The organism is Aeromonas sp. QDB23, assembly GCF_027707745.1.
Classification (GTDB): Bacteria; Pseudomonadota; Gammaproteobacteria; order Enterobacterales; family Aeromonadaceae; genus Aeromonas; species Aeromonas allosaccharophila.
In genome coordinates this window covers 1-57,671 of the sequence record NZ_JAPCJA010000004.1, presented here as the reverse complement: position 1 = coordinate 57,671, position 57,671 = coordinate 1, and the positions used below count along the sequence as shown (strand labels likewise).

The following is a 57,671-nucleotide window of genomic DNA, read 5'->3' as shown; positions in this document are numbered from 1 at the left end:
TCTGGAGAAGATGTCCAACGAGCACGCCAGCGACATGGCGCTCAAGGATCTGGAAGCCTTCTACACCCAGGCCAAGCGTTGCTACGACGAAGACGAAGCCTTCGCCGAGCGTGCCCGTAACTACGTGGTCAAGCTGCAGGGCGGCGACGAGTACTGCCGTACCATGTGGAAGAAGCTGGTCGACATGACCATGGAACAGAACCAGATCAACTACGACCGCCTGAATGTCTCCCTGACCAACAAGGACATCATGGGCGAGTCCATGTACAACGACATGCTGCCGGAGATCGTGGCCGACCTGAAAGCCAAGGGGCTGGCGGTCGAGAGCGAAGGCGCCACCGTTGTCTTCCTGGACGAGTTCAAGAATAAGGATGGCGAGGCCATGGGCGTCATCATCCAGAAGAGCGATGGCGGTTTCCTCTACACCACCACCGACATCGCCTGTGCCAAATACCGTTATGAAACTCTGGGCGCCGACCGTGTCATGTACTTCATCGACTCCCGTCAGCACCAGCACCTGATGCAGGCCTGGACCATCACCCGCAAGGCGGGCTATGTGCCGGAATCCGTACCGCTCGAGCACCACGCCTTCGGCATGATGCTGGGCAAGGATGGTCGTCCCTACAAGACCCGCTCCGGTGGCACCGTCAAGCTGGTTGATCTGCTGAACGAGGCCGAAGAGCGCGCCGCCGCTCTGCTGGAGAGCCGCAACAGCGACCTTTCTGCCGAAGAGAAGGCCAACGTGGTCAACGCCATCGCCATGGGTGCGGTCAAGTATGCGGATCTTTCCAAGAACCGTACCACCGACTACATCTTCGACTGGGACATGATGCTCTCCTTTGAAGGCAACACTGCCCCTTACCTGCAGTATGCCTACACCCGTATCCAGTCCATCTTCCGCAAGGCCAACATCGATGCCGAGACGCTGACCGGCAACGTGACCCTGAACGAAGAGGCCGAAGAGGTGCTGGCCCAGAAGCTGATCCAGTTCTCCGACGCGGTCAACGGCGTGGCAGACAAAGGCATGCCGCACCTGCTCTGTACCTACCTGTACGAGTTGTCCGGCAACTTCATGACCTTCTATGAAGCCTGCCCGATCAACAAGGATGGCGTGGACGAGGCAACCCGTCAGAGCCGTCTGCTGCTGTGCGCCGCCACCGCCAAGGTGCTGAAACTGGGCCTCGGCGTACTGGGCATCCATACCCTGGAGCGCATGTAATAGATGGCAACCCGGGATTATGTCGGCAGCCGCCCGCGACGTCGGGCGGGTGGCCGCAATACCAAGAAAGCGGCTCCTCGCCGCTTTCCTGTTATTCCAGTGCTGCTGGTCGTGGCACTGCTGGCAGGCTTTGGTGGCTTCCTTTACATGATCAATGGCAAGGGCAACGATGCCCCCACCATTGAGGAACAGGTAAAGGCCAACAAGCCAAAAGCGCAGAATAACGGGCTGCCTCAGGAGAAGTGGAGCTACATCGAACGGCTTGAGAACAAGCAGGTCGATGTTATCGAGCCACCGCCCCAGCCGGGTGTGCTGCCGCCACCACCGGCAGATACCATGACCCTGCAACCGGAGAAATTGCCGCAACCGGTGCCGACCGACATTCCCCAGCCGGGAACACCGATCGGCCAGCCCAAGCCCTATCAGCCCAATCCGGCAACCACTCCCTCCACCTCCGGTGCGCCGGTTGCCAGCGCGCAAGAGCAGGTGATCGACCGCAAGGCCGAACGGGAGCGGATGGAGCGGGAGATCCGTGCCGAGCTGGAGCGGGAGCGGGCCGAAGCGGCCAAGGCCAAAGCGACCACCCCGCCAGCCCAGACCGCAGCCGCCGACAGTGGTCGCTATATGATGCAATGCGCCGCGCTGCGCTCGCAGGATTCCGCAGAGTCGCTCAAGGCACGTATCGCCTTCACCGCCGGCCTCTCTTCCAGCCTGCAGGTGATCAATGGCGCCAACGGTACCGTCTACAAGGTGATGGTCGGCCCCTTCAACGGCAAGGCGGCCGCCGACGCGGCCAACAGCAAGCTGCAGAGCTCCGGCATCAGCGGCTGCATTCCCAAGAAAGGGTAATCCGCTTACCGATGACGCAGGGCCGGGTGGCAACCCCCGGCCCTGTTCTTTTGGTGCCACTCGCCCCCCCCTGATTGCTACCCCGTTTATCCCGACCAAAGGTAGGGTTGAAAAGCCCGTTTGCCATCCCCATCTTTCTTGCCATGCACAGTCAGGCCGTCATTCGGCTCAAGCGAGGTAAGTAAAGTGACTACCATAGTTTCAGTTCGCCGCAACGGTCAGGTCGTCATCGGTGGCGATGGCCAGGTCTCTCTTGGCAACACCGTCATGAAGGGCAACGCCCGCAAGGTTCATCGTCTCTATAACGGCAAGGTGCTGGCCGGTTTCGCTGGCGGTACCGCCGACGCCTTCACCCTGCTCGAGCGTTTCGAAGCAAAACTGCAGGCCCATCAGGGTAATCTGGAGCGCGCCGCCGTGGCGCTGGCCAAAGATTGGCGCACCGATCGCGCCCTGCGCCGCCTCGAAGCGCTGCTGGCCGTGGCCGACGAACACAAATCCTTCATCATCACCGGCAACGGTGACGTGGTGCAGCCGGAGCACGATCTCATCGCCATCGGCAGCGGCGGCAACTTCGCCCAGTCCGCCGCCATCGCGCTGCTGGAAAACACCGAGCTGGATGCCAGGACCATTGTCGAGAAGTCCCTCAAGATTGCGGGCGACATCTGCGTCTTCACCAACGGCAACCACACCATCGAAGTGCTGGACTACGCAGCCAAATAAGGCCATCAGCCAAACCCCATTCTCCAAGGGGTGGGCACTGCCCGCCCCGGATACAGGAACACCATCATGTCCGAGATGACCCCGAGAGAAATCGTCCACGAGCTGGATCGTCACATCATTGGTCAGGCCGATGCCAAGCGCGCCGTTGCCGTTGCCCTGCGCAACCGCTGGCGCCGGATGCAACTCGACGAAGAGATGCGCCATGAAGTAACCCCGAAAAACATCCTGATGATCGGCCCGACCGGTGTCGGCAAGACCGAGATCGCCCGTCGTCTGGCCAAGCTGGCCAACGCCCCCTTCATCAAGGTGGAAGCGACCAAGTTCACCGAAGTGGGCTATGTCGGCAAGGAAGTGGACAGCATCATCCGCGATCTGACCGATGCCGCCATCAAGCTGGTGCGCGAAACCGAGATGGAGAAGATGAAATACCGCGCCGAGGAAGCCGCCGAAGAGCGCATCCTCGATGCCCTGCTGCCCAACCCGCGCAACACCTGGGGTGAGGAAGAGAAAGCCGACAACTCCAACACCCGCCAGATCTTCCGCAAGAAACTGCGGGAAAGTCAGCTGGATGACAAGGAGATCGAGCTGGAGCTCTCCGCCTCTCCGATGGGCGTCGAAATCATGACCCCGCCGGGCATGGAAGAGATGGCCAACCAGCTGCAGGGGCTGTTCCAGAACCTGGGCCAGAACCAGAAGAAGAAGCGCAAGATCAAGGTCAAAGAGGCCATGAAGGCGCTGATCGAAGAGGAAGCGGCCCGTCTGGTCAATCCGGAAGAGCTGAAGCAGAAAGCGATCGCCGCGGTCGAGAACAACGGCATCGTCTTCCTCGACGAGATCGACAAGATCTGCAAGCGTGGCGAGAGCTCGGGCCCCGATGTCTCCCGTGAAGGGGTACAGCGCGACCTGCTGCCGCTGGTCGAGGGTTGCACCGTCAATACCAAGCACGGCATGGTCAAGACCGACCATATCCTGTTTGTCGCCTCCGGCGCCTTCCAGATCGCCAAGCCGTCAGATCTGATCCCCGAGCTGCAGGGTCGTCTGCCGATCCGCGTCGAGCTGACCGCGCTGACCACCGATGACTTCGAGCGCATCCTGACCGAGCCGAACGCCTCGCTGACCGATCAGTACAAGGCGCTGATGGCCACCGAAGGGGTCAACATCGAGTTCACCAAGGATGGCATCCGCCGTCTGGCCGAAGCGGCCTGGCAGGTCAACGAGCGTACCGAGAACATCGGTGCCCGTCGTCTGCACACCGTGATGGAGCGCCTGATGGAAGATATCTCCTACGATGCCTCCGAGAAGTCCGGCGAGACCTTTGTCATCGACACCGACTACGTCAACGCCCACCTCGGCAAGCTGATTGAAGACGAGGATCTGAGCCGCTTTATTCTGTAAGCGCGCACCTCCCGATAAAACGCCTCCCTTCGCGGAGGCGTTTTTATTTCTCCACCGCCTCCGTCATCTGCCCGAATTCTGGCCCTTATCTGCGGCAACCCGTTCAATCCCAGCGCATTTCCAAACCTCCCCTTGCCAACACCCGTCGTTTTTCATCCCTGCTGAAATCTGCTCAAAAAAAGATCTGTCTACTTCTGCGCAATTGATTTATACATACGTATAAATCAGATCGAAATCTGCGCAACAGGAACCAGAAAGATGAATCCGACCCGGCAAAAACTGCTCGATACCGGCCTCGCCATCGCCACCGAGAAGGGGCTGCGCGGCCTGACGGTGCGCGAGCTGGCGGCGGCGGCCGAGGTGAACCTCGGCTCCTTTGTCTACCACTTCGGCAACCGCGACGCCTTTATCGACGAGCTGGTGGAGCTCTGGTACGCCCCCCTCTATGACGAGCTCAAGGCGGTAGCGGCCAAAGGCTCCTACCCCTCTGCCATCGCCACCTTCGAAGCGACCATGGAGGCGCTGATCGGGCTGGTGGCGCGCCAGCGCGGCTTTATCAACCACCTGTTTGGCGATGCGCTGGCGGGCGAAGGGGCGGCCCAGCGCTTTCTGCTCAGCCTGCCGCGCCGCCACCCCCTGCTGCTGCTCGAACAGGTGCGCAAGGCACAGGCAGAAGGGTCGCTGATCGCCGGGCACCCGCTCCAGCTGATGATCTTCATCATGGGCTCGGTCGGCCTGCTGCTGGTGATCGCCGGTAGCGGTCGCCAGCTCGGCTGGCTGCCCGAACAGGCGGCCCCCTTTCTCAGCCAGATAGACAACCCCGAGGCCGCCAGACAGCGGCTGGTATGGGCCCTGCGCGGCCTGCGCCGCACCGACATCAAGGAAGGAGAAGCGGCATGAAACAACGCATCGCGATGGTAGCTCTGCTGCTGGCCGCTCTCAGTGGTGACCTCTGGTTGCAGAGCAATCTTCAAGGAGAAGCGGTATGAAGCAACGCATTGCCATCGTGGCCCTGTTGCTGACCGTGCTCAGTGGTTACCTCTGGTTGCAGAGCCATCCTCAAGGAGAAGCGGCATGAAACAACGCATTGCAATCGTGGCCCTGCTGCTGACCGTTATCGGTGGCTACCTCTGGTGGCAGGGGCGCCCGGCCGACGGCTCCATCCTCTACGGCAACGTCGATATTCGCGACGTCAATCTGGCCTTTCGGGTCGGCGGCCGCGTCGATCAGGTGCTGGTCGATGAGGGGGATAGCGTAAAAGCCGGTCAACTGCTGGCCCGCCTCGATCCGGTTCCCCTCACCCACAGCCGCGACAGCGCCCGCGCCAATCTGGCTGCGCTCACCGCCGCCAACGCCTTGATCCACAAAGGCTATCGCAGCGAAGAGACGGACCGGGCCCGGGCCGCACTGGCCGCCGCCGAAGCCGCTGCGCTGGAGGCCGACCAGCAGTGGCGCCGTCAGAGCGCACTGGCAGCCACCGGCGCCATCTCCCGCGGTCAGCTCGATAGCGCCCGCTCCCAGCGGGATCAGACCCGGGCGCAGGTACGCTCCGCCCGCGAGCAGCTCGCCCAGCTCGAAACCGGCTACCGCCCGGAAGAGATAGCCCAGTCCGATGCCCAACTGGAAGGGGCCAAGGCGGCGCTCGCCAGTGCCGAACTGGCGCTGGCAGACGCCAGCCTGACCGCCCCCAGCGACGGCATCATCATCAGTCGTGCCGTCGAGAACGGCAGCATGGTGCAGAGCGGTGCGACCGCCTTCAACCTCTCCCTGACCGCGCCAGTCTGGGTGCGTGCCTATGTGGAGGAGCCCTGGCTCGGCCACTTCCCGAGCGGCGCCAAGGTGACCCTCACCACCGACTCGCGGCCGGATCAGCCCTATCACGGGGTGGTGGGCTTTGTCTCGCCGACCGCCGAGTTCACCCCGAAATCGGTGGAGACGCCAGACCTGCGCACTCACCTCGTCTACCGGCTGCGCATCGTGGTGCAGGATCCCGACCAAGCCCTGCGGCAGGGAATGCCGGTCACCGTCAGGCTGGCGCCATGAGCAGCGCCATCTCCCTTGAGGGGCTCACCAAACGCTTTGGCGAGCGGGTCGCCCTCAACGCCATCTCGGCCACCATTCCGACTGGCGGCATCACCGGACTGGTCGGCCCCGACGGCGCGGGCAAGAGCACTTTGCTGCGCCTGCTGGCCGGTCTGCTGATCCCCGAAGCGGGCACCATCCGGGTGCTGGGGCTGGATCCGGTGAGCGAGGGGGATCTGCTGCGCCAGCGCCTTGGCTACATGCCCCAGCAGTTCGGCCTCTACGAGGATCTCAGCGTGCTGGAGAACCTCACCCTCTACGCTGACTTGCGCGGCGTACTGGAGCCCGAACGCACACCCACCTTTGCGCGGCTGCTCGCCTTCACCGATCTCGCCCGCTTCACCGCACGACCGGCGGGCAAGCTCTCTGGCGGGATGAAACAGAAGCTCGGGCTGGCCTGCGCCCTGCTCGGCACCCCGGATGTGCTGCTGCTCGACGAGCCGGGGGTCGGGGTCGATCCCATCTCCCGCCGCGCCCTCTGGCAGATGGTGCGCGAGCTGGCCAAGGGTGGTATGACGGTGCTCTGGAGTACCGCCTATCTCGATGAGGCGGAGCTGTGCGACCACGTGCTGCTGATGGCGGATGGCGAGGTGCGCACCAGCGGCACCCCGGCCGACCTGATGGGGGCCATGGCCAGCCGCTGCTGGCTGCTGGAGGCGGGACAACTGGATGGCCGCGAGCGGCGCGCCCTGCTGCGCCGGGCACTGGCTCACCCGACGGTGATGGATGGCGCGGTGGCGGGGGAGCGGGTTCGCCTGCTGCTGCACCCGGGCATGGCGCCCCCACCGCTGGCGGAGCTGCATCTCGCCAACGGCGTCTTTCAACCGGCCCAGCCCCGGCTGGAGGATGCCTTTATCGACCTGCTCGGCGGCGGCCCCGGCGGGGAGTCGAGTCTGGCGGCGGGGATGCGGGAAGCCGAACTGCCGCAAGGGGTCTCCCCCGAGGCGGTGATCGAGGCGCGCCACCTCACCAAACGCTTCGGTGATTTTGCCGCCACCGATGATGTCAGCTTTGCGGTGCGCCGCGGCGAGATCTTCGGTCTGCTCGGCCCCAACGGGGCGGGCAAGTCCACCACCTTCAAGATGGAGTGCGGCCTGTTGCGCCCGAGCGAGGGGCAGGCTCTGGTGACCGGCATCGATCTGGCCCACAGCCCCTCGGCGGCGCGCCAGCGCCTCGGCTACATGGCGCAGAAGTTCTCCCTCTACAAGCAGCTCACCGTGGCGCAGAACCTCTCCTTCTTCGCCGGTATCTACGGTCTGTTTGGCCGCCACCAGCAGATGCGGATCGACGCCATGGTGGCTGCCTTTGCCCTCGCCCCCTGGCTCGATCAGAAGGCAGAATCCCTGCCGCTCGGCCTGCGCCAGCGCTTATCGCTGGCCTGCGCCCTGCTGCACGAGCCGCCGCTGCTGTTCCTCGACGAGCCCACCTCCGGGGTCGATCCGGTGACTAGGCGCGAGTTCTGGTCGCATATCAACGCGCTGGCCGACCACGGCGTCACCGTGCTGGTCACCACCCACTTTATGGATGAGGCGGAGTATTGCGACCGCATTGCCCTCATCTATCGCGGCAAGCTGCTGGCGCTCGGCACCCCGGACGATCTCAAGGGGCTGGCCGCCAAAGAGGCGGCGACCTCTTTGCCAACCGGCTCCTTGCCGACCTGTTCTTTGCCAACAATGGAAGAGGCTTTTATCACGCTAGTCGAGCGGGCCAGCGAGGAGGACGCATGAGTATCAACCGTCGGCGACTGCTGGCCCTCTGTCGCAAGGAGACGCTGCAAATCGTCCGTGACCCGAGCAGCATCCTCATCGCCTTCATCATGCCGGTGGTGCTGCTGGTGGTGATGGGTTACGCCATCAATCTGGATGTGGACCATCTGCGCCTCGGCATCTGGCGCACCGACAGCGGCGCCCCGGCGGTGCGGCTGGAGCAAGCCCTGCGCGGCTCTACCGCATTGGAGATCCACAGCGGGCCGAGCAAGGAGTCCCTGCTCGCCAGTCTGGCCCGTGGCGAGATCCGCGGCCTGCTGGTGATCGACGACGGCTTCTCCCGCGAGCTGGCCGGTCAGGGCAATGGCACGCCACAGGCGCTGCTGCTCACCGACGGCTCCGAGCCCAACACCGCCAACTTCGTCACCAACTATGTGCAGGGGATCTGGCAGGGGTGGCTCGCTGGCGAAGGGGTTGCCATGCCGGTGTCGATAGAGAGCCGCGCCTGGTTCAACCCGGCGCTGGTGAGCCGCAACTTTCTGGTGCCGGGCTCCATTGCGGTGGTAATGACCATCATAGGGGCCCTGCTCACCTCGCTGGTGGTGGCGCGGGAGTGGGAGCGCGGCACAATGGAGGCGCTGCTCGCCACTCCGGTTACCAAGGGGGAGCTGCTGCTCTCCAAGCTGCTGCCCTACTATGGCCTTGGCATCATTGCCATGCTGCTCTGCCTGCTCTTCTCGGTGGCGGTGATGGCGGTGCCGTGGCGCGGCTCCCTGCTGCTGCTCTTTCTGGTCACCAGCGTCTTTCTCGGCAGCGCCCTCGGTCTCGGGCTGTTTCTCTCCACCGTGATGCGCAGCCAGTTCAACGCCGCCCAAGCGGCCCTGATCGCCGCGTTTCTGCCTGCGGTGATGCTGTCGGGATTTGTATTCGAGATCGCCAGCATGCCGCCGCTGCTGCGGGCCATCACCCACCTCATTCCGGCCCGCTACTTCGCCAGCTCATTGCAGACCCTCTATCAGGCGGGCAGCGTCTTCTCGATCCTGCTGGTCAACGGTTTCTGTCTGCTGCTGCTGGCGGGTTTCTGGCTGGCCCTGACCGCCCGCAAGACGCGGCGCACTCTGGAGTAACCCATGCTGATCCGACTCTGGTGGCTGATCCGAAAAGAGCTGCAGGCCCTGATGGGCAATACTCAGGGGCGCTTTCTGCTCATCATGCCGGTGCTGCTGCAAACCGCCCTCTTCCCGTTCGCCGCCACCCTGGAGGTAACCGGCAACACGTTGGCCATCTACAACCAGGATGGCGGCGCCCAGAGCCGCGAGCTACTGGAACGCCTCACCCATATGCCCGCCTTCACCACCATCATCCCGGTGCAGGGCGAGGCGGGCATGACCGAAGCCATCACCGGGCAGCAGGCGCTGCTCGGGCTGATTATTCCGGGCGATTTCTCGCGCCGACTGGCGCGCGGCGAACCGGCCAAGGTGCAGCTGATTATCGACGGGCGCCGCTCCAACGGCGGTCAGGTGGCGGCGGGCTACATCAGTCAGGTGATCGCCCGCTGGCAGAATGAAGAAAGGAGCGAAGGCAAGGCGCAGCCCGAGCTGGCGGTGCGCAACCTCTACAACCCCAACGTCGAGTTCCGCTGGCATATCCTGCCGGCGCTGGTGGCCATCATCACCACCACCGGCTGCCTGATTGTCACCGCCCTCTCGGTCGCGCGGGAGCGGGAAGAGGGCACCTTCGATCAGCTGCTGGTCTCCCCCCTCACCGCAGGCTGGATCATGGCGGGCAAGGCGGTGCCCGGCATCATGGTGGCAGTGGGGCAAGGGTGCATAGTCGCGCTGGCTGCCCGTTTTGTCTTTCACCTCCCCTTTGCGGGCAGCCTCAGTTTGCTGATGGCGGGCATGGTCTGCTACGGGCTGGCGCTGGCCGGGATCGGGCTCTTCATCTCGTCGTTCTGCTCGACCCAGCAGCAGGCGTTTCTCGGAGTCTTCTCCTTCACCGTACCGGCTGTGATCCTCTCGGGCTACATCTCGCCGGTGGAGAATATGCCGCAGGTGTTCCAGTGGCTGGCGGCCATTGACCCCCTCACCCACTTCATCGTGCTGCTCAAGGGGGTCTTCCTCAAGGGGTTCGACTGGTCGGCCGCCTGGCCCCTGCTCTGGCCGCTGCTCGCCATCGCCGGCGTCACCCTGTCGCTGGCGCTCGCCATGTTCCGCCGCCATATCGCCTGACGTACCGCTTTGCTCAGCTGATGCCCATTGATGCCGGTCTCGCCCAGTGCGAGGCCGCTCTTTTTCCGACAGAAGTCTTCACTCCCCGGCTGTGGGTAAGCACAGCTTTCTCTCCACTATCCCTCACCCCGAGCCAGCCCATAAATCATCAACTGGTATACCTATTTTTGTATATCTTTGAATTTTATCGAATTACCCCTGACGAGATATATAAATAGACACTTGATTTGCATCAATTGCCCGCCCCTGTCGACTGGGTAGCCTAGCCCCAGAATGATGTTTTATTACTCCAAACTAGAGGCAATCATGAGCAAAGTCAGACTGGTCGTTGTGGGCAACGGCATGGTGGGGCACCGCTTCATCGAAGAGCTGATCGAGCGGGCCGACCCGGGCCGCTACGAGATCACCGTCTTCGGTGCAGAACCCCGTCCCGCCTACGATCGCGTCCATCTCTCCTCCTACTTCTCCCATCACACCAGCGAAGATCTCTCCCTCGTCAAACCCGGTTTCTACGACAAGCACGGCATCCGCCTGCTGCTCGGCGAAGCGGTGAAAACAATCGACAGGGCCAACCGCGAAGTGCACTCCAACAAGGGTACTGTGGTCGGCTACGACAAGCTGGTGCTGGCCACCGGCTCCTACCCCTGGGTGCCCTCCATTGCAGGCAGTCAGCACCACGAGTGCTTCGTCTATCGCACCATCGAGGATCTGAAAGCCATCCGCAGCGCCGCCAAGAGTGGCAAGAGCGGGGTGGTGATCGGGGGCGGACTGCTTGGCCTGGAAGCGGCCGGTGCCCTCAAGGCGCTGGGGCTCGAAACCCATGTGGTGGAGTTTGCCCCGGTGCTGATGGCCGAGCAGCTCGATGGTCAGGGTGGCCAGCTGCTGCGCCGCAAGATTGAATCCATGGGCGTGCAGGTACACACCAGCAAGAGCACCAGCGAGATCCTGATGCATGGCGGCGAGCAGGCGAAGCACCGCCTCGCCTTTGCCGATGGCAGCATGCTTGAAGTAGACGTGGTGGTCTTCTCCACCGGTATCCGTCCGCAAGATACCCTGGGCCGCTACGGTGATCTGGCCATCGCCGAGCGCGGTGGCATCGTCATCGACGATCACTGCCTCACCTCCGACTCCGACATCTATGCCATCGGCGAGTGCGCCGCCTGGCAGGGCCGCTTCTTCGGCCTGGTGGCGCCGGGCTACAAGATGGCCCAGATCACCGTCGACCATCTGCTCGGTGGCGACAGCCGTTTCGAGGGGGCAGACATGAGCGCCAAGCTGAAACTGCTCGGCGTCTCCGTCGGCTCCATCGGCGATGCCCACGGCCGCACCACGGGCAGCCACAGCTATGTCTTTCAGGACGATCAGGCTGGCGTCTACAAGAAGATCGTGGTGAGCGAAGACAACAGCAGCCTGCTCGGCGCCGTGCTGGTGGGTGACGTGGAAGATTACGGCAACCTGTTGCAGATGATGCTCAACGCCCTGCCACTGCCGAGCCACCCGGACACCCTGATCCTGCCCGCCTACGCCGGTGCCAAGCCGACACTGGGGGTGGATGCCCTGCCTTCGACCGCCCAGATCTGCTCCTGCTTCGACGTCTCCAAGGGCGACATCGCCCAGGCGGTGGCCGAGGGTCACACCACGCTGGCCGCCATCAAGCAGCACACCAAGGCCGGTACCGGCTGCGGCGGCTGCGTGCCACTCATCAGTCAGGTGCTCAACGCCGAGCTGGTGAAGCAGGGCATCGAGGTCAACAACCACCTCTGCGCCCACTTCCCCCACTCCCGTCAGGAGCTGTTCCATCTGGTCAAGGTGGAGGGGATCAAGAGCTTCGACGAGCTGCTGGCCAAACACGGTCAGGGCTATGGCTGCGAGGTGTGCAAACCGACCGTCGGCTCCATCCTCGCCTCCTGCTGGAACGAGCATGTGCTGAGCCCGCGCAACACCCCGCTGCAGGACACCAACGACATCTTCCTCGGCAACATGCAGAAGGACGGCAGCTACTCCGTCATCCCGCGCATGGCCGGTGGTGAAGTGACCCCGGAGGGGCTGCTGGCGGTGGCCGAATTGGCCCGCGACTACAAGCTCTACACCAAGATCACCGGCGCCCAGCGTATCGGTCTGTTCGGGGCCCAGAAGGATGACCTGCCCGCCATCTGGCGCAAACTGCTGGCGGCCGGTTTCGAGACCGGTCAGGCCTACGCCAAGGCGCTGCGCATGGCCAAGACCTGCGTCGGCAGCACCTGGTGCCGCTTCGGCGTGCAGGACAGCGTTGGCCTCGGGGTCTTCCTCGAGAACCGCTACAAGGGCATTCGCACCCCCCACAAGATGAAGTTCGGCGTCTCCGGCTGTACCCGCGAGTGTGCGGAAGCGCAGGGCAAGGACGTCGGCATCATCGCCACCGACGCGGGCTGGAACCTCTATGTGGGCGGCAACGGCGGCATGAAGCCGCGCCACGCCGACCTGCTGGCCTCTGACCTCGACCGCGAAACGTTAGTCCGGTTGATCGACCGCTTTATGATGCTCTACGTCACCAGCGCCGACAAACTGCAGCGCACCTCGGTCTGGCTCGGCAATCTGGAAGGGGGCGTCGACTACCTGCGCGAGGTGATCGTCGACGACAAGCTGGGGCTGGCCGAGACGCTGGAGCGCGATATCCAGACCCTCATCGACAGCTACGAGTGCGAATGGTCGCGCACCCTCAACGAAGAGGAGGCGCTCAAGCGCTTCAGCCACTTCATCAACAGCGACAAGCGCGACCCGGACGTTCAGTTCGTCGCCGAGCGCGATCAGCACCGACCGGCGACCCCGGCCGAGCGCATCCCTGTCTACCAGATCGAGGTGGAAACCAAATGATGAAATTAGCCTGCCAACTCAACGACATCCTGCCGGGCACCGGCGTCTGCGCACTCATTGAAGGTCGCCAGATCGCCCTGTTTCGCCCGAGCGCGGCCGCCGAGGTGTTCGCCATCGACAACCGGGATCCCTTCTTCGCCGCCAACGTGCTGTCGCGGGGCCTGATCTGCGAACACGACGGCGAGCTCTGGGTGGCCAGCCCGCTCAAGAAGCAGCGCTTTCGTCTGAGCGACGGCCACTGCTTCGACAACCCGGCGATGTCGGTGCAGAGCTATCCCGTTGAAGTGCACGACCAGCAGGTCTGGGTCGCGGTCTGATGTCGACAACCCCCGGATCTATGCCGGTACAGGGCTACCCCGTTGAAGTGCGCGACCAGCAGGTCTGGGTCACCGTCTAACTCCGATTTCACTCTCTTTCGGGCTGCCTGCAGGCAGCCCTTTCAAGGACTCACAAGATGTACACGGAAACCATCAACATGTGCGCCGCCAACGCGGCCCGCATCAACCGCTTCGAGCGCAGCGACAAGCTCGGCTTCTGGCTCAGCTCCACCATGGCGGGGGCCTATGTGGGCCTCGGCATCATCCTCATCTTCACCCTCGGCAATCTGGTGGATCCCGCCATCCGGCCGCTGGTGATGGGGGCCACCTTCGGCATCGCCCTGACGCTCGTCATCATCGCCGGCTCCGAGCTGTTCACCGGCCACACCATGTTCCTCACCTTCGGGGTGAAGACGGGCAAGATCACCATGGCCGACCTGCTGCGCATCCTGCCGCAGACCTGGGCCGGCAACCTGATTGGTTCCATCGTGGTGGCGCTGATCTACTCCTACGGCGGCAGCCTGCTGCCGGACGCAGGCAGTCTGGCCCACAAGGTAGCGCTGGCCAAGACCCAGGCACCGGCCCTGACCCTGTTTATGAAGGGGATCCTCTGCAACTGGCTGGTCTGCCTCGCCATCTGGATGGCGCTGCGCACCGAAGGGGCCGCCCGCTTCATCGCCATCTGGTGGTGCCTGCTGGCCTTTATCGCCTCCGGCTACGAGCACTCCATCGCCAACATGACCCTGTTCGCCCTCTCCTGGTTTGGTGCCCACTCGGATGCCTACACCCTGAGCGGCATCGGCCACAACCTGCTGTGGGTGACCCTGGGTAACACCGTCTCCGGCGCCCTCTTTATGGGCCTCGGCTACTGGTATGCCACCCCCAAGGCTGAGCGCCCGGTCGCGGTGAGCGAAACCACCAGCACCGCCAACCAGACCCGAACCGCCTGATCCGGAGGCCCCATGGACTACTTGCCCATCTTTTGCCGACTCGACAACAAACCCGTGCTGCTGGTCGGCGGCGGCGAGGTCGCGGAGCGCAAGGCGCGCCTGCTGCTGGATGCCGGTGCCCACCTCACAGTCGTAGCGCCCGAGCTCGACCCCAAGCTGGCTGAACTGGCTGCCAACGGCAGCATCGAGTGGCTGGCCGGTGAATTTGCATCGGAACAACTGGCGGGCAAGTGGCTGGTGGTGGCCGCTACCGATCGGCGCGAGGTGAATGCGCTGGTTTACCAGAGCGCCAATCAGGCGCGGATCTTTGCCAACGTAGTGGATGACCCGAAACGCTCCAGCTTCATCATGCCGTCGATCATCGATCGCTCGCCGCTGATGGTGGCCATCTCCTCCGGCGGCAAGGCGCCGGTGCTGGCCCGGCTGCTGCGGGAAAAACTGGAAGCCCTGCTGCCGCAACATCTGGGCGCCATGGCGACCTTCGCTGGCAGCCTGCGGGATCGGGTCAAGGCGCGCTTCGCCACCATGGGAGAGCGGCGCCGCTTCTGGGAGCGGCTGCTCGGGGCAGACCGACTCGGGCAGGCGTTGGCCCGCGGGGATAGCGCCTCTGCCCACCAGCTGGCCGACAGCCTGTTTGCCGATGAAAGCCAGACCGGAGGCGAAGTGGTGCTGGTGGGTGCCGGCCCCGGCGATCCGGGTCTGCTCACCCTGCACGCTCTGCGCCAGATGCAGCAGGCGGACGTGGTGGTCTATGACCGGCTGGTCTCCGACGAGGTGATGGCGCTGGTACGCCGCGACGCCAAGCGCATCTTCGTCGGCAAGCAGGCGGGCAACCACTGCGTGCCCCAGGAGGGGATCAACCAGCTGTTGCTGGAGGAGGCGAAGAAGGGTCAGCGGGTGGTGCGGCTGAAGGGGGGCGACCCATTCATCTTCGGCCGTGGCGGCGAGGAGCTGGAGACGCTCGTTGGTACTGGCATTGGCTTTCAGGTGGTGCCGGGGATCACGGCGGCCAGCGGCTGCGCCGCCTACGCCGGTATTCCGCTGACCCATCGCGACCACGCCCAGAGCGTGCGCTTCGTCACCGCCCACGGCAAAGGTGGCGCCCGGGATCTCGACTGGCCACTGCTGGCCAAAGATCGGCAGACGCTGGTCTTCTACATGGGGCTCTCATCCTGCGCCACCATCCGCGAGCAACTGCTGGCCCACGGCAAGCAGGGCAACACGCCGGTGGCGCTGATCGAGCGCGGCACCCAGCCCTGCCAGCGGGTCATTCGCGGCACTCTCGAAGAGTTGCCCGCGCTGGCGGTGGGGGTCGAGAGTCCGGCGCTGATCATGGTGGGCTCGGTGGTGACGCTGGCCGACCAGCTCGCCTGGTTTGGCGCGGCACCACAGGCTCAGCGAGCCCTCGCCTGAGGGATTATCGGCAACTAACCATGAGGCCACCAGCAGGTGGCCTCACTTTTACCTCCCTCTTCTCCCATCACGGTCATAACCTGCTGTTTTAAGTCTGGTATCCTATGGGCATTGAGCCCTTGGCTACCCTCTCAGGAATTCATCCCATGTCTCTTCCCATCAAGAACAGCGCCAGGCAGCGCGCGGATGACAGATCTCGCATTCTCACCCTGCTGCTGCGCGATGATGCCCTCACCGACAGCCTGCTCGACCCGCAGGTGGTGCAGGATGCCGAGCAGCGCGATCAGACCAGCGAACTCACCGCGCTGGTCAACGGGCTGCCCGCTGCCGACGTCGCCGATGCACTGGAGTCGCTGCCGCCCGATGAGCGTCATGCCTTGTGGGCACTGGTGGAGGAGGAGAAGCGCGGCCAGATTCTGGTCGAAGCGTCGGAGACGGTGTGGGACAGCCTGATCAGCGGGATGAGCGACAAGGAGCTGCTGCACGCCCTGCGCACCCTGGATATCGACGACCAGATCTATCTGGGCCAGTACCTGCCGCGCAACCTGATGGGGCGGCTGCTCACCTACATGGCCCCCGAGGAACGGGATCGGGTACGGGAGGTGATCCGCTACGGCAAGCACACCGTCGGCGCCATGATGGACTTCGAGATCATCACCATCCGCCCCGAGGTGAGTCTGGCAACGGTGCAGCGCTATCTGCGCCTACGCGGCAAGATCCCCGCCAACACCGACAAGCTGTTCGTCATCGACAGGCGCAACCACCTGCTGGGGGAGCTGGCCCTCACCACAGTGCTGCTGCACAAGCCCACCACCTTGGTGAGCGATGTGATGGAGCGGGATCCGGTCACCTTCGATCCGGAGGATAACGACGAAGCTGCGGCCCGTACTTTCGAGCGGGATGACCTGCTCTCCGCCGCCGTGGTGGATGGCAAGGGCAAGCTGATGGGCCGCCTCACCGTCGAAGAGGTGGTGGATCTGGTCTATGAGGAGAGTGATACCGACCTGCGCCGGATGGGGGGTATCAGCGAGGATGAAGACGTGTTCGCCCCAGTCAGCAAGGCGGTCAAGACTCGCTGGGCCTGGCTGGCGCTGAACCTCTGCACCGCCTTTGTCGCCTCGCGGGTGATCGGCATGTTCGAGCACACCATCTCCCAGCTGGTGGCGCTGGCGGCGCTGATGCCCATCGTCGCAGGGATCGGCGGCAACACCGGCAACCAGACCATCACCATGATAGTGCGGGCGCTGGCGCTGCAGCACATTCAGGCGGGCAACCTCTCCTTCCTGCTGCTGCGGGAACTCGGCGTCGCCTTTATCAACGGGCTGGTGTGGGGTGGCACCATGGGGCTTGCCACCTATCTGCTCTATCAGGATGCGGCGCTCGGCGCGGTGATGACCCTGGCCATGATGCTCAACCTGCTGGTGGCCGCCCTGATGGGGGTTATCATCCCCATGACCATGACCCGCCTCGGCCGCGACCCGGCGGTGGGGGCCAGCGTGATGATCACCGCCATCACCGACACCGGCGGCTTCTTTATCTTCCTCGGGCTGGCGACCATTTTCCTGCTGTAACCAGCCACTCAATCCATAAAAAACAGGCCCACCGAAGTGGGCCTGCTGTTATCTGTGTGATCGGGAATATCGCAATAAAAGACGCTACTCCCGCTCCTTCACATAGGGGGTGCCGAGCGCCTTCGGTGCTACCGCTCGGCCGATAAAGCCGGCCAGCAGGAACACGGTCAGGATGTAGGGCAATGCCTCGATGGCCTGAACCGGAATGGCGAAGCCACCGATGCTGACCCCTTGCAGGCGGATGGCGACCGCATCGAGGAAGCCGAACAGCAGACAGGCTGCCATGGCATTCCAGGGGCGCCACTTGCCGAACACCAGCGCCGCCAGCGCCATAAAGCCCTTGCCCGCACTCATGTTGGGGATGAACTGGGCCGTCTGGGCCACCGCCAGATAGGTGCCACCGATACCGGCCAGCAGGCCGCCGATGATGAGCGCGGTGTAGCGCATCCGCACCACCGAGATACCGGCAGTATCGACCGCAGCCGGAGCCTCGCCCACCGCCCGCAGACGCAGACCGAAGCGGGTACGGAACATCACCCACCAGGCCAGCGGTACGCAGGCAAACGCCACATACTCCAGCAGGGAGTGGCCGCTCAGCAGCTCGCTGTAGAGCTGGCCGATCACCGGCACATCCCACAGCTCCTTGGCATAGGGCAGATCGATGGGGGCGAAACGGGCATCACCGGAGAGCGCCGGGGTCTGGCCACCCTGATCGAACCAGTAACGGCCCAGGGTCACGGTCAGACCGGCCGCCAGAATGTTGATGGCCATGCCGCTCACCACCTGATCACCGCGGTGGGTGATGGTGGCAAAGCCGTGCATCAGGGCAAACAGGATGGAGACCCCCACCCCGGCACCCAGACCTACCCAGGCAGAACCGGAGACCGCCGCCGCCGCGCCACTGGCGAACGCTGCCGCCAGCAGTTTGCCTTCCAGCGCGATGTTGACCACCCCGGAGCGCTCGCAGAACATGCCCGCCATGGCGGCCAGAATGAGGGGCGGCGCGGTACGGATGGTCGCATCCAGCATCAGGATCAGAATTTCAAACATGATCAGACTCCTTTAGCTTGCGCGGCTGAGCGGTTGGCAAACGCCAGATAGAGCTGCTCGATGCGCGGACGCATCATGTGCTCAAGGGCGCCACAGAACAGGATCACCAGACCCTGCAACACCACGACGATGTTGCGGTCAACACCGAACTCGAAGCTGAGCTCGGCGCCCCCCTGATAGAGGAAACCGAACAGCAGGCTGGCGATGATGACGCCGACCGGATGGTTGCGCCCCATCAGCGCCACCGCGATACCGGTGAAGCCGAACCCTTCCACGAAGTTGAGCTTGATCTGGTGCAGTTCACCCTGCAGCACGTTGAGGGCGAAGAAGCCCGACAGCATGCCGGAGATCACCATCGCTAGGATCACCACCTTGGGATAGGAGATACCGGCGTAGGCGGAGGCGCTCTGGCTGGCGCCGACCGAGCGGATCTCGTAACCCCAGCGGGTGTGCCAGATAAAGACCCACACCAGCGCCGCACAGATCAGCGCCCAGAAGAAGCTGATGTTGAGCGGGCTGTTGGGGATATCCATCCCGAACAGGCTCGCCATCCCGCTCATCTTGGGCAGCCAGCTTGCTTCGGCAAACACCTTGCTCTCGGTCGCCATCGAACCGGGCGGCTTGAACACCTCCACCAGCAGGTAGGCCATCAGCGAGGCGGCGATGAAGTTGAACATGATGGTGGTGATCACGATATGGCTGCCACGCTTGGCTTGCAGCCAGGCCGGAATAAAGGCCCAGGCCGCACCGAACAGACCACCGGCAATGATGGAGAGCGGCAACAGCAGGGCAAACGGCAGCACATCGCCGAGCGTCAGACAGACCAGACCCACACCGAGGCCGCCGATATAGGCCTGACCTTCACCACCGATATTGAACAGACCGGCGTGGAAGGCGACCGCCACCGACAGACCGGTAAAGATAAAGCCGGTTGCGTAGTAGAGGGTGAAACCGACCCCTTCACCGGTGCCGAACGCGCCATACCACATGATCTTGGCGGCATCGACCGGGTTGATGTCGAGGTAGTAGAACAGAATGGCCGACACCAGGAAGGCCAGCAGGATGTTGACCGCAGACAAGACGCCCACGGAGACCCAGGCAGGAATACGTACTTGGCTCATCAGTGGGCCTCCTTGGCTACTTCATCGGGAACGATATTCGCCATCATCAGACCAATGGTGCGCTCATCCGCCTTGGCACCATCCAGCTCACCGACGATGCGACCATCGGCAATGACCAGAATCCGGTCAGCGAGGCTCATGATCTCGTCCAGCTCCACCGAGACCAGCAAGACAGCCTTGCCCTTGTCGCGCATGGCGATGATCTGCTGGTGGATATACTCGATGGCGCCGATATCGACCCCGCGGGTCGGTTGGCCGATCAACAGCACATCCGGGTCCTGCTCCACTTCACGGGCGATCACCAGCTTCTGCTGGTTGCCACCGGAGAAGTTGGCGGTCTTGTGATCGGGATGGGGCGGGCGCACGTCCCACTTCTCCATCTTGGCCTGACAATCCTGCTGGATCGCCTCCTTGTTCTGCAGCCACCCCTTGTTGTATTGCGGGCGGCGGTGATAACCGAGAATGAAGGCCTCTTTCGCCTCGAAGCGGTTGATCAGCCCCATCTTGTGGCGATCTTCCGGCACATGACCGAGGCCATAGTTGCGCACCAGCTCGGGATCGGCCGGTTGCTCCGCACTCACCTTGTGTACGCCGCTGCGGCTGCTGATGGTGAAGCCACCCTTGCTCGGTTTGAGAATGCCGCCAAGCAGGCTGAGCAGTTCGGACTGACCGTTGCCGGATACCCCGGCGATGCCAACCACTTCACCGGCCCGCACCTCGAAGCTGACCGATTTGACCCGCTCCACCTTGCTGGCGTCGAAGTAGCTGAGCCCTTCGATCTTCAGCTTGGCTTCACCGGGCTGGGTTGGCCCCTTGTCGACCTTGAGGCGCACCTTGCGGCCCACCATCAGTTCGGCCAGCTGCTCCTTGTCGGTATCCTTGGTGGCGACGTGTGCCACCATCTCGCCACGGCGCATGATGGAGACCTGATCGGTAATGGCCAGGATCTCCCGCAGCTTGTGGGTGATGAGGATGATGGTTGCCCCTTGATCCCGCAGCTTTTTCAGCACCTCGAACAGGTGATCCGCCTCTTGCGGGGTCAGTACCCCGGTCGGCTCGTCGAGGATCAGGATGCGGGCGCCGCGATAGAGCGCCTTGAGAATTTCGACCCGCTGTTGCAAGCCAACCGGCAGATCTTCGACCTTCTCGTGCAACGGCACGTCGAGGCCATAGTCCCGCGCCAGTTCGCCCAGCAGCTTTTCGGCTGACGCCACGCTCTGCTGAAGGTGCCAGCCGTTCTCAGCGCCGAGGATGACGTTTTCCAATACGGTAAAGTTATTGACCAGCATGAAGTGCTGGTGAACCATGCCCACGCCTGCGGCAATCGCATCTTGTGAGCCATGGGGATTGAACGGTTTCCCGTCGATCAGCATCTCGCCTTTGTCGGCATGGTAGAAACCATAAATGATGCTCATCAGGGTGGACTTACCGGCGCCATTTTCGCCGACAATGCCGTGGATACTGCCTTTGCGAACCTTAAGGTCGATCAGCTTGTTGGCGTACACTTCGCCGAACCGCTTATCGATACCTCTTAATTCGATGGCATAGCGATCTGTCTGGTCCATGATGCAGCCCTGCGTTTCATGAAATAAGACTAAAAACCGGCCCGTGCGGGCCGGTGGTGCGTTGAGAGTCGTAGCAACTATCTAATTAGTATTTGCAGGTGTTGTCGCTCATGTAGTCATGAACTTTGACCTTGCCAGAGATGATTTCGGCCTTGATGGCATCCACCTTGGCTTTCATTTCCGGGGTGATCAGCTTCTCGTTGTCCTTGTCGAGTGCCCAATCCACACCGCCTTCGGCCAGACCCAGGTTCTTGATACCCGGCTTCCACTCGCCTTTGGCAGCGTCATCCCAGGTCTGGTAAGCGGCCAGACCCACAGACTTGACCATGGAGGTCAGCATGGTGCCCGGTTGCAGGTGGTTCTGGTTGGAGTCCACACCGATGGCGAACTTGCCGCTGTCCTTGGCTGCCTGATAGACACCGATACCGGTGCCACCTGCGGCGGCATAAACCACGTCAGCGCCCTTGGCGAACTGGGACTTGGCCAGCTCGGCACCTTTGGCCGGGTCAGCAAACGCGGCCGGGGTAGAGCCCGCCATGTTCTGGTACACCTCGATCTTCGGATTGACGTACTTGGCACCCTGCTCGTAACCGCACTGGAATTTGCGGATCAGCGGGATATCCATGCCGCCCACGAAGCCGACCTTGCCGCTCTTGGAAGCAATGGCAGCCAGCGCGCCCACCAGGAAGGAACCTTCATGCTCCTTGAAGATGACGGACTGGACGTTCGGCTTGTCGACCACCATGTCGATGATGGTGAACTGGGTTTTCGGGAACTCGGTCGCCACTTTCTCGACGGCAGAACCCATGTTGAAACCGACCGCGACGATCGGGCCGTTGCCACGGCTGGCCAGACGACGCAGACCCTGCTCGCGCTGGGCTTCGTTCTGGGGTTCAAACTCTTTGACCTTGACCCCTTTGTCCTTGTTGTAGAGCTCGACGCCGTTACGGAACACGGCTTCGTTGAATGATTTGTCATATTTGCCCGCGGTGTCATAAATGACGGCCGGCTCGGAAGCAGCCTGAGCGGAGAGGGCAGCGAGAGTGAGGGAGGCCACGGTGGCCAGCTTGAGCACTTTAGTCACGATCGTATCCTTGATTGTTATTAAGTGAGGGAACTTGCTTGCCTGTCAGAACAGGCTATCTAGCACGCAGGCTTACTCTAAGTCAGCCCCGATGCGGGTCAAGCAAATGATAAGGGAAAAACGTTTGCGTTAACGGTTTGAATTATAAGCAAATAACCTTATAAGCAGTTGTTTTTTAGCTGCTTTTCAGTTTTTTATGCTACCAACAAAAAGACCCAAACGACATTTCACTTATTGTTCAGCAACTTACTGTAAACCGTTTTCCCCTTTTATTCATCCGCCCCCCCTGCCAGCCCGTGATCCGGCTCGCAAAACTACGCTTACCTATTTTTCGGTTAAAGGGATCGCCCCCTCCCCTCCTCCCTCTGCTCGTCATAGCAAAACGTCATACATCCGAAACTTCGGCTATCTCACAATTCATCAATAGGCGGGGTCCAGATCAATATGAAAACCATATGAGCCTCTGTATGATGTCTACCAAGCGGGCTCAAACGCAACTAACAATAATGTCAATTGAGTACTGTGTATTAATCCATGCCACCCCCTCCTGCATGACTTCCTCAGCCAGGTACAGGTGACACATACATCGTTGTTTCAGGAAAATAAAAATGAAAAAAAATGTTCTGGCTTTATCGGTTGTAACGGCGTTATCCAGCCTGGCGCTGGCAGGTTGTGGCGGTGGTGGTGACGGGGCCAGCACTGACAGTGGCAATAATGGTGGCAATGTCACAAAACCGGCCTTGACCGCCACCTTTATTGATAGTGCGGTAGCCGGTTTGAACTACACCTGCGGCAATTACTCAGATGTCACTAACACGCAAGGCCAGTTCCTTTTTAATGATGGCGACACCTGTGCCTTCAAACTGGGCTCAATCCCGCTTGGCGCAACTCAGGTTAAAAAGGGTCAAACTATGGTGACCCCATACACCATAGCCGAGAAGGGTGACAAAGATCGCGCCATTCGTATCGCCGCCCTGCTGCAAACAATGGATGCAGACAACACTCCCGATAATGGGATTACTCTGAACAAAGACGATGTTATCAAGTTGGGCAACTCCCTGCGTTTTGAAAGCGATGACGCTTTTGATACCAGCCTGAATGAAGCCCTGAAACAAGCGCAAATCAACAAAAAAGTGGTTGATACAAAAGCTGCCGAAGCACATATGAATGCCTCGCTGGCAGTGATTAATGGCCAATCTGTTGCTGTAGATAAAGTCCTGCGAAGCCTGCTCGAAGAAAACCAAGATTGGCAAAAAACCAACTTTGAAAACAAACTGCGCGAATACAAGGATATCTTGAACGCAGAAACAGGCGATCAGGGTAAAGCCGACCGCGAGGTGGTCAAATCTGTCATTACCTTGATGGAGATCACCAATGACCCCATCGTCAGCAACCGCTTTGATATTCAGCCAACTTCCGCTCTTGGCCAAGGATACCAGACATCACTGGCCAAAGTTTTAGACATTATTGTCAACCCAAGCAAGATGATCTTTTTCAATATCAAAGAGCAACCAGCACAAACAGAAGATATTTCTCGCCTGATGGGTAAATATGCGCTGGAGTTGGAAAACATCAGCAATACATTGGCAAACATTGTCAAGCCTGATTATCTCGCAAAATATGGTGATAATGATAAGCTGACCCTGACTTTTGCTCAGGTTCAGGAACTCCGCGCAACTGCTCTGGCCATGTCATCGGCAATGAATGTAATCTCTGCCTATCAATATGGTTCCGCCAGCCAATTCAAAGTTGCCCAAGAAAATGTCACCTTTGATAAGTTCAGTGTTAAATACAACTGGGTGTCAGGTAACCCTGGATATACTGAACATAAAATTACTTTTGGCACTGAAACCGTTGATGCAGAATATCTGAACATCAATATTCGCCCTGCCGAATTGCTAAAAGATAATAATTTCTTCAAGTTCAATCAGAACTATAGCGTACTACTGGCAAAAGCCAAACAGCAACTGCAGCAAGCCATCAAGCTTACACTGGCCACATCACTGCCCGAGTCAAAAACTGATTTGAACCGGGAAATGCTTAATGACTTGCAAAAACACCTCGCAGGAGAAAAGGCCACTGTTGAGCTCAGCGACTATGTGCTGATCGATGATGAAGGCGAGTGGCTGGGCAAGCAGGTCGAAGCGAAGTACACCGTCAACCTGAACAGCTACTTCTCCTCTGGTATCGACCGCGATGCCGTAACCATTGGCGTAACTGAATATTGTAAATATAGAGGGCAAACTATTGGTGAGTATGATATCAACCTCTCCAAAGCCCTTGACACAGCTATGTGCCGTGTGGATGAAAGTAGTGTTCGAGATATTTATAAGCAGATGAGCACAAATTACTCTTACAACCCATTCTATTTTATTAGTGTAAGCAAGGGCGTTAACCCTGACACGGGTTATCCTGACTATACACCTAATTATGCTCAAGGTATCCCAATGCGCTGGTTTGCTGATATCAGGGCAAAACAAGGCGGGAATTTCGGCAAGGTATTCGTGTCTTGTAAAGCTCGTCTGCCGTCCGCAGACTTGGGATGGCAAGAAAAATCGTGTGATTGGCTGCTTTCCAACAGCCTTTCTGAATAAATGATTAAAGGCATTGTTTTTATATGCCTGCTCACCCCGATGGCTCACGCCATCGGGGTTATTTCTCAATATTCAGATTTGCAGCAGTCTTATTATGATTCTGAAGGAAAATTCAAATACCGTATTGCTGTCGACAAATACCAAGAAGACTTTTCTACGATAAAATCCGCAAATTGGTTAAGTCTGATGTCGATTAGCCGTTTGCAGAGCCAGAGCGTCTCTCTTGGCCAAGGAACATTTGAAACCTTATCAACCAATATTAGATTCACACATGGCACCTACAGTCGCGGTGACCTTGTGTTATTCAATGCCTATGGTTGTAACCCGTCGAACTGTTTCTCCAGCCATGAAGTCCGCATTCGACCAAGCGATCTTCAATTACAGGCCGGACGAACCATGTTGTTTGATACCAATGGCAACGCATTTGCACACAAACGCAGCTATCAACTCTCTCTCCGCTAACGCAACAGGTTAGCCATTCCATTCACATGGCCGTATAATCCCCGCCTGTATAAATAAACAGGAGTGGTGATGGACGTTTCAACCCTGCTCGACGGGCTCAACGACAAGCAAAGAGATGCCGTTGCGGCGCCCCGTAGCAATCTGCTGGTGCTGGCCGGTGCCGGTTCGGGCAAGACCCGGGTGCTGGTGCACCGTATCGCCTGGCTGATGCAGGTGGAACGCTGTTCACCCTTCTCCATCATCGCGGTCACCTTTACCAACAAGGCGGCGGCCGAGATGCGCGGCCGGGTCGAGAAAGTGATTGGCGACGGCGTGCGCGGCATGTGGATCGGCACCTTCCACGGTATCGCCCACCGATTGCTGCGGGCCCACCATCTGGATGCTGGGCTGCCGCAGGATTTCCAGATCCTCGACTCCGACGACCAGTACCGCCTCATTCGCCGCGTCATCAAGGCGCTCAACCTCGACGAGAAGCACTGGGCCCCGCGCGCCGTGATGAGCTACATCAACGGCAAGAAGGACGAGGGCTTGCGCCCCGGCGACATCGATCTTTACGGCGACCCCGTCACCCGCACCTATCAGCAGATCTACAAGACCTATCAGGAGACCTGCGATCGCTCCGGTCTGGTAGATTTCGCCGAGCTGCTGCTGCGCGCCCACGAGCTGTGGCTCAACAAACCGCACATCCTCGAGCACTACCGCGACCGCTTCCAGAACATCCTGGTGGACGAATTTCAGGATACCAACGGCATCCAGTACGCCTGGCTGCGCATGCTGGCGGGCAACAGCGGCAAGGTGATGATCGTCGGCGACGATGACCAGTCCATCTACGGCTGGCGCGGCGCCAAGATCGAGAACATCCAGCGATTCCTGACCGACTATCAGGGCGCCGAGACCATCCGCCTCGAGCAGAACTACCGCTCCACCGCCAATATCCTCAAGGCCGCCAACAGCGTGATCGCCAACAACGCCGAACGCCTTGGCAAAGAGCTGTGGACCGAAGGGGCCGAGGGCGACCCGATTTCGCTCTACGCCGCCTTCAACGAGGTGGACGAAGCGCGCTTCGTGGTCGGCCGTCTCAAGGACTGGAAGGAAAAGGGCGGCCTCCTGGCCGACTGCGCCATCCTCTATCGCTCCAACGCCCAGTCGCGGGTGCTGGAAGAGGCGCTGATGCAGGACGCCATGCCCTATCGCATCTACGGTGGCCTGCGCTTCTTCGAGCGGCAAGAGATTAAAGACGCCATGGCCTACCTGCGTCTTATCAACAACCGTGGCGACGACGCCAGCTTCGAGCGGGTGGTCAACACCCCGACCCGTGGCATCGGCGATCGCACCCTCGAGATCCTGCGTGGCAACGCCCGCGATCAGGGGCTCAACCTGTGGCAATCGGCCAAGGCGCTGCTCAACGACAAGGTGCTGACCGGTCGCGCCGGCAACGCGGTGCGCGGCTTTGTCGATCTCATCGACGCACTGGAAGAGCAGGTCGGCATGCTGCCGCTGCACCAGCAGGCCGATATCGCCATCCAGAACTCCGGCCTCAAAGCCATGTATCTGGCGGAAAAAGGCGAGAAATCCCAGGCGCGGGTAGAGAACCTGGACGAACTGGTCACCGCCTGCCGCCAGTACCAGCGCCCGGACGAGCTGGAAGACATGAGCGATCTCTCCGCCTTCCTCGCCCACGCGGCGCTGGAGTCCGGCGAGAATCAGGCGGACGAATATGCCGATGCGGTGCAGCTGATGACCTTGCACAGTGCCAAGGGGCTGGAGTTCCCGCTGGTGCTGCTGGTCGGTGTCGAAGAGGGGATGTTCCCCAGCCAGCAATCCACCGAGGAGTCGGGCCGCCTCGAAGAAGAGCGCCGCCTCTGTTACGTCGGTATGACCCGCGCCATGGAGAAGCTCTACATCTGTTATGCCGAGAGCCGCCGCATCTACGGCCGCGAGATGTTCCACAAGCCGAGCCGCTTTATCCGCGAGATGCCCGCCGAGTGTCTGGAGGAGATCCGGCTGCGCACTCAGGTCAGCCGCCCCACCCAGTACGGCCGCTTTAGCCAGAACGAGGTGCAGCAGAGCTTCGACGCCAGCGGCATCAAGCTCGGCCAGCGGGTGCTCCATCCGAAATTCGGCGAAGGGGTGGTACTCAACTTCGAAGGGGTCGGCCAGCAGAGCCGGGTACAGATCCAGTTCGACGACGTCGGCGCCAAGTGGCTGGTGACGGCGTATGCCAGATTGGAAGCGCTGTGATTTTTCCCGCCTTTTGAAAAAACCAACCCGGCTTAGGCCGGGTTGTTTTTATCTATTGTTCATAGCGACAGTTTTAATGACGCGATCGTCCGAATACGCCTCGCTATTCGGACCTATGAGCTGAACACATATCAATTATGTGACTTAGTTCAGATACTTTTCTTCCAAAGAAGCTCTCAGCTCACGTAAACTGTTGATGTTAGTTCATTTTTAATCTTATATAGAGATCCCTGTATGATAAAGTGTTTTCTATCTCATAGCTCCAAAGACAAAGAATATGTCCGAGAAGTCGCATCTGGACTCCGTAGAGAAACAAGAATATTTGATGAGCAAACTTTTGAAAAAGGGATGTCTCCGGCTGAGGAGATAATTAATGGTTTGGATGATACATCATTATTTGTTTTGTTTTTATCTGATGCAGCCCTTGAGTCAGAATGGGTTAAACATGAAATTCAACTAGCAAAGACCAAAGTAGATACTGGTCATATTCAACGTATTTACCCTATAATAATTGACAATAAAATTGATTATACTGATGCTCGAATTCCATTATGGATGAAGAATGGCTTCAATATTCAACCAATAAAAAAGACCAAAGTGGCGATCAGAAAAATAAATGCAAGATTGAGAGAGATTGCCTTTAAAACACACCCAACATTAAAAGAACGCCAACAAATTTATGTCGGAAGAAATGATAAAACAACCAATGTGGAACAACGCTTTGATGATTTTGACAAACCCACACCAATAGTGTTTGTTGCATCAGGGTTAAACTCTATTGGGCGAAAATCGTTCATTAAAAATGCGCTCACTAAATCCACCATAGTAAGAGAGTCATACGAGTTCCCCATAATTCAAATGGAGCAAACAGACAGCATTGAGGATTTCATATTAAAAATTGATGACCTTGGTCTTTCTGATATAGGTGAAATCCGAGATTTAATGACCACCCCCATTGATGATAAGATAAATATTGCTGTACAACTCGTCGAAGGAATAATCGACGAAAAAGAGCGTATTCTCATTGAAGACAAAGGCGCTATAATTCAGCCAGATAGTAGCATTATAAGTTGGTTCATAAATATAATTGATCGCATTAAGTCACATGGACATTTAACATTTTGCATAGCCTCAATGTTTCGTGGCAATAAATCTTTCACCAATAGGAATCCAGAATATTATTTCGAAGAAATTCCTGAGTTAAATGTTAATGAGCGAAGGGGGTTACTAAAGCGTTATGCTCAATTCAGAGGTTTAGAACTAGAACGGGATGACCTGAAATTTTTCTCAGACTTGTTATCAGGATATCCAGAGCAAGTGCTTTTTGCTGTTGACACCATATGCGATAGTAGCCTTTATGCGGCTAAGAAAGATGCACATGCGATAAGAGAATATGCCAATGATAAAGCAAAAGTAATAATAGAAAGCTTCCATGATGATGAGGAAAAACTAAGCTTCCTATACTTTCTTTCAAAATTCGAGTTTATAAGCTATGAGTTTTTATTTTCATTGGTTGATGAAAATGCATTTTACCCCCTAACTCAAATCTTTATTAATCTGTCGATTTGCGAGCATCTTGGAGTTAATAACGATTACATCAGAGTGAATCAGGTCATACAGGACTATATATCTAGAAGTAAGTTTGGGACATCTTTGGAGTATGATAAAGTTCTCAAAGAGCATATTAAGGAATTCATTGCAGAATATACAGATGATAATAGAGATTTGTCAGAGTACATTTTTTCAATACAAGAAGCGATCAAATCAGGACAAGAAATAGATAACCGAATTCTAGTGCCTTCGTACTTTGTGAAAACAATAAAAGCATTGTATGAGAAAGGCGGTTCAGCGAATTATAAAGAGGCCATAAGATTAGCAAACAGAGTACTCGATAACTCTCAGTATATGCATGAGGGTATTATTTACCATATCATGTTCATGAAGTGTCAGTCATTAGCTAGGCTACATGACAAAGAGTTTTTTAATGTGGTAAGGCATATTAAAGAGCCAGATAGTTCATTTCTTCATGGCTTCTATTTCAGAATCACGCGTCAAAGAACTCGGGCTATTGAATCCTACAAGCGAGTGTTAGCAAAGCGCCCCAACGATAACAAAGCGAAAAGTGAGCTAGTACTGCTTTATTTACAAAATGAAGAATATAATCTTGCGCTCGGGCTTGCAAAAGATGTTTATGAAAAACAAAAAAACAATCCTATCCATGCAAACAACTATTTCAATTGCCTAATCTATAAGGATATAGCAAATATAGATGTAAGTGTTGTTGAGGAAATCCTAGAAAAACTAAAATCAAATCCGGCCCAACGTTCACAGGAAATATACTGTTCGGCTAAAGCTAAGGCTCTTGCAAAGATAGATAGTAAAATTGACGAAGCCTTTTCTGTTATAGAACAAGGAATTTTGGACTTCCCAGACATTAAGTATCCTGTTTTGACTTTATGTGACTTGTCAATTCAATATAAAAATCTTGAAAAGTTAAAATATGCCATCGAAAGGTTGGAGCAAACTGATTCCCCTAAATCGCAAACTTACGGGAGCTTTATTCGTTACAAAGCTATTTACCTAACATTAATAAATCAAGATCAAGAAGCCATAGATCTTTGCAGGAAGGAATTGAGTGAGTTAACCAGCGATGAGTTAAGTCAGTTCTACGAAAAGTTGAAGCAATATCAACATCAACGTTAGAGCAGAAGATATCCTAGGTCATCCACCTTCCTGAGCAGGGCGTAGCTGGTAACGCTACACCCTGTTTGTTTGGCGAAGGTATCTGATCACTTGACCAACTTGCTCTCCATCACCCCTTGCTTGCCCTCCTCCTCACTGACCTGACTCAGCTTGGAGCGGGCCATCAGCAGGCCCATCTTGACCTCCTGCCAGACGTAGTAGTTTTTACCCGCCTCGGTGCTGAGGGTCAGGGTGGCATCGTTCTCCGACTTGGAGGTGATGGTGTGGCTGCCCGGCGTCACCTGCTTGAGGATATAGGTGTGGGCCACGGTATCGCCGACCGCCATACCATCCACCAGCAGCTGCATTTTAACGGCCGCCCCGAAGGTCTCGTTGCGATAGATATAGAGGTTGGCCGCATCCTTGGGCGCCACAAACTGCTTGGCCTGCGCTGGCTGACAATCGCTCAAATCGAGCGGGATGTGACCCGGTTCAATTTTTCAGCATTTGGTGGGATGAAGGTGGGAGAACTCAGAAACCCGGCCGCCAGATGGGGCGCGGTGGCCGGGTGAATTGTAAAGAGTAGGGTGACAGGGAAAGGGATCAGCCTAGTCTAATCAACTCGATGGGCGCGTAACGCTCTTGAGTGTTTGCCAGCAGCACGCACTTCTCATGCTCCGCCTGATAGGGGGTCATGTGGTCGGTGTGGGCCTCTTTCAGAAAGTCGACTGCGCCAGTGGCGGCAATCATCACGCGCTGACCCAGGTTCAGCACATTGCGGTTACGGTCATAGATCTTCATTTCATTCTCCTTTTCTTGTGTCCTGGCGGATGCGCAAGCGCGTGTCCAGGACAACGGCATTCAGCCTACGCCCCCGAAAAAAAGTGATTTATGTCACAGATCAAAAAAGGGGCGATAAGGGACTCGCAGGTTCAAAAAGCGAGCATGGCCGCTTGGCCAGCGGTTGTCGCGCGCAGTCGCCTCCCCTGCCCTTTTCGTCGTGGCGGGCTCGAACCCGGCAGCGGTTGGGGTATATTGGTGGCCGATTAGCCAGTCTCATTCACTGTGGCCGCGCCAGCGGGCCACTGTTTCAACAAGATGGAGAGTGCTCATGAATCGCGACATTACCGCCCAGTTTATCAAGATGCTGACCAACCTCGACCACTGTCTGGCCAAGGCCGAGGCCCATGCCGCGGCGAAGCAGTTCAACGTGGAGAACTTCTTCGGCGAGCGGCTGATCGTCGATATGTTGCCGCTGTCCAAGCAGGTGTTGATCTGCTGCGATTCGGCCCGCGCCGTGGTGGCCACCGCCAGCCACAGCGAGCTGCCGGTGCTGGGGGATGACCCTAAAACGATCGCGGATCTGCGCGCCCATATCGGCAAGACCATCAGCTATCTGCAGGGCAAGCTGGAGGCGGACTACAGCCAGTACGCCAGCGGTCGTTACGTGCCCCACTGGGCGGGCGGCAAGGGGATGGATGGCCATACCTGCGTCCATGAGTACGGCATTCCCAACTTCTACTTCCACCTCACCATGGCCTACGCCCTGCTGCGCCAAGCCGGGGTCGATCTCGGCAAGCGCGACTATCTGGGCGGGCTCAACCTGCAATAAGCGCCGCTCGCCACAGGCGGCAAACAGATAGCAAAAGCCTGCCACGCGGCAGGCTTTTTTATATCGGGTGGCGCTGGGCTGGTCTGCAGAAGAGCTGCGCCCTAGAAGGGGCCGTTGCTCTCGCGCAGCTTGTCGGGCAGGCCGTCATGATCCCCCAGCTCGCGCTCGGGCACGTCATCCCAGTGCAGCTTGCCGAGGGTGATGTTGCGCTCGGGGTGAACGGCGTAGTGGATGCGGTTGTCCTCCCGGTCCGTGTCGCCGATGCAGAGCAGCCGCACCGGCTCCTCGGTGTTGTTGATAAAGGCGTGGGCCAGCCCGTCACCGGCCTTGAAGCCGACCGAGTCGCCCGGTTGCAACCTATAGAGCACCCCATCGAGCCAGACATCCGGCGTCCCTTCCAGCACGTGAACGAACTCGTCTTCGGTCTCTTCGGCATGGGGCCAGCTGGTACGGTGGCCGGGCGCCACCAGCTCGTGGTGAATGCCGATTCGGCTAAAGCCAAAGTGCCTGCCCAGCGCGCTGCCGAGGGACATCCGCTCCTCGCTGCCGGGGTATGATCCCGGCTCCGCGTCTTGCAGCTCGCGCCAATGTTTGATGTTGGGGTGACGGGTCATAGTGGTTCCTTATGCTATGAGGATGCGGTCACGGAAGGGTCATCCTAACTGCCAAAATGCGGGGGAGAAAAGCAGAAATCGGCGGGCGGTTTCGCTGCGGATAGCGAAACGGCTGACTCGGCTGCGGGGCAATTCCCATCCTGCAAGGGCTGGCCGGTCATGCCAGCGCAGCGGTGCGGACAAAAATGCAGACAACAAAGAGGGAGCCGCTGGCTCCCTCTCTCGATCTGGTCGGCACCTGTTTTCGGATACCTATTTTCCACTCTTATTTACCAATATTGTCCGCCAGCTGTTTGGCACGATTGGCCGCCCACTGGTCGATCATCTTCTCCATCTCCCCAGCGGTGATAGGCGAATCCTTGTGGGTGGTGTCCGGACTCTCGCGGGCATCCATCACCCGCACCAGCAGCTTGCCGCTCTGGGAGTCGAGCAGTTGCGCCATGCTGCCCACCTTGAGCAGGTAGGGCTCCTTGCCGATCACTTCACGAGTGACGTTGATGGCGATCTTGGCGGGCAGCAAGTCACGCAGTTTGGGGTCGGGGCGGGTCAGGTCGAAGTTGGTGACGGCAGCCTGGACCCGCATGACCTTCGGGCCGGGGGCGGTGGCAATCTTGACACCGTGTTTGATCAGCTCGCGCTGGAAGGTGTCGTGGTAGTAGCGACCAATCTGGTTCTGGTCGTTGGCGGTCAGCAGATACCACTGGCCATTCTCCTGACGGATAAACTGCAGCGGATCGAGCAGCACCTCGTTATATTGGCGCAGGTCAACACCGGGCTCCTTGTAGACGCGCTGGTTGGGGTTGCTCTCGCTCGGCTGGAAGGCGCTGAAGGGAACAGTTTGCAGTGACTGCAAGCTGTAGGAGACCTGATTTTTGACGGCGCAGCCACCCAGAAGAACCGCAGCCACGGCAACCATCACGACCTTTTTCATATTTGCTCCTGCATTTTACTGTTTGTTTTTGCTGTGGATTTCGCACCACATGGCTGGAGATCCCGTGCTGGAAGCCGCCAATGTCACAGAGAAATAACCTATTCGCCACCTTCTCACAAGCGACAGATCAAGATTGTTCAGCTCACATCCAAGTTGTCACAATTGCGGCGCGTTTGTACAGGGTCGGCCAAGGTATGAGCGGCGATCCGGCGAGAGTTCGGTTGTTTAATCCTGCTAAATGAAGCTGTGGCAGGCGTTCTGTTTTGTCAAACGATGCAGGTCAGCAAGCGGCGGCGTTGAACGAGAAATGCCTCGGAACGTGCGATGACCGATCACCCGCCATCCTGCGCAACGGGTCTGCCGCCGGACAAGCGGCAGACCCACTCATCAGTTCTCGAGATCCCAGGGGCACTGCTTGACCAGCCCCTCTTTGCCGCTGGCGACGATCGCCTGCTGCACCATCCGTTTGTAGCGATTCTTGATATGGGCAGGCAGCGCGGGCACCAGCAGCCGCTCATCAAACTCCGGCAGCGGGCGATCCGGCAACACCGCCTGCTCCTGCGGGCTGAGGGGCGGACGGGAGCCGACATTGCTGGCCGAGATGGTGGGCGTGCCCACCAGCATCTGGCGTTGCAACGGGGCGCTCAGCAGAAAATCCACCAGCAGGTATGCGGCCTTGAGCCGTGCGGGATCATCGCCAACATGGCGGGCGATGGAGAGCGCATCGAGGGCATAGATGGCCCCCTCCTGCACCATGGCGATCCGCCACTGCTGGTCGTTCTGCTTGTTGCACTCCACCAGCTCCAACCCCCAGGTGGTGGCAAAGGTCTGCTGGCGCAGATCCTCACAGCGGTTGGCCTGATTGAACCAGAAGCCACGGCTGGCTTGCAGCCGCTGCGAGAGCTGCTGTTCCACCTCTTGCTGCAAGGTCTTGTCGGCCAGCATCTCGCCGCTGGCAAACAGGGCGGGCGACTTGCCAAGGGAGAGCAGCACCGAAAACAGCAGCGGTTCGAACTGGTCGCAGAACTCGGCAAACTGGCCCGACGGCGGGCTGCTGGCGAGCACCTGCCAACTGGTGGGCGCTTGCGGCACCTGTTTGCTGTCGTAGGCGAGGCTGAACATGGCGTAGGAGAAGGGCACCGAGTAGTTGCGCTCCCCCTGCTTGTCATACTCGGTGTTCTTGAGGGCGGGCTTCACCTCGGCGTAGTGCTGCAGGCGACTGAAATCGATGGGGAGCAGCAACTTGAACAGCGGCTGGTGATGGGCCTTGTAGAAGTAGCTGGTCGGCAGCACCACATCGGCGCTGCGGGTGCGCAGGGCGCGGTAGACGCTGTCGAAATCGGTCAGCAGCGGCTCGATCCGGCTGACCGTCGCCTCCACCCCATGGGCTTTGGCGTAGTCGGCAAACTGTTGTTCATAACCCGCTGGCAGATAGCCCCACTCCAGCAATTTGAGCTGAACCGGGGCCGCCAGCGCCGGGGCCATCCCCAACAACCAGCAAAGAGGCAGTAGACGCATGGCCGGACACTCCTGACAGGTAAACCTTGATGGAGTATAGGCCCCTGCGCCGACTCGTCAGGCCACCAGCTCGGCGCCCATGCTCGCCAGAATGGAGAGGCTGACCACCGCAAACAACACACCGGTCACCAGATTGAGCGGCCGCTGCACCCGCAGCAGCAGGCGCTGGGCACGATCGGTGGAGAGGCTCCACGCCAGCAGCCCGAACCAGCAGAGGGAGATGATAAAGAGCTCGCCCACCAGCAGGCCGCGGGTCACCCCATCCACCTGTGGCGTCACCATGGCGGCCAGCAGACCGATAAAGAACACCAGCGCCTTGGGGTTGAGCAGATTAGTGGCGATACCGGCACGCACGCCCCTGCCCCAGCCGCGCAGCTCGTTGGCGGCATTGGCCATCACGGTGCTGCTCTGCTGGCGAGCTGCCATCAAGGCACCCCACCCCAACCAGCCCAGATAGAGAGCGCCGCAGCACTTGATCACCATAAACAGCAGCGGGTGACTGGCGATCAGCATGCTGATCCCGGTCAGGCTGAAGGTGGCGTGCACCATGATCGCCAGCGAGATGCCCAGCGCCGCGCCAAGGGCGGTTGGCCGGTGCAGGCTGGTGCGCAGGATCAGGGCGAAATCGGGGCCGGGGCTGGCCAGTGCAATCAGGTGCATCAGGCCGAGGGTAACGAACAGACTGGTCAGCATAACAACTCTCGCTTTAACGACGGAGAGTCAGCATGGCGGATCAGCGGGGGGCGCGGCTTGTAAAAGATTGCATCTGGGCACGAAATTCGGCGGGCGTCAGACCGAATGCCTGGCGAAAGCCGTGGTGGAAGTGACTCTGATCGAAGAAGCCGACCGCCAGCGCCACCTCGCTCACCGCCATGCCGCTCGCCAGCAGCCGCTTACCATGCTCCAGCCGCAGCCGTTTCAGCCAGGCGTAGGGAGTCATGCCGCTGCGTTTCTTGAACTGGCGCAGGAAGGCGAAGCGATCGAGCCCGAGCAGCCCCGCCAGCTCTTCCAGCGAGTGGGGCTCATCGAGGGCGGCCATCAGGTAGTCGCGCAAAAATCTAAGCTGGGGATCGGCCAGCGGGTGTACCTCGGGGGCCAGATGCAGCAGCTCCCCCAGCAGGGCGAGCAGCTGGCTCTCGATCAGCAAGCCATCGGCCTTGGGGTTGTCGAGATAGCCGTGCAACTGGGCGAAGCCCTGATAAAGGTCGGGGCGGCTCTGTAATCCCTTGTCGAAGAAGGGTTCCGCCTGCTCCGGCAGCCAGAGCGCCAGCTGCTGCGGATCGATAGCGAAGACCCGTACCTCGTACCCTTCCGGCAGCAGGCTGAGGCCGTCGTGCACCTCATCCGGGTTGACGGTAGAGAGCACCCCGCGCACCAGATGGTGACTGTTTCCCTTGTGGATAAACTTCTGGCCACCCCGCTGCACCAGCCCGATATGGTAGTCGAGATGGACATGGCGGCCGTAGCTGAACGCCCTGTGGTGGGAGTGTGACAGCTCCACCCCCGGCAGGTGCGGGGATTGCCAGTAGCGGATGAGGGAATCGGTGGTATTCATGGGTTATAGATACACCAGAAGCGGGCGTTGGACTTGTAGATTATTGCACGCAACCCCCTCTCAACGCCCCCACAGCCGCGGGGTCGACTCCACCAGTGAGGCCAGCGGCACCCGCTCCACCACCTGACGCATGTGCTGCACCAGCTCGGGATTGCCATCCCCCAGCGACTTGGTCAGCACGATATGTACCTCGAGCGGAGTGACCGGCAGGTAGATGAGGCGGGTCGCCGCAGAGAGCCGGGCGCGAAAATGGTTGGCGGAGATATCGTTGGAGAAGAGCGCTGCATCGATGCGCCCGCGCAGCAACTTCTGCATGTTGCCATGCTCCCAGCTGAGCTGGGAGAGGGTGTCGATATGGATCTGCGGATGCTGCAACAGCGGCGGCACGATCGCCTGACTCGACCAGCCGATGGTGGTGCCGTAGAGATCTTCCTGCCGCTCGACCGAGTGAAGTCGCGATGGCACCAGTACCACCAGCACCGGCCGCAGCAGCAACAGGTGGGGGTCGATATAGCGAAAGTGGCGAGCCCGCTCGGGGCTGTAACTCAGCAGCGGGGTCAGCTCGCACTCGCCGCTCTCGAGGTTGCTCAGCAGCCGCGCCACATTGAGCCCCTGCCACTCGATGGTGCGCCCGATCGCGGGTTCGATATGACGGCGAAAGTAGTCGATCACCGGCCCGGAGACCTTGCCCTGCTGATCGATGGTGACCAGCGGCGCCAGCTGGAAGACGCATCCCCGCAGTGGCGCGTTGACCGCCACGGCTTGGCTGATGGTCATAAAAGGGAGAAGAAGTGCCGATAGCAGTAATACCAAACGCATACCCGAACGAGAGATGCCCATAAGTGCCGACCCGATGCCCCGATAGCCATCAGCATGGCACAAGGCAAAGGGGTGGGCTATCTGCTCCCGCCGTTCTGTGGCCCCTGTTTCCCCCAATTTCCACCGATATCAACCAGACTCACTATTGTTAATGAAATCAACAATCTCATTGTTTTGCTTGGCTTTTTCTCATTGGATATATTGCCACCTCAATTCATCCACTCCGCTTGGCCGGTATCTTTATGAGAGTGTTACTGATTGCTTTGTCTTTTTTTGCTGCAACTGCCAGCGCCAATGAAAAACCACCCGTGCCTTACTATGACTGGGGCGGTTGTCCGTTTGAAGGGTGCACCTATCAGCAATGGACCACCAAACAGGAGGTGGTCGCCAGAGCCGAGCCTTCGCTGACCGCCAAAACCCTGTTCAAGGTACCACGCGGCCAGAATGTAGAGGGACTGACCGGTGTGGTCATCGTCGAGAAGCCGGGGATAGTCAAGGTTCTGAAACCGGTCACGCTCGGTTATAACGACAAGGGTGAAGGCCCGCTGCTCAAGCTGAAGGCGGGCGAACAGCTGTATACGCTGGCCAGCCTCGGGGAAGGGGCGATGCAGTTCTGGTACAAGGGAAAGACCTACACCCTGGACTATGACTACGAGCGCAACCAGATCAAATATGGTGCTACGCCGAAGAGCCAGTGGTGGGTGAAGATCAGGGACAGGCAGGGACGTGAAGGCTGGGTTGCCGAAGCCAAAAACTTCGCCCATATGGATCGTTTCGAATAGTGAACGATTGCCAGCGCCCTCACAGCGAGGGCGCTGGCAGGCCAGGGGTTACAGCTTGGGTTGCAGCTTCATCTCCTGCAGATACTCCAGCACCTGGGTTTTGTAGTCCGCCTGATAGGAGAACTTGGTGCTGTCGCACGCCGCAATCAGGTTCACTGCGGTGCAGAACAGGGTCGCAGCCAGCAGCCCCTTGCCAACCCACTGTGGATAGCGACGGCTCCAGCGCACCAGCAACAGCAGCATCGGGAACAGAGCATAGGGGAAGATTAGCATCAGGTGCCAGTAGTTGAAGATGATGGGCGACAGCGCCGCACTCACCAGCACCGCCAGCACGGCCGCCAGCGCATAGAGGCCGAGCCAGCTCTCGCCATTCACCTCGGCACGATCACTGCGCAGCAGGCGTGGCTTGAGTTCACGCCACAGTTGCCAGTTGGCCTTGGCCGCCAGCAACACGGTCGCCGCGCCCACCCCGTAGATCACCACCCGCCACAGCCAGACTGCCGCCAGCTGCAGATATTCGTGCCCCGCCAGCCAGATGAACTGGGTGTCGTTGACCAGCTTGCTGGCAAACAGCCAGGAGCCGTAGCGCAGCCAGTAGATCACCGATTTCAGCACCGGATAGACGTGTACCAGCCCCCAGCCGATATAGCGCTGCCGCGCCTCGGGATCGACGTTCTGGGTGATGTGGCTATTGCTCATCACTTCCATGGCATAAGGGATCAGGGATGCACCGATCAACAGGGCGGCCACCACCACCCCGCTCCAGCTCACCTTGAGAATGCGGCGCCAGAAGAAGTAGGTGGACATCACCGCCAGCAGCGGCCAGGAGTAGTGCAACTGCATCGCCATGCCGATGGCCAGCAGATGAACGATCATGTGCCAGAAGGAGGCCCGCTCGCGCATATGCCAGGCCGACCAGCAGTGCATAGCCGAGAAGAGGAACAGATAGGAGGGGTTGTAGAGCAGGCTCTCGTACTGGAACCAGGGGTTGAGCCAGCAGAGCACCAGAAACAGCAACCGCACCACATTGCTATTCAATACATTGCCATTCAATACACGGTCATCAAACACCTGGCGGATCACCGCATCAAACAGCAGGAAACCGACCAACCGCATAACCAGCAGCAGCAGCATGGGCGCGTAAGGTGAATCCCACAGCAGCAGTGGCCCGCCAATCAGCCAGGCCGACAAGCTGCCCGGCACATTGCCCACCGCACTCGCCGCATTGCCATAGCTAAGCCAGACTCCCTCATAAGCCCCCAGGTAGCCCTTGTGAAGCATCTGGGTCTGGTCGCCGGTGAGCAGTTGCTGCTGGAAGAAAAGCAGGGAAATCAGCACTCCCCCGATTAACCCCAAGTAAAATAACCCGTCAGACCCACGCCACTTGTTTACATTGTTCAATCCCTTTGCTCCCTTCTTATATCGTGCTTTCTTTATTCACCGAGACTATCCATCTGGAGAAGGTCTGCTCGAATTCGTTCATATCCAGCGAATTGATATCCTGGCTGACCAGCGACTTGGAAAACAACGTCATCGCATCCTGAGTGTTGGGGTGCCACTCCGCGTAGTTTTCGCCTCCCCCACCCAGATCCGGGTTATAGAGCCCCAGGATCGGCAAGGCCAGCCCCGCCGCAATATGTACGGTGGCGGTATCAACCGACACCAGACCAACCGAGTGACGCAGCTGGGTAAAGAGTCCGCCAAGCGAGGGGATCTCTGGCGACAGCAGAACCCGAGCAGGCTCGCTGGCTTTCTCGCGCAATGTGGCAACTTCCTGCTCCATTCCGGGCGGAAACAGCAGGCAGAGAGTTTGCGGACAATGGATCAGCATCAGCTCCAGCATGCGGGCAATCATATCCGGCCGCAGACGGCGGGCACCGCCACTGCCATACGGGTTAAACGCGATCACCTGCTGCGTGGCAGGCCACCATGCTGCCAGATTTTGCTCCCACTCGGGACTATGAGGGATCACATATCGGGTATCGGGATCGTGAATCCCCATGCTGTCCAGCAGCACCGCAAACTTGTCGGCGAAGTGACGACCTGCAGTGCGCTCGCCAAGCTTGATATCAATGGAAGCCAGCTCATCATCCATGCCCGCAATGTGGCAGGCATCGACCTGATTCAAAAAGTAGATATCTTTCATCTTCAGTGACTTGCCAAGATGGACCAGATATCCGACCCGGCCAAGAGAGTGTGCCAACCGCTTGAGCTCGCCATAGCCTGGCCGTTTGGGCACTTCAATCACACGATCGGCCCCCAGATGGTCACGAAATAGCGGAGCCATGGCACTGGTCGTCACGACCCACACTTCCCGTGCGGGCTGGGCCCGACGGATTTCCCGTGCTACCCAGGAAGAGACGATGGCATCACCCAGCTTGGCATCCCAACGAAGCAGCACCACCTTGCCACTGCCATCGTCAGCTGGGCGACTGCGCGCCCGGTCAAACAACCAGCGACCCAACCGGCGACGCAATACATCGCGCGCCAGTTGCAGCTCATTAATCAGCCCCATGGAGACCTCGGAATGCAAACAAAGGGGATCAGGATACCAGCATGCTGTCGAGGGCGGCAGTCACTTCGGCCACCTTCAGGGTAGAGAGGCTATCTCCTGGGGCTCTCACCAGCTGATGGGAACCATAAAGCGGAATAAATGCATCACGCCATGGCTCGCTGTTCATCAAGATCAGGGTGGGAACCTCGTAGGAAGCTGCGATGTGGATGATCGAGGTATCGGTGGATAACACGGCGCAGGCATCGCGGATCAGAGTCGCCGAATCCAGAATGGAATCGGGATAGATGGCGGTGAGATCCGGCCTGGCAACAGCTAGAGGCTCGCGACTAAACAGCAGATAGCGAAGATTGTCGTGAGCAGGCAGGGCCCGCAACAGCTCACCTTGCAGCTCACGACCCATGGTATTGCCACGCTGGCTCCCGGCCAGATTGACGATCACATAACGCCCAAAACTGCGGGTCTCATAATCGGGATTGCAAGGACAGGGTATGTTGGTTGCGAAGGTTTTCCCCTCAACAATCGCCAGCATCCTGTTGACGAAGTGAGGCTCGCCAGCGGCGGCCACTTCACGAGCTCTCAGCCGGAAATCGGGCAGCAATTTCTGCTGATTGTCACTCTTGTGCCGAAGCGGAAGAGAGACCAGACGGCCATTGGCAACAAACAGCATCTTGGCCATAGCGAGCTCGTCCGGCTCATCAAAAAGATTGATCACCAAATCAAACTGTCGTGCCTTCAATGCTCGCAACTGACGCCAACCATCGGCATCCCACAGACGGTCATTCAGCGTGATCGGGTGACAGGCCAAGACACCATCCACCTTTCGAGCTAACTCCAGATTACGTGGGCTGCAGAGCAGCTCGATCGTGGCATCGGGATAGCGCCGTTTGAGGGCATCCAGTGCAGGCAAAGACAGCACAAAGTCGCCGATAGCATCAAAACAAACCACTAGTAAAGAGCGGATAATCTTATCAGGTCGAACAGGTGCCGATTGCGCAGCAATCAAACGACGAGCAAAATGGAATTTGAGGATCTTCTTTAGATTCATAATAACTCAATCCTGGCAGTCACTCTTTGTCACATTTTTGCTCAAGATAATGGCCATAGGCTCTGTCTTCTATGGTCGTTTTAACAAGATCTACATCTATACACGATGGCTCAACACCTGATGCATTTAAATTATTAAGTTGTAATCTGCCCAGAAGGTAGTCTGCCGGCATTCGAATGGGATAAGCCACTTTAAGTAGTTTTTTAGCACCATTTAATGTCAAAATGTATCCTACAGCCCCCATAATCCCTCTTTTGGAATTTTTTGAAGGCTTCCTATATTTGTGAAGTCGATATCCGTGAGCCAAATTAGAATAAAAAGGCCACTTTTTTGCTTTCCCGTGATAAAGATATACCAAGTCATGATTAGATGTATTCAATAAAACGCTTACAATTTCTTTAAAGTTCATATGAATATGTGCATCATCTTCAAGAATAAGCATTCTTTCAATATTTTCATTTACTTGTTTTTCATATAGTTTTATGTGGCTCAGTGCACACGCTATCTCAGAGACACTAAGATTATGGCCACAGTATCGTTTCGCCAAATCAAGATCAGCTAATTCACGCTCTTGTTTGGTCAATTTTTTTGCATCGACCGCATCAAAAAATGAAAATGATATTTTATAGTGTTCCATCAACCATTTCATATTTTCTCTGCGTTCTAAAGAACGTTCTAAACTTATCACGTATACAGGTATCATAATTCATTCTCATATTTTGAGTTTAAGTTTTCACTCAACCACAAGTATATTAATCCAAGCGAAAAAACATACAGGACATTTTGTTGCTCAAATGGGACATCACTTAAACCATAAATAGCAAAAGTGAATGGGTATAGTGCGGCGATAGATAAAAATCCATTTTTCTTTATCGCCCTCAAGAATGGCAACCCCAAAAAACACAATAATGCAATAAGCCCAATGAAACCTCTAATAACCAAATTTTGCATATATTGGTTATGTGTGTGAGCAAGAGGATGCTCTAATATAACACTAGACATTTCCCCTGATTTTACTTGGCGTACTTTTAGAGAATCAAACCCATTGGTCCCAACACCTAGTAATGGATGATCTAAAAAACCTTTCCAAGCACCCTCCCAAGCAATCATCCTTAAACCCCATGATGTAGCAAATTGGCCTTTTTGAGCACTATTTATATCATAAGTTGCAGAATTAAATCGCTCTTGCAATATAGGACTATTCTGGTAAAAAATCATCATGACAACAATCGCAAAAACACCAACAAAAGAGTATTTAATAGGTTTTTGAAAATATTTTTTTAGGGCGAATAGTACAGTTAAAATCAATAATGCCAACCATACTCCTCGACTCTGTGAGAGATACAAACTATATAACAATGCACCAATAGAAAGTAAAGATATTGAAGCTATAAAAGCCGAGTCTTTTCTGTTGTTTTTTAAAACAAAAGCATTCAATAGAACAAAAGCAAATGCTGCTTGCGAGAATAAAATCGCATTGGTAAAACCATCAACTCTATATATTCCCTGGCTTTGCTGCCAAAAGCTCAAAACTCCAAATCCAATTCCTCCAACTATGAGGGAGTATTGACAGATATGCACAACAATATTTTTCCTAGGTATTAACAATCCAAACGCTGCAACATAAATTAAATTTCTAGCAACACCATATTGGTCACCATGAACAAAGCGATTTAAAATAACAAACAAAGCATAGCCTAAAAAAACAAACAGTAATCTACGGTCAACAAGACCAATCGCTCGCTTGCCTCCGATAAAAAAATTTAATAAACCGATGGCTATTGAAATTACTAATAAATTAGAAAGTATTGTCTTACCATTAGGTAACAAGAAAAGCCCACAAAATGTAAATGCCAAGGTCGAGGAAAACATTGTCGTGGTCAGACGGTCAAACCAGATCTGTAGGGATGAAGGCATAGATTACTTCCTGAATACATAATTTCCACGGATTTTTCGCCACAGCCCGAACACATCTGTGCGGGGGAAGATGGCGATCCGACGAATCTGGAAAAGGTCCTGGTGCATCGCTTTGGGGCCGCTATTGGTAGCGACGGCAAAACGATACCCAGCGGCGATAGCCTGCTCCTTGGCATTCTCGTTCATATCTCCGTAAGGGTAGGCAAACGAGAGCAGCGGATGGCCAAGCAGGGCCTCCAGTTGGCGTTTATTCTCCTGAATTTCATGGGCTTGTTGCTCGGCAGTGAGCTGACTCAAGCGGGGATGGGTCAGGGTATGACCCCCAATCTCTACATGACCGCTGGCGGCCAGCGCCTTGACCTGCTCGCCACTCATCAATGACACCTTGGTATCCGGATTGGTCGGATGCTCCACATCCCAACGGTTATAGCCTTCACCGGTGACCACGTACACCACAGCTTTGTAACCATATTTTTCCAGCAGCGGCAGCATGCGGGTCAGGTTGTCCTGATAGCCGTCATCGGCGGTGATCATCAGGTACTTCTTGCCGTATTGCAGACGGTGGATAAAGCCTTTGTCCGCCAAATCACGGAACGTCAGGGTTTCATAGCCGAGCCACTTCATCAGGCGCAGATGCTTCTCGAACATGGCGATCGGCATCCAGGTGCCGTGCACCCCTTTCTCGCTATCCTGCTCGATAAAGCGGTGGTACATGATGACCGGCATCTCGCGGCGCAGGGTTTCCACCACCGCATCTTGATAGATGGACTCCAGCCCGGAGACGACACCCTGCAAGCCGTACTCGTCCTGAATGCGCTGACGAATGGTCTCCGGCACCGTTTTACTGGCCAAGGCAGATGCAATCTCTGCCTTCAGCGCAGCAAAATCGATAGCCAGATCCTTGGGACCAATATCACCAAAGTTGCTGGCCAGCGCCTCGTCCAGATTCTGTTCAGTCACCAGCCCGATGGCCTTGGCCTCGCCGATGGCAAACGCCGGACGACCGCACAACAGGGCTTCCATCGCCACCCGACCGGCGCCGATCACCAGATCGCTACCCGCCAGCAGCGCGGGCACATCGTCGACATAGCCAACAAACTCGGCGCGCCCTTCGAAACGGGCAAAGCGCTCCGGCACCTTGGTACCACTGACAATCCGTACCTTGCATGCATCGAGATCGAGCACTTCGTCGAGCAAGCGGTAACAAAGCTCCCCTTTGGGGCCGCTCAGGCGCCCGATGATGGCAATCACCGGTTTGGCATTGTCCGGCGCAGGCACAGGCTGGAATTTGTCGGTTTCGATACCGTTACGCAACACCTGCACGATCGCAGGATCGACCCCCAGATTGTCGACAATCTGATGGGCGATATCCTCACAAACGGCAACCGCCCGATAGCCGAGTGCATGGAACGCTTTGCGAGAAGCGTGCACCGGCTGGCGCCCATGCACCGTGGTGATCATCGGGGTACCGGTCAGCTTGCAGGCGACATAGCTGCTCCAGCCGGAGGCGCGGGAGTGAGCGTGTACCAACTGGATATGATGCTTCTTGATGAGATAGATGAGGTAAAAGACGTGCCAGAAGCGGCGCAGAATGCTGCGCTTGTTGAATCTCAGCTTGAAGACGGGGCCAAGCGTCGGTTTGGTCAGGGTATCTGAAACGTAAAAAACGTTGTGACCACGCCGGGTCAGTTCGTTACCGACCGTGGTGGCATAGACCTCGGCGCCCGTGACTTCGAGCTGGGAGAGTGCCATCAATATATTCATTGCGCGGTTACCCGGTAGAGAAGAGAGGAACGGCAAGCAGTCACAGACGCCAGAAACCGGAAGCAGGCGAGTACCCACTTCCGGTTTTGCGCTCAAACTGCCGCGTTGTGCTCACCCGTTAGCGGTTGAGCCAGGCCATGTAATCCGCGACCCCTTCGGCAACGGTTTTGAACTCGGCGTCATAACCCACGCTGCGCAGCTTGGTCATGTCAGCCTGGGTGAAGCTCTGGTAGCGGCCCTTGAGGTGATCCGGGAAGGGAATGTACTCGATGGCACCCTTCTGATGATGCTTGATCACCGCCTCGGCCACGTTCTGGAACGGCTCGGCACGGCCGGTACCGCAGTTGAAGATGCCGGAGTGCTGCGGGTTCTGCCAGAACCAGAGGTTTACCTTGCAGACATCGTCGATATAGATGAAGTCACGCATCTGACCACCGTTCGGGAAGCCGTCGCAACCTTCGAACAGCTTGGGATTCTCGCCCTTCTTCACCTGAGTATTGAGGTGGAAGGCAACGGAAGCCATGGAGCCTTTGTGCTGCTCGCGCGGGCCGTAGACGTTGAAGTACTTCAGGCCGACAACCTGAGAGTTGATCTCCGGCATCCAGCGGCGCACGTACTGGTCAAACAGCTGCTTGGAGTAGCCGTAGACGTTGAGCGGCTGTTCGAACTTGGGATCTTCGATGAAGTTGTCGTTGCGGCCACCGTAGGTCGCGGCAGAAGAGGCGTAAATGAACGGGATTTCACGCTCGATACAGTAGTGGAACAGATCCTTGGAGTACTCGTAGTTGACCTCCATGATGAACTTGCCGTTCCACTCGGTGGTCGCAGAGCAGGCACCTTCGTGGAAGATCACCTCGATGCCGTTGTCCCACTCTTCAAACTCGTCACCGGAGACGATCCGAGCCTGAAACTCGTCTTTGTCCATGTAGTCAGCGATGGTCAGATCGACCAGATTGACGAACTTGGTGCCGTCGGTCAGGTCATCGATGACCACGATATCGGTCCGTCCTTGAGCGTTCAGCTGCTTGACCAGATTGCTGCCGATAAAGCCAGCACCGCCAGTTACTACGATCATGGAGTTTGCCTCTCGTACGTTGATGGCTACATGTGACTGCTTGTTAAAGCTGTGTATAGTGAGCCAATTTGAAATTGCCGAAAAGTTTATCACGGGCCGCCCGGGGATTCGACCTTGTTCAAAACTGCCCCGAGCGGAACCTGTTGGAGGAATGAGTGATGAAAACCAGAGACAGGATCATTCACAGCGCGACCGAGCTGTTCAACGATCAGGGTGAACGCAACATCACCACCAACCATATTGCGGCGCACATGGGCATCAGCCCGGGCAACCTCTACTACCACTTCCGCAATAAAGAAGACATCATCCACTCCATCTTCGACCAGTATGCCCGCCACCTGAGCGAGAGCTTCGTCCCGACCCGCAACCGTGAAATCACCCTGCAGGATCTGATGGGCTATCTCGATGCCATCTTCTATCTGATGTGGCAGTTCCGCTTCTTCTACGCCAATCTGCCGGACATCCTGAGCCGTGACGAACCGCTGCAACAGAAGTACCTCAAGGCCCAGGAGCAGATGCGCTCCTCCGTGGTCGCGCTGCTCAGAAGCCTGCGCGAAGGGGGCATCATCGATGTCAGCGATGAAGACCTGCCGGATCTGGGCCAGACCATCAAGATGGTGGTGACCTGCTGGATCCCGTTCCAGATTGCCCAGGCCCCCAACACCCGCATCACCAAACCGCTGCTCTATCAGGGTGTGTTGAAGGTGCTGTTTCTGCTGCGCCCCTATGTGCAATCCCAGGTGGCCGGACAGATCAAGCAGCTGGAGCAACACTACCGCCAGCTGGCCCAACCAGTTGGGTGAGATCTGTTTCACATTTGTTGAATGTCAGCACAATCATTTGAATTTACCGCAACAGATTGCAGTAAAATGTTGCCCTCTGTTGATACGCAGCTGAAATAGCCAATAAGGATCGAGGATGTCTAACGGATTCTATCGTCACCTGACCGAGCAACTGAACCAGGTGCAAGCTGAAGGGTTGTACAAGCAGGAGCGCATCATCACCTCCGCCCAGCAGGCCAGCATCGCCGTCGGCGGTGAGCAGGTACTGAACTTCTGTGCCAACAACTATCTGGGGCTGGCCAACCACCCGGATCTGATTGCCGCCGCCCATCAGGGACTCGACAGCCACGGCTTCGGCATGGCCTCGGTGCGCTTCATCTGTGGCACCCAGGACCAGCACAAAGCGCTGGAGCAGAAGATGTCCGGCTTCCTCGGCACCGAGGACACCATCCTCTACTCCTCCTGCTTCGATGCCAATGGCGGCCTGTTCGAGACCCTTTTCGGCGCCGAAGATGCCATCATCTCCGATGCCCTCAACCACGCCTCCATCATCGACGGCGTGCGGCTGTGCAAGGCCAAGCGCTATCGTTACGCCAACAACGACATGGCCGAACTGGAAGCCCAGCTGAAACAGGCGGATGCCGATGGCGCCCGTTTCAAGCTGATCGCCACCGACGGCGTCTTCTCCATGGATGGCGTCATCGCCGACCTCAAATCCATCTGCGATCTGGCGGACAAATACGATGCACTGGTGATGGTGGATGACTCCCACGCCGTCGGCTTTATCGGTGAAAACGGCCGCGGTACCCACGAATATTGTGGCGTGCTGGATCGGGTCGACATCATCACCGGCACCCTGGGCAAGGCGCTTGGCGGCGCATCCGGTGGCTATACCTCCGGCAAGAAAGAGGTGATCGACTGGCTGCGTCAGCGCTCCCGCCCTTACCTCTTCTCCAACTCGCTGGCCCCCTCCATCGTTGCCGCCACCATCAAGGTGATCGACATGCTGGCCGAGGGTCACGACCTGCGCGCCCGCCTGAAAGAGAACAGCCAATACTTTCGCGAGCGGATGAGCGCCGCCGGCTTCACTCTGGCGGGTGCCGACCACGCCATCATTCCGGTGATGCTGGGGGATGCCAAGCTGGCCTCCGAAATGGCGAGCCGCATGCTGGCTGCCGGCATCTATGTGGTGGGCTTCTCCTTCCCAGTCGTGCCCAAGGGTCAGGCTCGCATCCGCACCCAGATGTCTGCCGCCCACACCCGCGAGCAGCTGGACAAGGCCATTGACGCCTTTATCCGCATCGGCCGTGAACTCGGCGTTATCTGATTTGAATCAAGGGGCTGCAGCCCCTTTTTTCTGCATTCATATTGAAGGAACAGCCATGAAAGCACTCTCCAAACTGCACAAAGAGGTCGGCATCTGGATGACGGATGTGCCGGCCCCCGAGCTCGGCCACAACGACCTGCTGATCAAGATCCGCAAAACCGCCATCTGCGGCACCGATATCCATATCTACAACTGGGACGAGTGGTCCCAGAAGACCATTCCGGTACCCATGGTGGTCGGCCACGAATATGTGGGGGAAGTAGTCGCCATCGGTCAGGAGGTGCGCGGCTTCGCCATCGGCGATCGGGTCTCCGGCGAAGGGCACATTACCTGCGGTCACTGCCGCAACTGCCGCGCCGGGCGCACTCATCTGTGCCGCAACACCATTGGCGTTGGCGTCAACCGTCCGGGCGCCTTTGCCGAGTATCTGGTGATCCCCGCGTTCAACGCCTTCAAGCTGCCGGACAACATCCCGGATGAGCTGGCTGCCATCTTCGACCCGTTCGGCAATGCGGTACACACCGCCCTCTCCTTCGATCTGGTGGGTGAGGATGTGCTCATCACCGGGGCGGGCCCCATCGGCATCATGGCTGCCGCCGTCTGCCGTCACGTGGGTGCGCGCCACGTGGTGATCACCGACGTCAACGAATACCGGCTGGAGCTGGCCCGCAAGATGGGCGCCACCCGCGCGGTCAACGTCAGCAAAGAGAAGCTGGCCGACGTGATGAGCGAGCTGGGCATGACCGAAGGGTTCGACGTGGGGCTGGAGATGTCCGGCGTCCCGAGCGCCTTCCAGGAGATGCTCGACAAGATGAACCACGGCGGCAAGATAGCCATGCTCGGCATCCCCCCCTCCACCATGGCCATCGACTGGAACAAGGTGATCTTCAAGGGGCTGTTTATCAAAGGGATCTATGGCCGCGAGATGTTCGAGACCTGGTACAAGATGGCCAGCCTGATCCAGTCCGGGCTGGATCTCTCCCCCATCATTACCCACAGATTCCACATCGACGACTTCCAGCAGGGGTTCGATGCGATGCGCTCCGGCCACTCCGGCAAGGTGATCCTGAGCTGGGACAAATAACCCATTTCACCCCTTGGTTACCTGAAACCCGGCGAATGCCGGGTTTCTTTTTATCTCCACCGCCTGAATTGCCGTGATATCGCCCAAAACTTTGTACGCAGAGTGTTTAACACTTCACACACAAGCGTTTAAATGGCCGTAACTATTCGGTTATAATCCCGTCGTTTACATGGATAATAAAAGACTGCTGGGAGTATATGAGCGTGTTGAAAAAACTGAGCTATTTGCTGGCTGTCGGGATGACGGCCGCCAGCTTGTCTGGGGCAGTGCTTGCTGCCGATGATATGTCGCCGGAAGCCATTGCCGAGCGGATCAAACCAATCGGTCAGGTCTATACCGCCAAGGATCTGGAAGGTATTGCCGGCGCGGGTGCCGCACCTGCTGCGACCGCCTCTTCCGGCCCCCGCGATGGTGAGACGGTGTTCAAGGGCGCCTGCTTTGCCTGTCATGATACCGGTGCCGCCGGTGCCCCCAAACGGGGTGACAAGGCGGCCTGGGAGCCTCGCATCGCCCAGGGTATTGATACTCTCAAGAAACATGCCATTGAAGGCTTCACCGGCAAGTCCGGCATGATGCCTCCGCGCGGCACGTGTGCGAACTGTAGTGATGAAGAGATTGAAAACGCCATCCACTACATGATCGACAAGCTGTAAGTATTTGAAAGGGCCGCAATTGCGGCCCTTTCAATCTCTCGGCTTCCGACTACTCTTGTAAGGTAGACATATCGGGAGTTGCTCATGTCGCCCCAAGCTATCGAACCCCACTACTCAACTCCTCTGTTGGCGTTGGTCTCTGCCATTATGGACTTTCCGGCGCCACAATCGGCCACGTCTGACGATTACGACGCCCTGATCCGGCAGATTGACCAACTCTGCCCGCTGCAACACTTCGGCATGCTGGGCCTCGCCGATACCGGCCTGAACTGGCTTTACGCCTACAAGATAAGCGACATCTTCAAGCAGCAACTGGGGCGGGAGCAGTCCCGCATCACCGATCAGCTCACCCAGCTGGATGAGGCCGAAGGGTGGTGCGTCTTTCCCATCGAGCATGGTCAGGTACAGTGGCTGCTGGCTCGTGGCACACCCACCGATCTACCGACCCTGCGCCTGCTGCTGGAGTGTCTGGCCAAGCGGCTGACCGAAACCCAGGCGGGCTCCCATCTCACCGAGCTGCCTTCGCCGCTGATCCGCAAAGACCCGAACTGGAAAAAGAAAATCGAGAGCATCAGCCGCATCATGCGGCTGGCCAATACCCTGCCGGGTCAGGCGCTGTTTTCCCAGCTGGAGGCGGTACTGCGCCAAATGCTCGCCATCGAGGACATGCTACTGGTCAGGCTAACCAGCCAGAAGCTGGAAAAGATCTACCCCGCCAATCCTCATCAGGGGGACGAGTTCATCAGCGGGTTGTGCCACAGCACCAGCAATATCGAGGTGAACAGGGAGTCTCGCTACTGGCACAGCATGCCGCTGCGGCTGCAGCAACAGTACTTCGCCCACTTCATCATCAGCACGACCCAGCCGCTGGAAACTGACGACAAGCTGTTCCTCGACTTCCTGCGCGGCCAGCTAACCCTGCTGCTGGAGCTGAGACGGATCCGCCAGCAGCTCAACGACATCAATACCGAAGACTCCATCAATCAGCGGCTGCAACAGCTGCGCCAGACCAACCTCAGACTACAAAAGCAGCTCAAGCAGCATCAGGAGTTGGAACGGCGGTTGCAATTCGATGCGCTCCACGACCCGCTGACCCAGCTGCCCAACCGCGCCCTGTTGATGAACCACCTCAACCACGCCATGACCCACTACAACCGCTACAAATCGCCGGGATTTGCGGTGATCTTCATCGATGTGGATCACTTCAAGCAGATCAACGACACCCTGGGCCACAGCGCGGGAGATCAACTGCTCAAGGAGGTGAGCCGCCGCCTACAGACCTGCATCCGGCAAAATGATCTGGTGGCCAGACTGGGCGGCGACGAGTTTGTCATCTATCTGGACAGCAGCAAGAGCGACGATGACATCAGCCCGGTGCTCAACCGCATTATCAGCCGCCTCTCCTACCCGTTCCGGCTGCTCGGCAACGAGCTGAGCATTACCATCAGCCTTGGGGTATCGAGCGTCTCGGAGCAGACCACCGATATCAGCCAGCTGCTCCATCAGGCCGATCTAGCCATGTATCAGGCCAAACGCAATGGCCGCAGTCGTATCGTCAGCTACTCGGAAGATTGCATCAACCAGAACTGGAACTCGCCTGAAGAGATGCTGGCCAGAGCCTTGCGGGAAGGGCGTATCGTCCCCTATTTCCAGCCGGTGATCCGGCTGCAGGATAGCCGCCTGACTGGGCTGGAGGTGATGGCGCGCTGGCTGACCGAGGAGGGTATTCTCAAGGATGCGTTCGACTTTATTCCGCTGGCAGAGCAGTGCGGCCTGATTCTGGAGCTGGATTACCAGATCCTGCGTCACACCTGTCAGCAACTGAAGAACTGGCTGCCAATCTCCGGGCAGAGCAAGTTCAAGGTCGCCATCAATCTGTCGGGCAAGCATCTGGTCAACCATGACCACATCATGCGGCTGATGGGGATCATCGAGGAAGAGGGCGTTGCCCCGGGTTATCTGATCTTTGAATTCAACGAGCGGGAGCTGTCGCGGCAAGATTCCGATGCGCTGGCATCCCTGCATGACCTGAGGGCCAAGGGTATCCAGATCAGCCTCGATGATTTCGGCACCGGCTTCTCCTCCCTCAACGCCCTGTTCCACTTCCCGGTGGATTACATCAAGGTGGATGACAGCTTTACCCAGCGGATGCTGCAATCACCCAAAGATTTGGCGCTGATCCGCGCCATGCGGGATATCTGTCAGGATCTCGATTACACCCTGATAGTGGAGGGGATCGAGAACCAGCTGCAGTTGCAGAAGCTCATCGATATCGGCTGCCAGATGGGGCAAGGGCGCTATATCTCTCCGCCGATGCCGGGAGCTGACATAGTGCCGCTGCTTACCCCGGCCAATCCGTAGCATTAATCCTTCTTGAACAGCGCCCGCAGGTTGGCAACGCCGACCTGCCCCTTCTGCTGGCGCTCCTCGGCGGTCACCTTCCTCTGGTTTTCCCACTCCAGATCGTCCTGCGGCAGCTCCAGCAGGAAGCGGCTCGGCTCGGGCCGTACCGACTCGCCAAACTGACGCCGCTCCTTGCAGAGGGTAAAGGTCAGCTCGGTCTGGGCCCGGGTGATGCCCACGTAGGCGAGACGCCGCTCCTCCTCCACGTTGTCCTCGTCAATGCTGGTCTGGTGGGGCAGCAAGCCCTCCTCCATCCCCACCATGTAGACATAGGGGAACTCCAGCCCCTTTGAGGCGTGCAGGGTCATCAGCTGCACCTGATCGGCATCATCCTCCCCCTCGTTGCGCTCCATCATGTCGCGCAGGGTGAGGCGAGTGACCACCTGAGCCAGCGTCATCGACTCTTCCAGCTCATCCCCTTCCAACATCTCGGTGATCCAGCGATAGAGGGTGGAGACGTTCTGCATCCGCATTTCGGCCGCTTTCGGGCTGGGGGAGGTCTCGTAGAGCCACTCTTCGTAGTGGATCTCCTTGATCATGTCCCGCACCGCCTCCACCGGATTGCCACGCAACGCCTGATCGCCAAGGCGAACCAGCCAGTTGGTGAATGCCTGCAGGGCCACAAGGCCACGGCCGGAGAGGTGCTGCTCCAGCCCCAGCTCGAAGCTGGCGGCAAACAGGCTCTTGCCGCGCTGATTGGCATACTGACCCAATTTTTCGAGGGTGGTGGGGCCGATCTCGCGACGCGGCAAGTTGACTACCCGCAGGAACGCAGTGTCCTCGTCCGGGTTCACCAGCAACTTGAGATAGGCCATGATGTCCTTGATCTCGGTGCGGGAGAAAAACGAGGTGCCGCCCGAGATACGATAGGGGATGCGGTTGGTCATCAGCGCCTTTTCGAAGATGCGCGACTGATGGTTGCCCCGATAGAGGATGGCGTAATCCTTGAACCGGGTGCGGTTCATAAACTTGTGGCCCATCATCTCGGCGGCGATCCGCTCCGCTTCGTGCTCCTCGTTCTTGGCAAACAGCACCTTGAGCTTCACCCCCTCATCCAGCTCGGAGAAGAGCGCCTTGTCATAGACGTGCGGGTTGTTGGCGATCAGGATGTTGGCGCACTTGAGGATCCGCCGCTTGGATCGGTAGTTCTGCTCCAGCTTGATGAGCCGCAGATTGGGAAAATCTTCGTTCAGCAACACCAGATTCTGCGGTTTGGCGCCGCGCCAGGAGTAGATGGACTGGTCATCATCCCCCACCACGGTAAAGCGGGCGCGCTCCCCGACGATCTGCTTCACCAGCTCGTACTGGCTGGTGTTGGTGTCCTGATACTCATCGACCAGCAGGTAACGGATCTTGTTCTGCCAGCGCTCGCGCACCTCCTGATTGCTCTTGAGCAGCAAGGTGGGCATCACGATGAGGTCGTCAAAATCCAGCGCGTTATAGGCCACCATCTGGCGGTGATAACGCTCGTAGAGCTGGGCCATCAGCACCTCTTCCGGCCCGCGGGCGATGCGCATGGCGCGGGCAGGCAGGATGAGATCGTTCTTCCAGTTGGAGATCTGGCTGATAAGGGCCGAGAGCTTGTCCTTGTCGTTGTCGAGCTCGTCTTCGGTGAGCTCCTTGAGCAGCGCCAGCTGATCGGTGTCGTCGAACAGGGAGAAGTTCGCCTTGAGATTAAGGCTCTTGTGCTCACGACGAATAATATCGAGACCCAGGGTATGGAAGGTGGAGACCATCAGCCCCCGCGCCTCCTTGCGGCCCAAAGTCTGGCCGACCCGCTCCTTCATCTCCCGCGCCGCCTTGTTGGTAAAGGTGACAGCAGCGATGTTGCGCGCACTGTAGCCGCACTGCTGCACCAGATAGGCAATCTTGTTGGTGATGACGCGGGTCTTGCCCGATCCGGCACCCGCCAGCACCAGGCAAGGGCCGGAGACATACTTGACCGCTTCGTTCTGATTGGGGTTGAGCTTCATGGGCCGGATCTCTTGGCTTATGATGAGGGGCGGCATTGTACCAGAAATCACCCGACGAGCCGTACCTGCTGCACAGCAAGCAACCGCCCATCGGGCTTATCGCGCCTTGTGTTCGGGCGCTATTTTCAGGATCATGACCGACCTTTCGAGATGATGACTTTTTCCAGATGATGAGGGGAGCATGAATCAGCAACAGTACGACCAACTGCGCAGCCAGTTTCCGGCCTTGGCGCAGGAGGTGAACGGCCACCCTCTGGTCTATCTGGACAACGCCGCCACCACCCAGAAGCCGCAAGCGGTGCTGGATGCCATCGCTCACTACTATCGGGCCGACAACGCCAACGTGCACCGCGCCGCCCACGCCCTGAGCGGCCGTGCGACCCGCGCCTTCGAAGCTGCCCGCGAAACGGTCGCCCGCTTTATCAATGCGCCCCGCAGCCACGAAGTTATCTGGACCCGCGGCACCACAGAAGCGATCAATCTGGTGGCCCAGAGCTGGGGAATGAGCGAGCTCAGGGCGGGGGACGAAATCATCCTTAGCACGCTGGAGCATCACGCCAACATCGTTCCTTGGCAGCTGGTCGCCCAGCGCACCGGCGCGGTGATCCGGGTTATCCCGCTCGATGAGCGGGGCGATCTCGATCTGACCGCCTATCACGCCATGCTGGGGCCACGCACCCGGCTGGTGAGCGTGGCCCACGTCTCCAATGCCCTTGGTACCGTCAATCCGATCGCCCGCATGGTAGCTGCCGCCAAAACGGTTGGCGCCGTGACGCTGATCGACGGCGCCCAGGCGGTGGCTCATCTCGAGGTGGATGTGCAGGCCATCGGCTGCGACTTCTACGCCTTCTCCGGCCATAAGCTCTATGGCCCGACCGGCATCGGCGTGTTGTGGGGCCGCACCGAGCTATTGGAGCGGATGCCGCCCTGGCAAGCCGGTGGCGAGATGATCGATCGGGTCAGTTTCAGCGGCACCACCTTCAATACCCTGCCCTTCAAGTTCGAGGCGGGTACCCCCCATATTGCTGGCGCTATCGGCCTCGCCGCCGCTATCGACTTTGTGATGGCGCAAGATCGGCAATGGCTCGCCCAGCATGAGCAGAGCCTGACAGACTATCTGGTCGCAGGCCTGCAACAAGTGCCGGGGCTGCGTCTGATCGGCGAACCCGGCCAACGCGCCGGTGCTGTCTCCTTCCTGCTCGACGACATCCACCCGCAAGATGCCGCCACCCTGCTCGATATGCAGGGGATCGCCTTGCGAGTCGGCCATCACTGCGCCATGCCACTGATGGAATCGCTCGGGATCGGCGGCACCATGCGCGCCTCGCTGGCCTGCTACAACAATCGGGATGATGTCGACGCCCTGCTGGCCGCCCTGCACAAACTCAGTGACTTTTTCTAAGGCAGACAACCGAATGAGTGATCTCGCAAGCTATACCCGGATTGGCCTTGAGCCCAATGCCGACCGCATCCGCCAGCAGTTTGCCGCAGCTCTCGGCTGGGAGAACCAGTACCGGCTCATCATCCAGCTCGGCAAGCTATTACCCGTACTACCAGGCGAATGGCAGCAGGAGGCATTCCGTCTCAAGGGATGTGAAAGCCAGGCGTGGCTGAAGGGAGAAAAAAGCGAGGATGGCTGCTGGCACTTTGCCTGTGATTCCGATGCTCGCATCGTACGGGGCCTTATCGTCATCGTGCTGGCCGCGCTCAACCACCAATCGTCTGCGGCGATCCAGGCTTTTGATATGGAAGGATATTTCAGCGAACTGGGGCTTGAGAAACACTTGAGCCCGTCACGAGGTAACGGGCTCAGAGCGATCGTGCAGGCGATCCGGGGGCGGGTTGTCTAACCCGCTTTGTGCAGAGGTCGATTACGCTTCGCCAATCGATCCAGCTTCTTCATTCCCGGCCTCTTTCTCGGCGCGGGCTCCCCGCTCGGCAATCTTCTTCAATACCCGGGACGCGGCAACCAGCCCAAAGGTTGCCGTCACCGGCGTTACGGCGCCAAAGCCGGAGGCGCAATCCATCTTCATGGTGCCATCGCTGGCCGCCTTGGCCTGACAAGTGCCACCATTACCATCCGGATAACTCAGCTGCTCGGTTGAGAAGACACACTCCACCCCGAACTTGCGCGCCGGATTCTTGCTGAAGTTGTGCAACCGGCGCAGGTCAGAGCGCACCTTGGCGGCCAACGGATCCTGAATAGTCTTGGCCAGATCGGCCACGGTGATTTGGGTCGGATCCATCTGCCCGCCAGCACCACCCGCCACAATCACCGGGATCTTGTTGCGCTTGCAGAAGGCAATCAGTGCCACCTTGGCCTTGACCGAATCGATGGCATCCACCACATAGTCAAACTCTCGCTTGATATGCTCGGCCAGATTGTCGGCAGTGACGAAATCATCTACCTCGATCACTTCGCAATCCGGGTTGATGGCGCGAATGCGCTCGGCCATCACCTCGGTCTTGAGGCGACCAACCGTCCCCTGCATGGCGTGGATCTGGCGATTGGTGTTGGTGATGCAGATATCGTCCATGTCGATCAGGGTGATCTGATTGATACCGGCACGGGCCAGCGCCTCCGCCGCCCAGGAGCCCACGCCACCGATCCCCACAACACAGACTTTCGCTTGGCTAAAGGAACGCAGGGCGTTCTGACCATAAAGACGGGCAATGCCCCCGAATCGCTGTAGATATTCTGCTTTCATACCACCACCTTGCTTGAGGGCGGCCATTATAACGACAACCAACGCCAGCGGCGATGGCAGAACCGGAGAAAATCGAGGAGGAAAAACAGGGAAAACGGCAGAGAAGAGGAAACAAAAGGTCAATAATCAGGCGACTTTCTGAATTGCAGGCAATAAAAAACCCCGCTCATCGAGCGGGGTTTCTTGGATTGGGTGCCTGGCAGTGTCCTACTCTCGCATGGCGAATGCCACACTACCATCGGCGCTACCGCGTTTCACTTCTGAGTTCGGCATGGGATCAGGTGGTTCCACGGCGCTATGGCCGCCAGGCAAATTCTTAATCTAGAAAGCTGACGTGAATAACGATTTGCCTATTGGCTTGTCGCTATCACTGAATTAGGTAGTAGTTCTTGGGGTCTGTTACAAGTCTCAGAACACTTCTTGGGTGTTGTATGGTTAAGCCTCACGGGTAATTAGTATGGGTTAGCTCAACACGTCGCCGCGCTTACA

48 protein-coding genes and 1 rRNA gene (1 of these 49 running past the window's edge) are annotated in these 57,671 nt (G+C 58.1%); 27 read left to right on the top strand and 22 right to left on the bottom strand.

All coding sequences use genetic code 11. The features are described 5' to 3' along the window. The 14 genes from argS to mgtE all read left to right on the top strand — a co-directional run. Positions 1–1,219, top strand: partial view of an arginine--tRNA ligase gene (gene argS / locus PG888_RS03005; protein ID WP_270692634.1) — the 3' portion only. 527 nt of this gene lie to the left of the window's left edge; the window shows 1,219 of its 1,746 coding nt (coding positions 528–1,746); its start codon lies beyond the left edge, outside the window; its stop codon occupies positions 1,217–1,219. Positions 1,220–1,222: 3 nt separating this feature from the next. After that, on the top strand, positions 1,223–2,068 hold the full coding sequence (locus PG888_RS03000; protein ID WP_270692633.1) for an SPOR domain-containing protein: 846 nt from the start codon (positions 1,223–1,225) through the stop codon (positions 2,066–2,068). 186 nt (positions 2,069–2,254) lie between these two features. Further along, positions 2,255–2,788 (top strand): ATP-dependent protease subunit HslV, encoded by a 534-nt coding sequence (gene hslV, locus PG888_RS02995; RefSeq protein ID WP_005342555.1) that lies wholly within the window; start codon positions 2,255–2,257, stop codon positions 2,786–2,788. A gap of 66 nt (positions 2,789–2,854) precedes the next feature. Further along, positions 2,855–4,183, top strand: coding sequence for an HslU--HslV peptidase ATPase subunit (gene hslU / locus PG888_RS02990; RefSeq protein WP_270692631.1), 1,329 nt, complete (start codon positions 2,855–2,857; stop codon positions 4,181–4,183). Between the two features lie 258 nt (positions 4,184–4,441). Next, positions 4,442–5,083, top strand: a complete 642-nt coding sequence (locus PG888_RS02985) for a TetR/AcrR family transcriptional regulator (protein ID WP_270692630.1) — start codon at positions 4,442–4,444, stop codon at positions 5,081–5,083. Between the two features lie 174 nt (positions 5,084–5,257). After that, positions 5,258–6,226: a secretion protein HlyD gene (gene hlyD, locus PG888_RS02980; protein WP_270692629.1), complete on the top strand. Its 969-nt coding sequence runs from the start codon at positions 5,258–5,260 to the stop codon at positions 6,224–6,226. Beyond that, positions 6,223–7,992, top strand: coding sequence for an ATP-binding cassette domain-containing protein (locus PG888_RS02975; RefSeq protein ID WP_270692628.1), 1,770 nt, complete (start codon positions 6,223–6,225; stop codon positions 7,990–7,992). The genes hlyD and PG888_RS02975 overlap by 4 nt, the downstream gene beginning before the upstream one ends. Beyond that, positions 7,989–9,098: an ABC transporter permease gene (locus PG888_RS02970; RefSeq protein ID WP_270692627.1), complete on the top strand. Its 1,110-nt coding sequence runs from the start codon at positions 7,989–7,991 to the stop codon at positions 9,096–9,098. The genes PG888_RS02975 and PG888_RS02970 overlap by 4 nt, the downstream gene beginning before the upstream one ends. A gap of 3 nt (positions 9,099–9,101) precedes the next feature. Continuing rightward, complete coding sequence (locus PG888_RS02965) at positions 9,102–10,202, top strand: ABC transporter permease (protein ID WP_270692626.1); 1,101 nt, start codon at positions 9,102–9,104, stop codon at positions 10,200–10,202. Positions 10,203–10,508: 306 nt separating this feature from the next. Next, a complete protein-coding gene (gene nirB / locus PG888_RS02960; protein WP_270692624.1) occupies positions 10,509–13,055 on the top strand; it encodes a nitrite reductase large subunit NirB in 2,547 nt (848 codons plus the stop codon). Further along, positions 13,055–13,372, top strand: coding sequence for a nitrite reductase small subunit NirD (gene nirD, locus PG888_RS02955; protein ID WP_247824155.1), 318 nt, complete (start codon positions 13,055–13,057; stop codon positions 13,370–13,372). Before nirB ends, nirD begins: the two co-directional genes overlap by 1 nt. Before the next feature lie 137 nt (positions 13,373–13,509). Then, positions 13,510–14,322, top strand: a complete 813-nt coding sequence (nirC, locus tag PG888_RS02950) for a nitrite transporter NirC (protein WP_270692622.1) — start codon at positions 13,510–13,512, stop codon at positions 14,320–14,322. Between the two features lie 12 nt (positions 14,323–14,334). Next, positions 14,335–15,735 carry a siroheme synthase CysG gene (cysG, locus tag PG888_RS02945; protein ID WP_270692621.1) on the top strand — a complete coding sequence of 467 codons (1,401 nt, stop codon included), beginning with the start codon at positions 14,335–14,337 and terminating at the stop codon, positions 15,733–15,735. A gap of 146 nt (positions 15,736–15,881) precedes the next feature. Beyond that, on the top strand, positions 15,882–17,306 hold the full coding sequence (mgtE, locus tag PG888_RS02940; RefSeq protein WP_270692619.1) for a magnesium transporter: 1,425 nt from the start codon (positions 15,882–15,884) through the stop codon (positions 17,304–17,306). Positions 17,307–17,390: 84 nt separating this feature from the next. Here mgtE and PG888_RS02935 read toward each other — a convergent pair whose 3' ends face one another. The 4 genes from PG888_RS02935 to PG888_RS02920 form a co-directional block, all read right to left on the bottom strand. Beyond that, positions 17,391–18,356: an ABC transporter permease gene (locus PG888_RS02935; protein WP_005342529.1), complete on the bottom strand. Its 966-nt coding sequence runs from the start codon at positions 18,354–18,356 to the stop codon at positions 17,391–17,393. 2 nt (positions 18,357–18,358) lie between these two features. Further along, the gene (locus PG888_RS02930; protein ID WP_042656568.1) at positions 18,359–19,477 is read right to left on the bottom strand and encodes an ABC transporter permease; all 1,119 of its coding nucleotides are present in this window, start codon (positions 19,475–19,477) and stop codon (positions 18,359–18,361) included. Further along, positions 19,477–21,042: an ABC transporter ATP-binding protein gene (locus PG888_RS02925; RefSeq protein ID WP_042656569.1), complete on the bottom strand. Its 1,566-nt coding sequence runs from the start codon at positions 21,040–21,042 to the stop codon at positions 19,477–19,479. The genes PG888_RS02930 and PG888_RS02925 overlap by 1 nt, the downstream gene beginning before the upstream one ends. 85 nt (positions 21,043–21,127) lie before the next feature. Next, on the bottom strand, positions 21,128–22,126 hold the full coding sequence (locus tag PG888_RS02920) for a BMP family lipoprotein (RefSeq protein WP_042059443.1): 999 nt from the start codon (positions 22,124–22,126) through the stop codon (positions 21,128–21,130). A gap of 608 nt (positions 22,127–22,734) precedes the next feature. Here PG888_RS02920 and PG888_RS02915 point away from each other — a divergent pair. The 4 genes from PG888_RS02915 to PG888_RS02900 all read left to right on the top strand — a co-directional run bounded on the left by PG888_RS02915 (position 22,735) and on the right by PG888_RS02900 (position 30,126). Beyond that, on the top strand, positions 22,735–24,720 hold the full coding sequence (locus PG888_RS02915) for a hypothetical protein (RefSeq protein ID WP_270692618.1): 1,986 nt from the start codon (positions 22,735–22,737) through the stop codon (positions 24,718–24,720). Further along, positions 24,721–25,182 (top strand): hypothetical protein, encoded by a 462-nt coding sequence (locus tag PG888_RS02910; RefSeq protein ID WP_270692617.1) that lies wholly within the window; start codon positions 24,721–24,723, stop codon positions 25,180–25,182. A 69-nt stretch (positions 25,183–25,251) separates the two neighbouring features. Beyond that, the gene (gene uvrD, locus PG888_RS02905; RefSeq protein WP_270692616.1) at positions 25,252–27,423 is read left to right on the top strand and encodes a DNA helicase II; all 2,172 of its coding nucleotides are present in this window, start codon (positions 25,252–25,254) and stop codon (positions 27,421–27,423) included. A 234-nt stretch (positions 27,424–27,657) separates the two neighbouring features. Continuing rightward, positions 27,658–30,126, top strand: a complete 2,469-nt coding sequence (locus PG888_RS02900; protein WP_270692614.1) for a toll/interleukin-1 receptor domain-containing protein — start codon at positions 27,658–27,660, stop codon at positions 30,124–30,126. A gap of 86 nt (positions 30,127–30,212) precedes the next feature. Here the strand turns inward: PG888_RS02900 and PG888_RS02895 are convergent, their stop codons facing one another. Both PG888_RS02895 and ydfZ read right to left on the bottom strand, forming a co-directional pair. Next, positions 30,213–30,575 carry a DUF2846 domain-containing protein gene (locus tag PG888_RS02895; protein WP_270692613.1) on the bottom strand — a complete coding sequence of 121 codons (363 nt, stop codon included), beginning with the start codon at positions 30,573–30,575 and terminating at the stop codon, positions 30,213–30,215. Positions 30,576–30,708: 133 nt separating this feature from the next. Then, positions 30,709–30,906, bottom strand: coding sequence for a putative selenium delivery protein YdfZ (ydfZ, locus tag PG888_RS02890; protein WP_042018422.1), 198 nt, complete (start codon positions 30,904–30,906; stop codon positions 30,709–30,711). 310 nt (positions 30,907–31,216) lie between these two features. On the opposite strand from ydfZ, the gene PG888_RS02885 reads away from it, so the two are divergent. Beyond that, complete coding sequence (locus PG888_RS02885) at positions 31,217–31,717, top strand: DUF1993 domain-containing protein (protein ID WP_270692612.1); 501 nt, start codon at positions 31,217–31,219, stop codon at positions 31,715–31,717. A 101-nt stretch (positions 31,718–31,818) separates the two neighbouring features. On the opposite strand, the gene PG888_RS02880 is transcribed toward PG888_RS02885, so the two are convergent. The 6 genes from PG888_RS02880 to PG888_RS02855 form a co-directional block, all read right to left on the bottom strand. Then, positions 31,819–32,331 carry a cupin domain-containing protein gene (locus tag PG888_RS02880; RefSeq protein ID WP_270692611.1) on the bottom strand — a complete coding sequence of 171 codons (513 nt, stop codon included), beginning with the start codon at positions 32,329–32,331 and terminating at the stop codon, positions 31,819–31,821. 265 nt (positions 32,332–32,596) lie between these two features. Then, on the bottom strand, positions 32,597–33,262 hold the full coding sequence (locus PG888_RS02875) for a DUF3313 domain-containing protein (RefSeq protein WP_270692610.1): 666 nt from the start codon (positions 33,260–33,262) through the stop codon (positions 32,597–32,599). 387 nt (positions 33,263–33,649) lie between these two features. Continuing rightward, positions 33,650–34,780, bottom strand: a complete 1,131-nt coding sequence (locus tag PG888_RS02870) for an ABC transporter substrate-binding protein (RefSeq protein ID WP_270692609.1) — start codon at positions 34,778–34,780, stop codon at positions 33,650–33,652. 57 nt (positions 34,781–34,837) lie between these two features. After that, the gene (locus PG888_RS02865; protein ID WP_182933267.1) at positions 34,838–35,473 is read right to left on the bottom strand and encodes a LysE family translocator; all 636 of its coding nucleotides are present in this window, start codon (positions 35,471–35,473) and stop codon (positions 34,838–34,840) included. 40 nt (positions 35,474–35,513) lie between these two features. Continuing rightward, the gene (locus PG888_RS02860) at positions 35,514–36,335 is read right to left on the bottom strand and encodes a helix-turn-helix transcriptional regulator (RefSeq protein ID WP_270692608.1); all 822 of its coding nucleotides are present in this window, start codon (positions 36,333–36,335) and stop codon (positions 35,514–35,516) included. Between the two features lie 60 nt (positions 36,336–36,395). After that, positions 36,396–37,112: a substrate-binding periplasmic protein gene (locus PG888_RS02855; RefSeq protein ID WP_042057008.1), complete on the bottom strand. Its 717-nt coding sequence runs from the start codon at positions 37,110–37,112 to the stop codon at positions 36,396–36,398. Positions 37,113–37,462: 350 nt separating this feature from the next. Here PG888_RS02855 and PG888_RS02850 point away from each other — a divergent pair, with 350 nt between their 5' ends. Next, positions 37,463–37,936 carry a hypothetical protein gene (locus tag PG888_RS02850; protein WP_232254364.1) on the top strand — a complete coding sequence of 158 codons (474 nt, stop codon included), beginning with the start codon at positions 37,463–37,465 and terminating at the stop codon, positions 37,934–37,936. Positions 37,937–37,984: 48 nt separating this feature from the next. Here the strand turns inward: PG888_RS02850 and PG888_RS02845 are convergent, their stop codons facing one another. The 7 genes from PG888_RS02845 to rfaD all read right to left on the bottom strand — a co-directional run bounded on the left by PG888_RS02845 (position 37,985) and on the right by rfaD (position 46,252). Then, complete coding sequence (locus PG888_RS02845; protein WP_333563450.1) at positions 37,985–39,217, bottom strand: 3-deoxy-D-manno-octulosonic acid transferase; 1,233 nt, start codon at positions 39,215–39,217, stop codon at positions 37,985–37,987. Positions 39,218–39,353: 136 nt separating this feature from the next. Next, complete coding sequence (locus PG888_RS02840) at positions 39,354–40,451, bottom strand: glycosyltransferase family 9 protein (RefSeq protein WP_199427806.1); 1,098 nt, start codon at positions 40,449–40,451, stop codon at positions 39,354–39,356. 28 nt (positions 40,452–40,479) lie between these two features. Further along, positions 40,480–41,496, bottom strand: coding sequence for a glycosyltransferase family 9 protein (locus PG888_RS02835; RefSeq protein WP_199427807.1), 1,017 nt, complete (start codon positions 41,494–41,496; stop codon positions 40,480–40,482). 19 nt (positions 41,497–41,515) lie between these two features. Next, entirely contained in the window at positions 41,516–42,145 is a 630-nt protein-coding gene (locus PG888_RS02830) for a glycosyltransferase family 25 protein (RefSeq protein ID WP_270692605.1), read from the bottom strand. Between the two features lie 50 nt (positions 42,146–42,195). Next, positions 42,196–43,413 (bottom strand): O-antigen ligase family protein, encoded by a 1,218-nt coding sequence (locus tag PG888_RS02825; RefSeq protein WP_270692604.1) that lies wholly within the window; start codon positions 43,411–43,413, stop codon positions 42,196–42,198. Positions 43,414–43,416: 3 nt separating this feature from the next. Then, complete coding sequence (locus PG888_RS02820) at positions 43,417–45,177, bottom strand: polysaccharide deacetylase family protein (protein ID WP_270692602.1); 1,761 nt, start codon at positions 45,175–45,177, stop codon at positions 43,417–43,419. Positions 45,178–45,295: 118 nt separating this feature from the next. Continuing rightward, positions 45,296–46,252, bottom strand: a complete 957-nt coding sequence (gene rfaD / locus PG888_RS02815; RefSeq protein WP_005340846.1) for an ADP-glyceromanno-heptose 6-epimerase — start codon at positions 46,250–46,252, stop codon at positions 45,296–45,298. Positions 46,253–46,410: 158 nt separating this feature from the next. On the opposite strand from rfaD, the gene PG888_RS02810 reads away from it, so the two are divergent. The 5 genes from PG888_RS02810 to PG888_RS02790 all read left to right on the top strand — a co-directional run bounded on the left by PG888_RS02810 (position 46,411) and on the right by PG888_RS02790 (position 52,459). After that, positions 46,411–47,055, top strand: a complete 645-nt coding sequence (locus PG888_RS02810) for a TetR/AcrR family transcriptional regulator (RefSeq protein ID WP_270692601.1) — start codon at positions 46,411–46,413, stop codon at positions 47,053–47,055. Between the two features lie 115 nt (positions 47,056–47,170). After that, entirely contained in the window at positions 47,171–48,361 is a 1,191-nt protein-coding gene (locus tag PG888_RS02805; RefSeq protein ID WP_234601260.1) for a glycine C-acetyltransferase, read from the top strand. Between the two features lie 55 nt (positions 48,362–48,416). Beyond that, a complete protein-coding gene (gene tdh / locus PG888_RS02800; protein ID WP_139409626.1) occupies positions 48,417–49,445 on the top strand; it encodes an L-threonine 3-dehydrogenase in 1,029 nt (342 codons plus the stop codon). 197 nt (positions 49,446–49,642) lie between these two features. Then, positions 49,643–50,098 carry a c-type cytochrome gene (locus tag PG888_RS02795; RefSeq protein ID WP_162518200.1) on the top strand — a complete coding sequence of 152 codons (456 nt, stop codon included), beginning with the start codon at positions 49,643–49,645 and terminating at the stop codon, positions 50,096–50,098. Positions 50,099–50,182: 84 nt separating this feature from the next. Then, a complete protein-coding gene (locus PG888_RS02790; protein ID WP_270692597.1) occupies positions 50,183–52,459 on the top strand; it encodes a putative bifunctional diguanylate cyclase/phosphodiesterase in 2,277 nt (758 codons plus the stop codon). Positions 52,460–52,461: 2 nt separating this feature from the next. Here the strand turns inward: PG888_RS02790 and rep are convergent, their stop codons facing one another. After that, on the bottom strand, positions 52,462–54,474 hold the full coding sequence (gene rep, locus PG888_RS02785) for a DNA helicase Rep (RefSeq protein WP_270692596.1): 2,013 nt from the start codon (positions 54,472–54,474) through the stop codon (positions 52,462–52,464). A gap of 181 nt (positions 54,475–54,655) precedes the next feature. Here rep and PG888_RS02780 point away from each other — a divergent pair, with 181 nt between their 5' ends. Together PG888_RS02780 and PG888_RS02775 are read left to right on the top strand one after the other, a co-directional pair. After that, positions 54,656–55,876, top strand: a complete 1,221-nt coding sequence (locus PG888_RS02780) for an aminotransferase class V-fold PLP-dependent enzyme (protein WP_270692595.1) — start codon at positions 54,656–54,658, stop codon at positions 55,874–55,876. 13 nt (positions 55,877–55,889) lie between these two features. Next, entirely contained in the window at positions 55,890–56,324 is a 435-nt protein-coding gene (locus tag PG888_RS02775; RefSeq protein WP_270692594.1) for a SufE family protein, read from the top strand. A 21-nt stretch (positions 56,325–56,345) separates the two neighbouring features. On the opposite strand, the gene tcdA is transcribed toward PG888_RS02775, so the two are convergent. Together tcdA and rrf are read right to left on the bottom strand one after the other, a co-directional pair. Then, a complete protein-coding gene (gene tcdA, locus PG888_RS02770; RefSeq protein WP_270692592.1) occupies positions 56,346–57,182 on the bottom strand; it encodes a tRNA cyclic N6-threonylcarbamoyladenosine(37) synthase TcdA in 837 nt (278 codons plus the stop codon). A gap of 194 nt (positions 57,183–57,376) precedes the next feature. Continuing rightward, positions 57,377–57,491, bottom strand: a 5S ribosomal RNA gene (rrf, locus tag PG888_RS02765). Positions 57,492–57,671 lie beyond the last annotated feature (180 nt).

Excerpts from the sequence above, each read along its gene's own strand:
- PG888_RS03000 (WP_270692633.1), top strand. The coding sequence starts at position 1,223 with ATGGCAACCCGGGATTATGTCGGCAGCCGCCCGCGACGTCGGGCGGGT.
- hslU (WP_270692631.1), top strand. The coding sequence starts at position 2,855 with ATGTCCGAGATGACCCCGAGAGAAATCGTCCACGAGCTGGATCGTCAC.
- PG888_RS02985 (WP_270692630.1), top strand. The coding sequence starts at position 4,442 with ATGAATCCGACCCGGCAAAAACTGCTCGATACCGGCCTCGCCATCGCC.
- hlyD (WP_270692629.1), top strand. The coding sequence starts at position 5,258 with ATGAAACAACGCATTGCAATCGTGGCCCTGCTGCTGACCGTTATCGGT.
- PG888_RS02975 (WP_270692628.1), top strand. The coding sequence starts at position 6,223 with ATGAGCAGCGCCATCTCCCTTGAGGGGCTCACCAAACGCTTTGGCGAG.
- PG888_RS02970 (WP_270692627.1), top strand. The coding sequence starts at position 7,989 with ATGAGTATCAACCGTCGGCGACTGCTGGCCCTCTGTCGCAAGGAGACG.
- PG888_RS02965 (WP_270692626.1), top strand. The coding sequence starts at position 9,102 with ATGCTGATCCGACTCTGGTGGCTGATCCGAAAAGAGCTGCAGGCCCTG.
- nirB (WP_270692624.1), top strand. The coding sequence starts at position 10,509 with ATGAGCAAAGTCAGACTGGTCGTTGTGGGCAACGGCATGGTGGGGCAC.
- nirD (WP_247824155.1), top strand. The coding sequence starts at position 13,055 with ATGAAATTAGCCTGCCAACTCAACGACATCCTGCCGGGCACCGGCGTC.
- nirC (WP_270692622.1), top strand. The coding sequence starts at position 13,510 with ATGTACACGGAAACCATCAACATGTGCGCCGCCAACGCGGCCCGCATC.
- cysG (WP_270692621.1), top strand. The coding sequence starts at position 14,335 with ATGGACTACTTGCCCATCTTTTGCCGACTCGACAACAAACCCGTGCTG.
- mgtE (WP_270692619.1), top strand. The coding sequence starts at position 15,882 with ATGTCTCTTCCCATCAAGAACAGCGCCAGGCAGCGCGCGGATGACAGA.
- PG888_RS02935 (WP_005342529.1), bottom strand. The coding sequence starts at position 18,356 with ATGTTTGAAATTCTGATCCTGATGCTGGATGCGACCATCCGTACCGCG.
- PG888_RS02930 (WP_042656568.1), bottom strand. The coding sequence starts at position 19,477 with ATGAGCCAAGTACGTATTCCTGCCTGGGTCTCCGTGGGCGTCTTGTCT.
- PG888_RS02925 (WP_042656569.1), bottom strand. The coding sequence starts at position 21,042 with ATGGACCAGACAGATCGCTATGCCATCGAATTAAGAGGTATCGATAAG.
- PG888_RS02915 (WP_270692618.1), top strand. The coding sequence starts at position 22,735 with ATGAAAAAAAATGTTCTGGCTTTATCGGTTGTAACGGCGTTATCCAGC.
- PG888_RS02910 (WP_270692617.1), top strand. The coding sequence starts at position 24,721 with ATGATTAAAGGCATTGTTTTTATATGCCTGCTCACCCCGATGGCTCAC.
- uvrD (WP_270692616.1), top strand. The coding sequence starts at position 25,252 with ATGGACGTTTCAACCCTGCTCGACGGGCTCAACGACAAGCAAAGAGAT.
- PG888_RS02900 (WP_270692614.1), top strand. The coding sequence starts at position 27,658 with ATGATAAAGTGTTTTCTATCTCATAGCTCCAAAGACAAAGAATATGTC.
- ydfZ (WP_042018422.1), bottom strand. The coding sequence starts at position 30,906 with ATGAAGATCTATGACCGTAACCGCAATGTGCTGAACCTGGGTCAGCGC.
- PG888_RS02885 (WP_270692612.1), top strand. The coding sequence starts at position 31,217 with ATGAATCGCGACATTACCGCCCAGTTTATCAAGATGCTGACCAACCTC.
- PG888_RS02880 (WP_270692611.1), bottom strand. The coding sequence starts at position 32,331 with ATGACCCGTCACCCCAACATCAAACATTGGCGCGAGCTGCAAGACGCG.
- PG888_RS02875 (WP_270692610.1), bottom strand. The coding sequence starts at position 33,262 with ATGAAAAAGGTCGTGATGGTTGCCGTGGCTGCGGTTCTTCTGGGTGGC.
- PG888_RS02870 (WP_270692609.1), bottom strand. The coding sequence starts at position 34,780 with ATGCGTCTACTGCCTCTTTGCTGGTTGTTGGGGATGGCCCCGGCGCTG.
- PG888_RS02865 (WP_182933267.1), bottom strand. The coding sequence starts at position 35,473 with ATGCTGACCAGTCTGTTCGTTACCCTCGGCCTGATGCACCTGATTGCA.
- PG888_RS02860 (WP_270692608.1), bottom strand. The coding sequence starts at position 36,335 with ATGAATACCACCGATTCCCTCATCCGCTACTGGCAATCCCCGCACCTG.
- PG888_RS02855 (WP_042057008.1), bottom strand. The coding sequence starts at position 37,112 with ATGACCATCAGCCAAGCCGTGGCGGTCAACGCGCCACTGCGGGGATGC.
- PG888_RS02845 (WP_333563450.1), bottom strand. The coding sequence starts at position 39,217 with ATGCTTCACAAGGGCTACCTGGGGGCTTATGAGGGAGTCTGGCTTAGC.
- PG888_RS02840 (WP_199427806.1), bottom strand. The coding sequence starts at position 40,451 with ATGGGGCTGATTAATGAGCTGCAACTGGCGCGCGATGTATTGCGTCGC.
- PG888_RS02835 (WP_199427807.1), bottom strand. The coding sequence starts at position 41,496 with ATGAATCTAAAGAAGATCCTCAAATTCCATTTTGCTCGTCGTTTGATT.
- PG888_RS02830 (WP_270692605.1), bottom strand. The coding sequence starts at position 42,145 with ATGAAATGGTTGATGGAACACTATAAAATATCATTTTCATTTTTTGAT.
- PG888_RS02825 (WP_270692604.1), bottom strand. The coding sequence starts at position 43,413 with ATGCCTTCATCCCTACAGATCTGGTTTGACCGTCTGACCACGACAATG.
- PG888_RS02820 (WP_270692602.1), bottom strand. The coding sequence starts at position 45,177 with ATGAATATATTGATGGCACTCTCCCAGCTCGAAGTCACGGGCGCCGAG.
- rfaD (WP_005340846.1), bottom strand. The coding sequence starts at position 46,252 with ATGATCGTAGTAACTGGCGGTGCTGGCTTTATCGGCAGCAATCTGGTC.
- PG888_RS02810 (WP_270692601.1), top strand. The coding sequence starts at position 46,411 with ATGAAAACCAGAGACAGGATCATTCACAGCGCGACCGAGCTGTTCAAC.
- PG888_RS02805 (WP_234601260.1), top strand. The coding sequence starts at position 47,171 with ATGTCTAACGGATTCTATCGTCACCTGACCGAGCAACTGAACCAGGTG.
- tdh (WP_139409626.1), top strand. The coding sequence starts at position 48,417 with ATGAAAGCACTCTCCAAACTGCACAAAGAGGTCGGCATCTGGATGACG.
- PG888_RS02795 (WP_162518200.1), top strand. The coding sequence starts at position 49,643 with ATGAGCGTGTTGAAAAAACTGAGCTATTTGCTGGCTGTCGGGATGACG.
- PG888_RS02790 (WP_270692597.1), top strand. The coding sequence starts at position 50,183 with ATGTCGCCCCAAGCTATCGAACCCCACTACTCAACTCCTCTGTTGGCG.
- rep (WP_270692596.1), bottom strand. The coding sequence starts at position 54,474 with ATGAAGCTCAACCCCAATCAGAACGAAGCGGTCAAGTATGTCTCCGGC.
- PG888_RS02780 (WP_270692595.1), top strand. The coding sequence starts at position 54,656 with ATGAATCAGCAACAGTACGACCAACTGCGCAGCCAGTTTCCGGCCTTG.
- PG888_RS02775 (WP_270692594.1), top strand. The coding sequence starts at position 55,890 with ATGAGTGATCTCGCAAGCTATACCCGGATTGGCCTTGAGCCCAATGCC.
- tcdA (WP_270692592.1), bottom strand. The coding sequence starts at position 57,182 with ATGAAAGCAGAATATCTACAGCGATTCGGGGGCATTGCCCGTCTTTAT.